General features: G+C 44.1%; 45 protein-coding genes (1 of these 45 running past the window's edge). 26 read left to right on the forward strand and 19 right to left on the reverse strand.

From position 1 onward, the window contains the following. Window positions 1–97: 97 nt before the first annotated feature. Window positions 98–469, reverse strand: coding sequence for a hypothetical protein (locus IP485_RS00005; RefSeq protein WP_198325452.1), 372 nt, complete (start codon window positions 467–469; stop codon window positions 98–100). A gap of 416 nt (window positions 470–885) precedes the next feature. Between IP485_RS00005 and IP485_RS00010 the strand changes: the two genes are divergently transcribed. Together IP485_RS00010 and cueR are read left to right on the forward strand one after the other, a co-directional pair. After that, a complete protein-coding gene (locus tag IP485_RS00010; protein WP_198325453.1) occupies window positions 886–3,348 on the forward strand; it encodes a heavy metal translocating P-type ATPase in 2,463 nt (820 codons plus the stop codon). Window positions 3,349–3,475: 127 nt separating this feature from the next. Then, complete coding sequence (gene cueR, locus IP485_RS00015) at window positions 3,476–3,868, forward strand: Cu(I)-responsive transcriptional regulator (RefSeq protein ID WP_198325454.1); 393 nt, start codon at window positions 3,476–3,478, stop codon at window positions 3,866–3,868. A 39-nt stretch (window positions 3,869–3,907) separates the two neighbouring features. Here cueR and IP485_RS00020 read toward each other — a convergent pair whose 3' ends face one another. The 3 genes from IP485_RS00020 to IP485_RS00030 all read right to left on the reverse strand — a co-directional run bounded on the left by IP485_RS00020 (window position 3,908) and on the right by IP485_RS00030 (window position 6,302). Continuing rightward, window positions 3,908–4,501, reverse strand: coding sequence for a 2-hydroxychromene-2-carboxylate isomerase (locus IP485_RS00020; protein ID WP_198325455.1), 594 nt, complete (start codon window positions 4,499–4,501; stop codon window positions 3,908–3,910). A 77-nt stretch (window positions 4,502–4,578) separates the two neighbouring features. Further along, window positions 4,579–5,307: an SDR family oxidoreductase gene (locus tag IP485_RS00025; RefSeq protein WP_227686345.1), complete on the reverse strand. Its 729-nt coding sequence runs from the start codon at window positions 5,305–5,307 to the stop codon at window positions 4,579–4,581. 83 nt (window positions 5,308–5,390) lie between these two features. Next, window positions 5,391–6,302 (reverse strand): LysR family transcriptional regulator, encoded by a 912-nt coding sequence (locus tag IP485_RS00030; protein WP_198325457.1) that lies wholly within the window; start codon window positions 6,300–6,302, stop codon window positions 5,391–5,393. Window positions 6,303–6,498: 196 nt separating this feature from the next. On the opposite strand from IP485_RS00030, the gene IP485_RS00035 reads away from it, so the two are divergent. Both IP485_RS00035 and IP485_RS00040 read left to right on the forward strand, forming a co-directional pair. After that, entirely contained in the window at window positions 6,499–7,176 is a 678-nt protein-coding gene (locus IP485_RS00035) for a glutathione S-transferase family protein (RefSeq protein ID WP_198325458.1), read from the forward strand. A 129-nt stretch (window positions 7,177–7,305) separates the two neighbouring features. Continuing rightward, window positions 7,306–8,433, forward strand: coding sequence for a zinc-binding dehydrogenase (locus IP485_RS00040; RefSeq protein WP_198325459.1), 1,128 nt, complete (start codon window positions 7,306–7,308; stop codon window positions 8,431–8,433). Between the two features lie 76 nt (window positions 8,434–8,509). Here the strand turns inward: IP485_RS00040 and IP485_RS00045 are convergent, their stop codons facing one another. Further along, the gene (locus IP485_RS00045) at window positions 8,510–9,013 is read right to left on the reverse strand and encodes a hypothetical protein (RefSeq protein WP_198325460.1); all 504 of its coding nucleotides are present in this window, start codon (window positions 9,011–9,013) and stop codon (window positions 8,510–8,512) included. Window positions 9,014–9,330: 317 nt separating this feature from the next. Between IP485_RS00045 and IP485_RS00050 the strand changes: the two genes are divergently transcribed. Continuing rightward, window positions 9,331–10,263 (forward strand): homocysteine S-methyltransferase family protein, encoded by a 933-nt coding sequence (locus tag IP485_RS00050; protein WP_198325461.1) that lies wholly within the window; start codon window positions 9,331–9,333, stop codon window positions 10,261–10,263. A gap of 104 nt (window positions 10,264–10,367) precedes the next feature. Here IP485_RS00050 and IP485_RS00055 read toward each other — a convergent pair whose 3' ends face one another. The 3 genes from IP485_RS00055 to IP485_RS00065 form a co-directional block, all read right to left on the reverse strand. Beyond that, window positions 10,368–10,967 (reverse strand): DUF2798 domain-containing protein, encoded by a 600-nt coding sequence (locus tag IP485_RS00055; RefSeq protein ID WP_265090923.1) that lies wholly within the window; start codon window positions 10,965–10,967, stop codon window positions 10,368–10,370. After that, a complete protein-coding gene (locus IP485_RS00060; RefSeq protein ID WP_198325463.1) occupies window positions 10,888–11,682 on the reverse strand; it encodes a siderophore-interacting protein in 795 nt (264 codons plus the stop codon). Before IP485_RS00060 ends, IP485_RS00055 begins: the two co-directional genes overlap by 80 nt. Window positions 11,683–11,815: 133 nt before the next feature. Further along, on the reverse strand, window positions 11,816–12,265 hold the full coding sequence (locus IP485_RS00065; protein ID WP_197176856.1) for a MarR family winged helix-turn-helix transcriptional regulator: 450 nt from the start codon (window positions 12,263–12,265) through the stop codon (window positions 11,816–11,818). A 730-nt stretch (window positions 12,266–12,995) separates the two neighbouring features. Here IP485_RS00065 and IP485_RS00070 point away from each other — a divergent pair. From IP485_RS00070 to IP485_RS00080, 3 genes are all read left to right on the forward strand, one after another. After that, the gene (locus IP485_RS00070) at window positions 12,996–14,276 is read left to right on the forward strand and encodes a tyrosine-type recombinase/integrase (protein ID WP_198325464.1); all 1,281 of its coding nucleotides are present in this window, start codon (window positions 12,996–12,998) and stop codon (window positions 14,274–14,276) included. Window positions 14,277–14,547: 271 nt separating this feature from the next. Further along, a complete protein-coding gene (gene ppc, locus IP485_RS00075; protein WP_198325465.1) occupies window positions 14,548–17,328 on the forward strand; it encodes a phosphoenolpyruvate carboxylase in 2,781 nt (926 codons plus the stop codon). A gap of 256 nt (window positions 17,329–17,584) precedes the next feature. After that, window positions 17,585–18,751, forward strand: coding sequence for a TauD/TfdA family dioxygenase (locus IP485_RS00080; protein WP_198325466.1), 1,167 nt, complete (start codon window positions 17,585–17,587; stop codon window positions 18,749–18,751). Window positions 18,752–18,881: 130 nt separating this feature from the next. Here IP485_RS00080 and IP485_RS00085 read toward each other — a convergent pair whose 3' ends face one another. Further along, window positions 18,882–20,021: an MFS transporter gene (locus IP485_RS00085; protein WP_198325467.1), complete on the reverse strand. Its 1,140-nt coding sequence runs from the start codon at window positions 20,019–20,021 to the stop codon at window positions 18,882–18,884. Between the two features lie 68 nt (window positions 20,022–20,089). Then, window positions 20,090–21,286: an MFS transporter gene (locus IP485_RS00090; RefSeq protein ID WP_198325468.1), complete on the reverse strand. Its 1,197-nt coding sequence runs from the start codon at window positions 21,284–21,286 to the stop codon at window positions 20,090–20,092. Between the two features lie 171 nt (window positions 21,287–21,457). On the opposite strand from IP485_RS00090, the gene IP485_RS00095 reads away from it, so the two are divergent. Beyond that, window positions 21,458–22,369 (forward strand): LysR family transcriptional regulator, encoded by a 912-nt coding sequence (locus tag IP485_RS00095; RefSeq protein ID WP_198325469.1) that lies wholly within the window; start codon window positions 21,458–21,460, stop codon window positions 22,367–22,369. A gap of 87 nt (window positions 22,370–22,456) precedes the next feature. On the opposite strand, the gene IP485_RS00100 is transcribed toward IP485_RS00095, so the two are convergent. After that, window positions 22,457–22,885 (reverse strand): hypothetical protein, encoded by a 429-nt coding sequence (locus IP485_RS00100; RefSeq protein ID WP_198325470.1) that lies wholly within the window; start codon window positions 22,883–22,885, stop codon window positions 22,457–22,459. A gap of 174 nt (window positions 22,886–23,059) precedes the next feature. Further along, the gene (locus tag IP485_RS00105) at window positions 23,060–24,082 is read right to left on the reverse strand and encodes a hypothetical protein (protein ID WP_198325471.1); all 1,023 of its coding nucleotides are present in this window, start codon (window positions 24,080–24,082) and stop codon (window positions 23,060–23,062) included. 264 nt (window positions 24,083–24,346) lie between these two features. Here IP485_RS00105 and IP485_RS00110 point away from each other — a divergent pair, with 264 nt between their 5' ends. From IP485_RS00110 to IP485_RS00165, 12 genes are all read left to right on the forward strand, one after another. After that, on the forward strand, window positions 24,347–25,372 hold the full coding sequence (locus tag IP485_RS00110) for a LysR family transcriptional regulator (protein ID WP_198325472.1): 1,026 nt from the start codon (window positions 24,347–24,349) through the stop codon (window positions 25,370–25,372). Window positions 25,373–25,657: 285 nt separating this feature from the next. Next, window positions 25,658–26,944, forward strand: a complete 1,287-nt coding sequence (locus IP485_RS00115; protein ID WP_198325473.1) for an NRAMP family divalent metal transporter — start codon at window positions 25,658–25,660, stop codon at window positions 26,942–26,944. A 371-nt stretch (window positions 26,945–27,315) separates the two neighbouring features. Beyond that, on the forward strand, window positions 27,316–28,209 hold the full coding sequence (prpB, locus tag IP485_RS00120; RefSeq protein ID WP_198325474.1) for a methylisocitrate lyase: 894 nt from the start codon (window positions 27,316–27,318) through the stop codon (window positions 28,207–28,209). Between the two features lie 93 nt (window positions 28,210–28,302). Then, a complete protein-coding gene (locus IP485_RS00125; RefSeq protein ID WP_198325475.1) occupies window positions 28,303–28,956 on the forward strand; it encodes a DUF2059 domain-containing protein in 654 nt (217 codons plus the stop codon). A 96-nt stretch (window positions 28,957–29,052) separates the two neighbouring features. Continuing rightward, window positions 29,053–30,180: a 2-methylcitrate synthase gene (prpC, locus tag IP485_RS00130; RefSeq protein WP_198325476.1), complete on the forward strand. Its 1,128-nt coding sequence runs from the start codon at window positions 29,053–29,055 to the stop codon at window positions 30,178–30,180. A gap of 294 nt (window positions 30,181–30,474) precedes the next feature. After that, window positions 30,475–33,108, forward strand: a complete 2,634-nt coding sequence (acnD, locus tag IP485_RS00135) for a Fe/S-dependent 2-methylisocitrate dehydratase AcnD (RefSeq protein WP_198325978.1) — start codon at window positions 30,475–30,477, stop codon at window positions 33,106–33,108. 211 nt (window positions 33,109–33,319) lie between these two features. Then, window positions 33,320–33,607: a type II toxin-antitoxin system Phd/YefM family antitoxin gene (locus IP485_RS00140; RefSeq protein ID WP_198325477.1), complete on the forward strand. Its 288-nt coding sequence runs from the start codon at window positions 33,320–33,322 to the stop codon at window positions 33,605–33,607. A 35-nt stretch (window positions 33,608–33,642) separates the two neighbouring features. Then, complete coding sequence (locus IP485_RS00145; protein WP_037025847.1) at window positions 33,643–33,903, forward strand: Txe/YoeB family addiction module toxin; 261 nt, start codon at window positions 33,643–33,645, stop codon at window positions 33,901–33,903. Window positions 33,904–33,983: 80 nt separating this feature from the next. Then, window positions 33,984–35,237 carry a 2-methylaconitate cis-trans isomerase PrpF gene (prpF, locus tag IP485_RS00150; protein WP_198325478.1) on the forward strand — a complete coding sequence of 418 codons (1,254 nt, stop codon included), beginning with the start codon at window positions 33,984–33,986 and terminating at the stop codon, window positions 35,235–35,237. Window positions 35,238–35,275: 38 nt separating this feature from the next. Then, complete coding sequence (locus IP485_RS00155) at window positions 35,276–37,129, forward strand: ABC transporter ATP-binding protein (protein ID WP_227686347.1); 1,854 nt, start codon at window positions 35,276–35,278, stop codon at window positions 37,127–37,129. Between the two features lie 71 nt (window positions 37,130–37,200). Beyond that, window positions 37,201–37,827, forward strand: coding sequence for a GNAT family N-acetyltransferase (locus IP485_RS00160; protein ID WP_194364446.1), 627 nt, complete (start codon window positions 37,201–37,203; stop codon window positions 37,825–37,827). A 143-nt stretch (window positions 37,828–37,970) separates the two neighbouring features. Next, window positions 37,971–39,515 carry a bifunctional 2-methylcitrate dehydratase/aconitate hydratase gene (locus IP485_RS00165; protein ID WP_198325479.1) on the forward strand — a complete coding sequence of 515 codons (1,545 nt, stop codon included), beginning with the start codon at window positions 37,971–37,973 and terminating at the stop codon, window positions 39,513–39,515. Window positions 39,516–39,553: 38 nt separating this feature from the next. On the opposite strand, the gene IP485_RS00170 is transcribed toward IP485_RS00165, so the two are convergent. Then, entirely contained in the window at window positions 39,554–40,333 is a 780-nt protein-coding gene (locus tag IP485_RS00170; RefSeq protein ID WP_265090924.1) for an SDR family oxidoreductase, read from the reverse strand. Between the two features lie 219 nt (window positions 40,334–40,552). On the opposite strand from IP485_RS00170, the gene IP485_RS00175 reads away from it, so the two are divergent. From IP485_RS00175 to IP485_RS00185, 3 genes are all read left to right on the forward strand, one after another. Further along, window positions 40,553–41,953: a DUF2868 domain-containing protein gene (locus IP485_RS00175; RefSeq protein ID WP_198325480.1), complete on the forward strand. Its 1,401-nt coding sequence runs from the start codon at window positions 40,553–40,555 to the stop codon at window positions 41,951–41,953. A 145-nt stretch (window positions 41,954–42,098) separates the two neighbouring features. Then, entirely contained in the window at window positions 42,099–43,070 is a 972-nt protein-coding gene (locus IP485_RS00180; RefSeq protein ID WP_198325481.1) for a sterol desaturase family protein, read from the forward strand. A 239-nt stretch (window positions 43,071–43,309) separates the two neighbouring features. Beyond that, window positions 43,310–44,974, forward strand: coding sequence for a DUF3482 domain-containing protein (locus tag IP485_RS00185; protein ID WP_198325482.1), 1,665 nt, complete (start codon window positions 43,310–43,312; stop codon window positions 44,972–44,974). 48 nt (window positions 44,975–45,022) lie between these two features. Here the strand turns inward: IP485_RS00185 and IP485_RS00190 are convergent, their stop codons facing one another. The 3 genes from IP485_RS00190 to IP485_RS00200 all read right to left on the reverse strand — a co-directional run bounded on the left by IP485_RS00190 (window position 45,023) and on the right by IP485_RS00200 (window position 48,236). Beyond that, entirely contained in the window at window positions 45,023–46,069 is a 1,047-nt protein-coding gene (locus IP485_RS00190) for an ArsA family ATPase (RefSeq protein WP_198325483.1), read from the reverse strand. Between the two features lie 65 nt (window positions 46,070–46,134). After that, entirely contained in the window at window positions 46,135–46,428 is a 294-nt protein-coding gene (locus tag IP485_RS00195; protein WP_194364452.1) for a cory-CC-star protein, read from the reverse strand. Between the two features lie 116 nt (window positions 46,429–46,544). Next, the gene (locus tag IP485_RS00200; RefSeq protein ID WP_194364453.1) at window positions 46,545–48,236 is read right to left on the reverse strand and encodes a carbon starvation protein A; all 1,692 of its coding nucleotides are present in this window, start codon (window positions 48,234–48,236) and stop codon (window positions 46,545–46,547) included. Window positions 48,237–48,555: 319 nt separating this feature from the next. Here IP485_RS00200 and IP485_RS00205 point away from each other — a divergent pair, with 319 nt between their 5' ends. Continuing rightward, window positions 48,556–49,224 (forward strand): hypothetical protein, encoded by a 669-nt coding sequence (locus IP485_RS00205; protein ID WP_198325484.1) that lies wholly within the window; start codon window positions 48,556–48,558, stop codon window positions 49,222–49,224. A gap of 102 nt (window positions 49,225–49,326) precedes the next feature. Then, window positions 49,327–49,890 (forward strand): hypoxanthine-guanine phosphoribosyltransferase, encoded by a 564-nt coding sequence (locus IP485_RS00210; protein ID WP_194364455.1) that lies wholly within the window; start codon window positions 49,327–49,329, stop codon window positions 49,888–49,890. Between the two features lie 113 nt (window positions 49,891–50,003). On the opposite strand, the gene recD is transcribed toward IP485_RS00210, so the two are convergent. The 3 genes from recD to IP485_RS00225 all read right to left on the reverse strand — a co-directional run. After that, the gene (gene recD, locus IP485_RS00215) at window positions 50,004–52,259 is read right to left on the reverse strand and encodes an exodeoxyribonuclease V subunit alpha (protein WP_198325485.1); all 2,256 of its coding nucleotides are present in this window, start codon (window positions 52,257–52,259) and stop codon (window positions 50,004–50,006) included. Between the two features lie 102 nt (window positions 52,260–52,361). Then, window positions 52,362–56,987, reverse strand: a complete 4,626-nt coding sequence (locus IP485_RS00220) for a UvrD-helicase domain-containing protein (protein WP_198325486.1) — start codon at window positions 56,985–56,987, stop codon at window positions 52,362–52,364. Window positions 56,988–57,055: 68 nt separating this feature from the next. Then, window positions 57,056–57,671 carry the 3' end of an exodeoxyribonuclease V subunit gamma gene (locus IP485_RS00225; protein ID WP_198325487.1) on the reverse strand. It continues 3,905 nt past the right edge of the window, so the window shows 616 of its 4,521 coding nt (coding positions 3,906–4,521); the start codon falls outside the window, past its right edge; the stop codon is at window positions 57,056–57,058.

The raw sequence follows: 57,671 nt of genomic DNA on the forward strand, positions 1-57,671 counted from the left end.
TTAAAGTATTCGATCTGTTATTCTTTTATATTAACTATGGTTATGTCTGATGCCAGCATACTTTTTAGAACACCACCAATAATTTATTTGTAAAAATTTATACTTGATACCCATTTATTATAGCTCGATCATTTAATAGGCTATAGACTTTTTCAAATAGCTCATCAGCTTTCTCATGACCATCATGATAGTCATGCCAAAAATTTCCATGGAACTCGATTGGTTGTAATCGATAATAGCCCTTAAAACCACTATTCAATTCATACCACTCCCAGTTTTGAGGTATTTGAGAGTCAATCACATCAAAGAGCGCTAAGCTGAAAACACAAGGTGTTCCATCATCATTTCTTCGGATAGTAATTAAAGGTTGTTTTTCATCTGGTCTTATACTAATAGAAATAACGATATAGTTCTTTCCCAGCGTTAAAGAGCTATTATTATCATCCAACTTTGTGTATTTAACGATCATGGTGTGATAGTTCCTTTAATTTTATAGTGATTAAAGTATTCTCGAATACTAGCAGCTCGATGCCTGTATAGCACACCGATCACGAATAGGATATGCATGGTAAGTACACCATGAAGTACACTGCTGTTACTCCAACCATTGCTACCACTAGCCTACAGCCTAGGATTCAAGTCCTCACTAGGGTGCCGACCTTGTTTCCATGAGATAAGTTATCGGCAATACCCTTCTTTTTTATCTACCACTCCTCTCATTTTAACCTTCCTCACCCTTACTTCATAATCACAACACGGTTCAGGAGTAATGTTTTGAAAATATTATAAAAATACGCTTGACCTTACCATGATGTCAACCTATATGCTGTCGCTATAGATTTGAAAATAAGATTAAAAATATAGTTAAAAACGACAGAGGTTGTTATGAAAACAAAAAATACTAAAGCCCCTACTTATCATGAAGTGCTGAGCATTGAAGGCATGAGTTGTGCCTCTTGCGTCGGGCGTATCGAAAAACAATTAAAAAATATTGAACACGTTGAAAACGCTGAGGTAAATCTTGCCACTGAACAGGCGACTGTTTACTCATCTCAGCCTTTAGATGTTACCCAGTTAAACAAAGCGGTAGAGCATGCAGGCTATAAGGTGACTGAAACCAAGCCTATCGAGCTATCAATAGAAGGCATGAGCTGTGCCTCTTGCGTTGGACGAGTAGAAAAATCCTTGGCAAAAGTCGCTGGCGTGCAACAAGCCACAGTAAACCTTGCGACTGAACGCGCTTGGATTAAAGGCGACGCGCAAATAAAAACGAGTGAATTGATTGAGGCCGTTAAAAAAGCGGGCTACGAGGCCAAACTGGTAGAACAAGACCAAAGTGATCGACAAGATAAAAAAGCCTCAGAGCAAAATCAGCTTAAACGAGACTTAGGGCTTTCTGCGCTGTTGTCATTGCCCGTATTCATTTTAGCAATGGGCTCGCATATGATTCCCGCCTTTCATATGTGGGTGGTGAATAACCTCGGCACTCAGCAAAGTTGGCTGATACAGTTTGTTTTAACCACATTGGTACTACTCTTTCCAGGCCGACGCTTTTATCAAAAAGGCGTGCCAGCCTTATTGCGTTTTGCGCCAGATATGAATTCGCTAGTAGCTATTGGTACCGTCGCAGCATATGGCTTTTCTCTAATAGCGACATTTATCCCGCAAGCGTTACCTGAAGGCACGGTGCACGTCTATTACGAAGCCGCTGCTGTGATTGTGAGCTTGATATTATTAGGTCGTTATTTTGAAGCAAAGGCCAAAGGACGTACTTCTCAAGCCATTCAGCATTTAGTAGGTATGCAGGCGAAGACCGCCCGTGTACAGCAAGATGGCAAAGTCATTGAAGTCCCTGTAGAAGACGTCACCGCACAAATGATGGTTGAAATCCGTCCAGGCGAGCGTGTGCCTATCGATGGCGAAGTCGTCGACGGTCACAGTTATATTGATGAGTCTATGATTACGGGTGAACCTGTCCCTGTGAAAAAACAAGCAGGTGATCAAGTAGTCGGCGGTACTATCAATCAAAATGGCACCGTGAATATTCGGGCAACGGCTATCGGTGAAGATTCTGTATTAGCACAAATCATTCGTATGGTAGAACAAGCCCAAGGCTCTAAATTACCGATTCAAGCATTGGTGGATAAAGTCACCATGTGGTTTGTACCAGCGGTGATGTTTTTATCAGCATTGACCTTTATAGTTTGGTTGATTTTTGGCCCTGACCCTGCCTTAACCTTTGGCTTAATCAATGCGGTTGCCGTGCTCATTGTGGCTTGCCCTTGTGCAATGGGATTGGCCACTCCCACCTCTATTATGGTCGGTACGGGTCGTGGTGCAGAGTTAGGTGTGCTATTCCGTAAAGGTGAAGCGCTACAAATGCTTCAGGACGTGAGCGTGGTTGCCGTTGATAAAACAGGCACATTGACCGAAGGCAAACCTACGTTAACGGATTTCCAAGTTCAACAAGGATTTGAGAAAGAACAAGTCTTACGTGTGGTGGCATCGGTTGAAGCAAAGTCTGAGCATCCAATTGCCTTAGCCATTGTTCAGGCCGCAGAGCAACAGAATATTCAACTGCTTCCTATCACTGACTTTGAGACGATAACAGGTTTGGGCATTCAAGCAAACGTGGCAGGACAAGTGATCCATATTGGGGCGGATCGTTATATGCAACAATTGGGGCTTGATGTTGCGCCTTTTGAACAAGATGCGCTACGTTTGGGGCAAGAAGGTAAAACCCCTCTCTATGTCTCTATTGACCAGCAGTTGGCCGCTATCATCGCCGTTGCAGATCCTATTAAAGAGACGACTCATGCCGCCATCGCCGCACTACATCAGTTAGGCTTAAAAGTGGCCATGATTACAGGTGATAATCGCCATACCGCCCAAGCGATTGCCGCAAAATTAAATATCGATCAGGTAGTGGCAGAAGTATTACCCGAAGGCAAAGTGGACGCGATACGCCAGTTGCAAGAACAATATGGCCGAGTGGCATTTGTTGGTGACGGTATCAATGATGCCCCTGCATTGGCTCAATCCGATGTTGGATTGGCCATTGGTACAGGCACAGACGTGGCGATTGAGGCGGCTGAAGTGGTGCTAATGTCAGGTAGTCTGCAAGGTGTGCCTACTGCAATTGCCTTGAGTAAAGCCACCATCAGCAATATCAGACAAAACCTGGCTTGGGCGTTTATTTATAATGTTGCTTTGATTCCAATTGCCGCAGGTGTCTTGTATCCAGTATTTGGCATTTTACTATCACCTATTTTTGCGGCAGGCGCCATGGCACTCTCTTCTGTTTTCGTATTGGGTAATGCGTTACGCCTCAAGTACTTTAAAGCATAGTCAGCGGACTACTAAACCGCTACAGAGTGAATATAGAATCGTAAAGATTATCCCTATAGGGTTTAAATACACAAGTTATTTAAACCCTTTTGTTATTTAAGTCCCTTTTTAGGCTAGGATGATAAATATGAATATTGGTCAAGCATCAAAAAAATCTGGCATCTCTACCAAAATGATTCGCTACTATGAGCAGATTGGCTTGCTAGAAACAGTAAATCGCTCAAATTCAGGTTATCGCTTGTATTCTAAAGACGATATCGACGACCTATGCTTTTTGAGACATTCTCGTGACTTGGGATTCTCATCCAAGCAAATGAAAGAGTTACTGTATCTGCGTAAAAATGCCAACCGTCAGAGTGCAGATGTTAAGCAACTGACACAAGAGCATATCGAAACGTTAAACCAAAAAATCACTCAATTGCAGGAGATGGTCGACTCGCTACAGAACTCTTTTGATCATTGCGCAGGCGATGATAATGCAGACTGCGCTATTTTAGAGGATTTAGGACAAGGTCAGTAAAAACCACCTTCGCCATATGCGGCCTGCCAGCATCGAACCTTATTTCCAGTCGCCTAAAGCCGCATCAACAAAATCTAAGCGGTCTTGCCCAAAGAACATCTCATCATTTACAAAGAAACTCGGTGCGCCAAATACCCCTCGTGTGACCGCCTCTTCGGTGATCGCTTTCAAGCGCTCTTTCACCTCAGGCTGGCCAATACGATTCATAAAATCAGCAGCATCAATCCCTGCTTTAGACAGAACGTCGGCGATGACTTCTGGTGACTCCATATTCAGTTTTTCCGCCCATATACCATTGAACACGGCTGTTAGATACGCTTGAAACTCAGGTTGTTCGAGATAAGCGGTAACGCCGCGCATCAGTTGCATCGTATTCAATGGAAAAAACGGATTAAAGCGAAACGGCACGTTATACATTTTGGCAAAACGTTTCAGGTCGCGCAGCATATAGGCACCTTTGGCAGGCACTGCTGCGGGCGAGGTATTACCAACCGCTTGAAAAACAGCACCAAGCAACATAGGTCGCCAGATAATTTTGGCATCATGACGCTGTGCTATCGCGTTTAATTGTGTCCATGCCAAATAACTGGCTGGACTGCCTACATCAAAGAAAAATTCGACTGTTTTTGTCATAGTAATGCCATCCTTGCAAAATATATTGGGTGATTGTGAGGGTAAAGGGTTTAACGTTAATGACTATTAGTTGGCTGCTAGAAAGTCTCTAACCATGGGCGCAAATCAAGCTCATGTGTCCAGCTGTCTCTTGGCTGGCAATGCAGTTGCCAGTACTGCTCCGCGATATGCTCCGGATTTAATATACCGTCTTGATCTTTTAGGGCATAGCGCTCAGGGAAATTATCACGAATAAAGGCAGTATCAATGCCGCCATCAATAATAGGATGCGCCACATGTATGCCTTGTGGGCCAAGCTCTCGCGCCATGCTTTGTGCCAGCGCCCGCAGTGCAAACTTAGCACTAGCAAATGCAGAAAACCCTTTGCCACCACGCAGTGATGCCGTTGCACCCGTAAAGATAATGGTGCCTTTTGCGCGGGGTATCATGACCTTTGCCGCTTCCTTGCCTGTCAAAAATCCAGCCAATGCTGCCATCTCCCACACTTTTCGATAGACTCGTTCTGTGGTGTCTACGATAGAGAAATGAACATTTGCGCCGATGTTGAAAACCACCACCTCAATCGGCCCGATGTCTTGTTCGATATGAGCAAACAGCTCAATCATCTCCTGCTCGACACGCGCATCACAGCCAAAGGGCTTTGCTATCCCGCCAGCGGCCTCAATATCACTGACCAAAGTGCTCAATTTGTCGACATGCCTTCTGGTCACGCACAAGGTAAATCCTTCTTTTGCGAATCGTTTGGCAACAGCGCTGCCAGTGGCATCACCTGCGCCAATGACAACTGCAACGGGTGCTCTATTCATATCTATTTCCCTATGATTTTTTGTTTTAGCCTGTCCATGCATTTATCATGCTTTTATATAGTGACGTTCATACTGACTGATGCTCAATGTTCATCAATGACTTTTATTTTATCTACCAAAAAATCCACTGCCGCTTTGACCTTAGGCACTAGGTATCGCTGTTTTTGATATAACAAATACACCGCCATCTCCGCATGCTGAGTAATGGCCAGCTTGTGCTCAAAGCTCAGCTCTTGTAGTGCACCTGACTCAAGATATGAGGCCAATGCCCACCGAGTGGACATTAGGATACCCTCACCATTGCAGGCTTTTCTTGCCAGCCACGGTCCGCTGTTTGAGATTGCGACGATAGGCCCTGAGACATCATGCCACTGATCATTCATAAAACACAACCAAGGCGTTGCCCCTGAGGGTGTTTTAAAATAAAGACCGTTATGCTCTTTGAGCTCCATCACATGGATTGGTGTGCCATTTTTTTCCAGATAAGCGGGTGCAGCGACGGGAATAAAGCCATTGTCCATGAGCCTGATGGCAATCACCCTTTCATTGGGCGCGTAACCACCACGAATGGCAATATCGACATCATCACGGCCGAGCGTCGACAGCTCATCGCTTAAGCTGACGTCCAATATAATCTGAGGGTATAGCGCACTGAACTCATCTAGTAACGGTAGCAGTATTTTTTCACCAAAACCCACCATCGAGCTAATGCGTAGCCGTCCCATAGGTGTCGTCTGGTAGCTTCTCACCGTCTCTTTGCTTTGCTCTAACTGGTTCAATATGTGCTGCATATCGTTGTAATATACTTGCCCTACTTCAGTCAGTTTAACCAGACGCGTCGAGCGCTTCAGTAAAGTGGCGCCGAGGCTCTTTTCTAAATCAGACACTCGCCTCGACAATGAGGATGGCGGTACATCGAATGCCTTTGCCGCTTGGGTGAAACTGCCGGTTTCGACGACTTTGCTGAAATAGCGTATTGCCCGTAATTGATCCAATTAACCTCTCCATCTCATCGCTAGTTGACTATTGGTTGATCATTGATTAATCACTACTTTTGAGTATTTTGGTCTTATTGTTGCTTAAAAAGCAATAGTGATTCACGTTTTTCCTTATATATAACCACATTAAAACCAGTAATAATGTGTTTAAATTAAAAACTACAATTTTTACTCTAATAATGGAAATGGACTTATGATTACTTTGCATGGTTTTGCCGCAAGCAACTATTACAATATCGTGAAACACGCCCTTTTATACAAAGAACTGCTATTCCAAGAAGACCTGCTATACGCAGGTAGCGATGATCTCCTCACCGTTAGCCCAGTAGGCAAAGTACCTGCTATCACAATGCCTGATGGCTTTAATCTGTCAGAGTCGAGCGTGATCTGTGATTTTTTAGAAGAGACTTACCCTGAAAAACCACTTTATCCTAAAGATGCCGCAGAACGTGCCACCGTACGCCAAATCATGAAAATCGCAGAGCTTTATTTTGAGCTACCAAGTCGTCGCCTGATTCCTTATGTGTTTTCTGGTACCAATGCCCCTGATGCCATCAAGGATGAGGTACGTCAAGTGATGAGCCGCGGTATTATTGCCTTGAATCGATTGTGCAAATTCTCGCCTTGGATTGCAGGCGAGCAGTTCACGATGGCTGATATTTATGTGCATTATGTCAATACCATTGTCAGCGCCTTTGGCTCTACCCAGCTTGAGTGGGATGTATTGGCAGAAGTAGAAGGCATGAAAGAGTGGAACAAAGCCATGAGTAAAACTGACATTGCGCAAAGCGTTCAAGCAGATAGCCAAGCAAACATGCCTGAGTTCATGCAGCATGTGACAGCCCAAATTAAAGCCGCAAACGCTGGCTAGTTCGATGCTAACTGGTTCAAGATTAAAAGTATTCAACTACAGAACGACCTTTATTCAATAATTAAAAAGAGAGCCAATACAATACCGTCATTGGTTCAATAACTATAACGATTTGCAGGAGCAAACTTTATGACAGATAAAAACTTACAACTTATTTCAACGGTTAGTGATGACAACAAACTGACCCTAAGCTTGCAAGACATTGATATGCCAACGCCGGGTGCAGATGAAATCGTCGTTCGTATTGAAGCGGCACCATTGAACCCTTCTGATTTTGGGGTTATGTTCAGCGCGGCCGACATGTCGACTGCAGTACAGTCAGGCACCGAGCAAAGCCCAGTCGTGACTGCTGACGTGCCAGCTAAATATATGCCCTCACTCAAAACACGCGTTGGTAAAGACACACCTGTAGGTAATGAAGGCGCTGGCACTGTTGTTGCAGCAGGGTCATCAGAAGCCGCACAAGCATTGATGGGCAAGATGGTTGCCGTCATTGGTGGCGGTACTTATCGTCAATACCACTGTGTCAATGTCAAAAGCTGCTTGGTATTAAAAGAAGGCACGACGGCTAAAGAAGGGGCTTCTTCTTTTGTGAATCCACTTACCGCATTAGCGATGGTCGAAACCATGCGTGCGGAAGGCCACAAAGCCATCATTCATGCAGCGGCAGCATCTAGCCTTGGCCAAATGCTTAACCGCATCTGTATGGCCGATGGTGTTGATTTGATCAATATCGTGCGTAAGGAAGAACAAGAAAAACTACTACGTGATATGGGTGCAAAATACGTGGTCAACTCAAGCAGTGATACATTCCTAAAGGACTTGACGGCAGCCATCATTGAAACAGGCGCCACTATCTCATTCGATCCTATCGGCGGCGGTCAATTAACCAGCGATATTTTGAACTGCATGGAAGCGGCAATCACCCGTGATGTAGAAGAATACAGCGTATATGGCTCAAACACCTTCAAACAAGCCTATGTTTATGGTGCATTAAACCGTGGTCCTATCACGCTAAATCGTAACTTTGGTTTTTCTTGGGGTGTGAATGGTTTCTTGTTATTCAATGCGCTAGGCAAACTGGGTACCAAAACAGTCATGTCAATGCGTCAAAGAGTTGCAGAAGAGATCACTACTACCTTCGCAAGCAGCTATACGCATGAAGTAACACTAGAAGAAGCCTTACAGTTAAAGTCAATCGCCAAATATGGCAAGCAAGCCACTGGTGAGAAGTACTTGATTACGCCTCAAGGCTAATCATTACTTGTATGAGTGATTCTGAAATATAAAAAAGCAGATACTATCATTGGTATCTGCTTTTTTTGTGTAATTGTTATACGATTTTTGCCAACCATATCTTATGGGTTCTATTACTAGGAATCAAACCTTCACTAACAAGCCCTCTTAAACAGCCGAACCTTGAATGACCTTCGACTAAATGCAATTTGCAATTTAATTCAAGAAATATAGGTGATCTGTTCCAAGTATGATTATACTTCCAGTTCTCTACAGTTTGATCTGTATGTCCAATTAACTTCCAGTTTAGATCTGTCGAAACTCGACGAGACTTTATATAACAAGCGTCCACCCACCTTTGAAAACTAGAAAAAATTGTAGCGCATGAAATTTCATTAAAGGTGAGATTAACCAACTCCCATTTTAAGTTGTGAATATCCAGTTCAGCATATTGCTCATGAAACTGTTCGTTACGTCCGTGATCCTGATAAAATTGTTCTAAGACATCTATCGGTGTACTAGGTAGATTTAGAATGAGTTCATCAATATCTATCTTTCCTGCTTCGGTAGCAGGAAAACTCATTAATTCTTTAAATTTCAAAATTACCTCACAGTGAAGTTAACATTTTACGCTTTATTATTTTAGCGACTTATCAGCCCTTACGCTGAATACAAAAAGGCAAATGCCATCATTAATATCTGCTTTTTCTTGTTGGAATTAAAAACCATTGCCAATACCCTTTAATACCTACGTTCAAGTAAAAAATCAAATGCTAAAAACCATACATTAACATTACTACTAAACTTTTGGTTGCATCTACTCCTTATTGCGCCTAGTATCTCGCCTCTTTAAATAACTCTATTTCCTAAAATATAGCCTTAGTAGGCTCAGCTACTTACAATAAAGAGGGACTTATTATGCCAATTAAAACAACCACAATTATTGATGGTGGCATGGGACGAGAATTGGCGAAACGCGGTGCACCGTTTCGCCAACCTGAATGGTCGGCGCTCGCGATGATAGAAGCACCCGAAATCGTCCGTGACGTACACCGCGCTTATATCCAAAGCGGTGCAGCTGTCATTACCACCAACAGTTACGCCCTAGTCCCCTTTCATATTGGCGCAGAGCGTTTTGCTGATCAAGCTCAAGCGTTGGCTGCATCGGCAGGAGAGATGGCACGTGCAGCAATCACGCTGGAGGGTACGGCGACTAAAGTGGCAGGCTCTATCCCGCCACTATTTGGCTCATATCGCGCAGATTTGTTTGATGCTGAACACGTAGAAGATATTGGCACTCCGCTTATAAAAGGGTTGAGTCCACACGTGGATTTTTGGCTGGCAGAGACTCAAAGCCTAATCGCAGAGTCTGTGGCAGTTCGTGAGCTACTGAGCACACTAGATAGGGACAATAAGCCACTGTGGGTTGCTTTTACTTTAGAAGATAATATGGATATCGACTTACCTCGTCTGCGTTCAGGGGAAACGGTGCAAGAAGCGGTGGCAACAATGGCCGACCTTAATATCGAGGCGATACTGTTTAACTGTTGCCAGCCTGAAGTGATCAATCAGGCGCTAGAGGTTGCCCAAAACGTGTTGCAAGAAAAAGACGCGGCGCACATCAAGCTAGGGGCATATGCCAATGCCTTTCCGCCACAACCAAAAGATGCCGCTGCAAATGATACGCTCAATGAAGTGCGTGACGATCTCACTCCGCCTGCATATCTGCTTTGGGCGCAAAAATGGCAAGCGCAAGGTGCATCATTGATTGGCGGTTGCTGCGGTATTGGCCCTGAGCATATTCAGGCGTTGAGCCAGCACTTCGCAGGAGATGCGACAACACAGAAATAACAGGCTACAAACGGACAAAAAACAAATAAAAAGTCCAAAAAACGATGTTTTTTGGACTTTTTATTGTCTAATTTTTTAGTATGGCTTTTTGGCAATGCTCGTTTTTAACTCTTTAAAAATGCCTCGATCTTGGGTTTGATGGTCATAGAAATAATGATCATCAATGTCACGCCAACCGGCAGAGCCGCCAAAAACCCTACTAGCCAGCCATGCAAAAAGGCGGCTGTGTCTGAAAAACCAATAGTATTGGTCGCGGTGCTAAACGCCAACATCGACTCCATAGCGCACGCCATCAGTACGCCAACGAGGAGATTACGCTTATGTGCTTTCATATCAGGTAGCAGCCGGTTAACACCTTTGGTTATCAACCCAATGAGTAGAATACCAATGGGCATCACCGCAAAAGCAGATAGCAAGGCTTTAGACCAATCGATAAAAAAGTTACTGGTATACCCCACATTCATATAAGTCATGATGCCGGTCAATAACCCGCCCATGACCGTCATTATGGCGAGTACTACTAACACTTTATGCAGTAGCGGTGTTTTTTTGCCATTCGTATTAAGCAACAAACTGTTTTGCAAAGCCATTATTACCTTCCGATCGTAACCAATATCGTCTGAATCACTCTGCGTCTTTTTCTTCGCGGCGAGCGTTTGCGGACTGATCTTCAGCCACACCTGCTTTCCAATAAGAAAAAGCATACAGCTCGTCTTTCGACCACTGCTGCTCACCTTTTAAATACTGACGAATGGCTTTGACCGATTCAAACTCACTCGCCACATAAGCAAAACGGCTTTGCGCTTCATCTGGTAGCGTGAGCGCCTTTACGGCATCAATCAATTGACCGCCTTGCATAGGATCTGCGTTGTGTAGCCATGTCATTTTTATATTGGCAGCCGTTGGCAGATCTTGTTCGTCCTCTAGCCCATGCACTTCGATGACGCAGTGGCCGCTAGTCGTAGCAGGCAGGCTCTCTAGTATCGCGCCAAGCACTGGTATGGCCGTGGCATCACCCGCCAATAAAATGTGATCTGTGGTAGGACAAAGCGCTTTGTTTTTTGGCTTCATCATCACACCCAGCTCATCACCCACTTGAGCATGGGTGGCCCAGCCTGAGGCAGGCGCTGCATCACCATGAGCAACAAAATCAATCCAGATTTGTTGTTTCTCAACATCTACGCCACGATGGGTATAAGTACGTATCACAAAGCTGGACTTATCATTGAGGTCAAGGGCTTGGGTTTTATCGATAGGAATGGCGACTTTGTTGTTTGCCCCTATAGTCATGGTGGCAATATTGGCAATCGTATCAGGCTGTGCGGTCAGATAAATGCGAATATAGTGCGGCGTCAGCATTTGCTTATCAGCCACGGTCATGACTTCTCGTACAGGTGTTTGACTAATCGTATTATTCATAATATTTTTCCATTTTTGCAGCTATTAACTGTTATTTAGACTTGCGTATCGTTAATCGAAATTTTCAATTATTACTACTGACATTTATTACTACTGACATTATGGTAAGTGAGAGTCAATTCATAATGACTACTTACTCACCAACACTATTGCTTGCGCTGTTTTTGACATTGTCGATCATCGTGCGACTGACTTGAAAAAACAGTGACAGCTCAACGATGGTGAGATTTTTTGTCAGTTGCCCACGCGCCCAATCTTCTGCTGCATTAAGCTTTTCCATCACTGCCTCGCCTTTAGCGGTTGGTTGTAACAGTTGGCTACGACCATCTAGCGGATTGGCTTTTTTGACAATTAAGTCGGCGGCTAGCAAATCATTCAATGCACGTGTGATTTGCGCCTTATCTCGTTCAATACGCTCCGCAATAGATTTGGCGGTGCTCTCAGAATTGTAATAAACGCTTTTTAGGGTTCTGATATGTGTCACTGACAATTCCAGCTCTTGACGCTTAATACCTTCAAGCAATAGATTGGTATAAGTGTGCATCAGTTGATGCAATGTTTCGCTCAATGAGTTCTTAGACATCTGACCCTCTATATATAGTTGATATAAGCAACTATATATAATATGGTTGATATTGTCAACCATATTCTGATATTTCAAGTCTCAGCTTTATAGATACAGTTATGTAGATTCGGTCATGTAGCTTCTGTTTCTGTTTCCAAGTACTAAGTACCAAGTCGCCATCGCCAATGATGCTACTCACTTTCGTTAGCGCTACCGACTAACGATAAAAACTGGTTTTGAAATTTGCACAGAGTAGTACCATGACCCTGTTTTTATTATTCTGTGCACGTACACGAGCACTATTTATATAAAAAAATTCTTCAAAGTCTTAATGTATAAGGCGTTAGAGTTATTTTTTAGCATTTTTTATGTCTATAAAATTCAGCAATAATCACATATTAGACAATAAGTACACGGCTCATTACTAGTCTGTGCCCTATCCGCTTATTATTTTGCCAATTATGATATAATCATCCCCAAGGGTAACTTGGGGATGATTATTATATAAGTAGCTGATAATAAAATTATTTTATTAAATAATTAAAAAACAGGTGTCCTTATTGGTGTCCAATATGCAATAGTAAATGAGTATGTGTATAAAATAGACGTTAGTCATCAATGAATTAGTGTTAAGCCTATACTGCGCAAGACATTTAGTTATTTACTACTATATTCAATTTATATGAATATACATACAGTTAACGACAAACGATCTTAAGCCGATGGTACAACCGTCACGGAATAATACATGCCAATCCACAGTCTGAGCGACATCAATAGCCTTATTATTAAAGAAAAACAATATTCAGTCACTGTGCCGGGTATTTCTGGTCTGAGCGTGCGGGTCTCTCCTAATGGTAAAAAGACATATTATCTTCGTTATAGCCATCCACATCTGACGGGAAAGCGTCCCAAAATGATGCTGGGTAATGTCGAGGACGTCAGTCTATATGAGGTTAAATACCAAGCGGAATCTATACTTGAGCTGGTGGCAAAAGGTGTCGACCCTAAAGCGCGCCACCAACAAGAAAAAACCAATAAATATGCCCATCTAAAAAATGCGCCATTCGCTGAAGTGGTTCAAGCATGGCGCGCTAACAAAATAGCAGGGCGTGATAAGGGTAAAGCCAACAGAGCGGCATTTAGTGAATCAACCCTCAAGTTTTGGGATTTGTGCTTGGGCTATATGTGCCAAGAGATTGGTGATCTACGAATGAATGACATCACCAGTGAAATCATACTGACCGTGTGTGAGTCGATTCAGAATAATAAAAACCAAGCGACCTTCGTTGGTGCTAGTACACGACTATATACGGAAAAAGTGTTTTCATTTGCGGTCGCACGCGGACTATGTGATAGAAATGTGGCCGTTGATACTCGCGGCGAGCTGGCCCCTGCCAACTCAGGTAAGCACTTGCCCGCCATCACTAAGCCCGACAAATTTGCTCACCTACTACAAGATATGGCATCATTTAATGGTGCCAGTAGCATGACACTTGCAGCGATGAATTTATTACCTTATGTTTTTGTACGTAGTATTGATTTGCGTTCGATGCGCTGGCAGGATATAGAGTGGGACAATGAGCTGTGGGCATTCTCCCCTACCAAGGGCGAAGGTCGTGAAGACATGGTGTCACATCTGGTCGTGCCACTAGCGTCGCAAGTCATTGCGCGTTTGCGAGACATACAGGCAATCACAGGCCACAATGAATACGTGTTTTCATCTATGCGCGCTTCAAGCAATGCATATATTAGTAAGGCAGCGCTCGTACAAGTGTTTCATCGACTAGGATACAAAGATGTGCAGTGTGCCCATGGATTTCGCGCCTCTGCTAAGACCTTGCTAATGGAGCAGCCTGAACTGCGCTATTCAGATATCGTGACAGAGCTACAGCTGGGTCATCGAATAAAAGACACCCATGGCGGTGCATATAATCGCCTTGATGAGATAGAGACCAGAGTACAGATGATGCAAGACTGGGCAGACTATATAGATAGGCTGCGAAGCGACACTTCATCAGGTAATTGATACTAGTAGAATGTTATGAGTATTTTTATCACTTTCATTTTGGACTGACTGTTACTATCCAATACACAATGATACGCAGTTATTTGTATAAAAATAACAAGACGGCTTTTCTAAAAGACGTTATCCTAGGGTGTGCTTGAACTGGCGTGTCTAGACTAAAACTGTTTATCCCAACGACTAGACAAGCCAGCCAGCACATGAGAATAGGCAAGATAAGTGATAAAGTAGATAGCACGATATAATTTCCACTCATTTGATAGGAAGGTTAAGGATGACTCTAGATAACAATGTACTACGTGAACGCATCAGCTTATTGGGTTCGTTTTTAGGCGAGGCAATCTCTCGCCAATCTGGTGAAAAAACTCTACATACTATCGAGACGCTACGTAAAGGGTTTATCCAGCAACGCCGTGAGCCGAATGAGGCACATAAACAGCAGCTTATCGATTTTATTGCTTCTTTGGATAATCAAACCTTAAAAAACGTCATACGCGGCTTTTCTATCTATTTTTTCCTAGCCAATCTAAGCGAAGAGAATTATTTGCGTGAGCAGCGTCATGCGCAGCGTATGCAGTCTGAGCAAAGCTGGGAAGGATCATTTCGTCGTACCTTGCTTGAGTGTCGTGATCGAAATATTGAGCCGGCTCAGATGAAAGAGCTGATTGACCAGTTGAAATTTATCCCCGTATTCACCGCGCATCCTACCGAAGCGCGTCGCCGCACGACGATGAATATCTTACAAAGTCTATTCACGCATAGTGATGCTTTAAACAATGTGTCTGAAAACAGCTTTGCGTACGAGCAAGCAAAGGCTCAAACCGCGCAAACGATTGATCTATTATGGTCGTCCGATGAAGTGCGTACGCGTAAGCCATTGGTATATGATGAGATCAATAATGGACTACACTACTTTAATGCCAGCTTGTTTAATGCCATTCCTAAAGTGTATCGCAATATCAAAAAAGCCATCGTCGATATCTACCCAGAGCTGACCGATTATCCACTACCTGCCTTTATGAGCTTCGGTTCTTGGATCGGTGGCGATAGAGATGGCAATCCTTTTGTGACTTTTGAAACCACAGAGCGTGCCGTGTTGATGCATGCTGATACCGTGCTGCGTCACTACCAAGTATTGATCAAAAAACTGCGCCGACAGCTTATTCATAGCGACACTATCGTGACGGTATCTTCTGACGTATATAACAAAATAAAAAGCTACGATGAGCTCGATCAGCGGGTATTTGACTACAATCTCGATGATTACAGTAATGAGCCTTATCGTCGACTGCTCTCTATCATTCTGACTAAAGTCAAAGCCACCAATCGCCGCATTCAAAGCAAAGGCACGGATATCGAGGCCGAAAAAGATGCGTATACCAACCCAGAAGAATTACTAGAAGACCTACGCATTATCCGTCATAGCGTGAATACTCATGACACAGCACATGCAGATGGGTTATTACTCGATGTGATTCGTCTGGTCAAAACCTGTGGTTTCCATCTAGCTGCGCTCGATATCCGTCAGGAATCGTCTTATCATGGCGAAGTCATTGCTGATATTTTTGCCAGTGCCTCTAACCTGCCAGACTATCAAACGCTCAATGAAGTAGAGCGTCGAGAGTGGCTAACACGCTTGCTAGAAAAACCGGGCACACCACTCATCTATACTGACAACCTAGCAGACAAAACACGCGAGCAGTTGGCACTGATGAATTCAGTTGCCACCCTACGCAAACTGGTTGGCCAAGACACCTTTGGCAGTTACGTCATTTCAATGACTAATAATGCCAGTCAGCTACTAGAAGTGTTGCTGTTAATGCGGTTTGCAGGCTTATGTACGATTGATGCTGATGGTCAACTGTCTGCTGACCTACCTGTCGCACCGTTGTTCGAGACCATTGAAGATCTTAAAAACATCGATAAAATCTTGCCTGCCGTGTTAGACAATCCGCTGTATCGTGGACTGTTACAGAATACCGATAACACGCAAGAGATCATGCTGGGTTATTCAGACTCATCGAAAGATGGCGGCATCATCACCTCGGCGTGGCAGCTTTATAGTGCACAGCAAACCATCAACCATATCGCTGAGCAATATGGCATCAAAACACGACTGTTCCATGGTCGCGGCGGATCTGTGAGCCGTGGTGGTGGATCAACGCATAATGCCATCGCCGCACAGCCCGCTGGCACGCTACATGGTCAGATTAAAGTGACTGAGCAAGGCGAAGTCCTATATGCCAAGTACGCCAATACGGACACCGCTGTATTTGAGCTGACCATGGGTATCACGGGCACACTCAAAGCCTGTTCGTCCAGATTTGTGGTGCAACCTACTGAGTTACCAAATTATGAAGCGCTGTTTGCACGCTTAGCAGACGCAGGTGAGCAGCGTTATCGCGAGCTGACCGATCATACGGAAGGGTTTTATAAATTCTACTCCGAGGTCACCCCTGTCCAAGAAATCTCTCTATTAAACATTGGCTCACGTCCTGCTCATCGTAAAAAAGGCCTACCAAGTAAGACCACCTTGCGAGCGATTCCTTGGGTGTTTGGCTGGTCATTGGCACGCTTTACCCTACCTGCTTGGTATGGCGTCGGTAGTGCGCTGCATAGTGTCAAAGCTGATGAGGCGTTAATGAAAGAGATGAATAAGCACTGGCCGTTTTTTAGCGTGTTTATCAGTAATATTGAAATGGCCTTTACCAAAGCCAATATGAATATTGCCAAAGCCTATAGCCAACTATGTGATGATAAGCCGTTACGCGAAAAAATCATGACAGCGGTCACCGATGAACACACGCTGACCAATTCAGGCCTGAACTCTCTGCTTGAGCAAGACTCTTTATTATCCAATCAGCAAAACCTTGCCTCATCCCTGCAATGGCGAGACGCTTATCTAGACCCGATCAACTATATACAGATTGAGCTGTTAAAGCGTGCTAGACAAAAGGATACCCCTAACCATACGGAACATGGTGACATTAATGTAGAAGACCCATTAATCCGTAGTATTAATGCACTAGCAGCTGGTTTACGTAATACTGGTTAGGGTAGCTTTTCGCTAAGTAGCTTTGAGATAGATAGAACACTTATAATAATTGTCGCTAAATATTGAGGTTTCGTTCGCGAAGCCTCAAATCTTTTAAAGCCCTTCAAAAAATAGCACACTAAATCCAAATCACGATTTAGTACTGGTTGATTGATATTACCTATTAGGTGATTCGTAATTCATTGTTTGAATAACCGATCCTAACAAGATACCGTAAAATATATTTTTACTTCATGTATATGTAGGGTCTGCTCCAATGGAAACGCCTCAAGCAACACCATCTCTAGACGTATTAGTAGCAAATGACTATCAAATAGAATCAATTGCGCTCATTAATCGCGCCATTCAAATACGCTGGAATGATGGTATCGACAGTACGTACCACTATATCTGGCTGCGTGATAACTGCCCATCTGCTTTTCATCCGCAAACTGGCGAGCGTAGCTTTGATTTGCTGAGTATCTCAAAAGATATCCATCCACTATCCGTCTCTTTTGATGAGACAACGCTGACGATTGAATGGTCAGAACAAGCGCATACCAGCCACTTTGAACAAAGCTGGTTACGTGAGTTTGGTTATTCTAGTGCATTGGCCAAGGACCATAGCAGTCCTTATGAAAGTTGGGATGGCACGTTTATTGACCACATTCCGATGTATGACCAACAGAGTATCATGACCAGTGACAGCGCTTTATATGAGTGGATGAGTGCGCTGGATAAATATGGGCTTACTATCATTGATAATATGCCGAACGATTCTAACGCTGGTGTACAAACAGCCATGCGAGTCGATTACCTGCGTCAGACTAATTTCGGTATGACCTTTGATGTGATATCAGAAAAATCACCGATCAATTTGGCTTATACGTCACTCTCATTACCTTTGCATACCGACTTGCCAAATCAGGAATTGCCTCCAGGCTATCAATTTTTGCATTTTTTGAGTAATGAAAGCATAGGTGGCGAATCTACTTTCGTAGATGGGTTAAAGGTGTTAGAAGGGTTACGAAAAGAGCAGCCTGAGTATTTTCGCTTGCTTGCAGAATATGCCATCCCCTTTCGTTTTCATGACAGCGCCCATGATATCCGTGAGCACCACCCCGTCATCAATCTAGACAACTTCGGCAATATTGTCGAAATCAAATACAATGCGCATCTTGCAGATGTTTTTGATTTGCCAAGTGATGTTATGTACGACTACTACCTTGCCTATCGAGAGCTGATGGCTCGATTAAAAGACAGTCGCTATAAGATTGAGTTAAAATTAGCAGCGGGTCAAATGGTGGTTTTTGATAACCGCCGCGTCCTGCACGGACGTAATGCATTTGATGAAAACGTTGGAGAGCGTCGTCTCAAAGGCTGTTATGTTGACCGTTCAGAGTTTAAAAGCCGTTTACGAACCCTCAAAAAGCAACTGGCTTAACACGACCTACAAGCTAGCTGATGCTGTGATTGTAATATAAAGAGCAACAGCATCAGTGTTTGGCTCAGTGTCTATTGATGACTCTAAGCTGCTTCCTTCATGTTGCCTTCTAAAAAGTATAAGCGCTCTATCAAACAGCTTTGCGACCTTTCACAAATAAAACTATACTAATGATGACACTGAACACGCTGCACATAATAAACACGTTATGCGCGCCGCCCGGCATGTACTCCATAAATGATGTGAAGAACTGACCCGAAAACACCGCCATCGTAAAGTAAGATAAGTTACGGCCACGTACGTTAGCAGCGCTTAGCTCGACGGTCATATGGTTCAACAGCGGAATACTAAAACCAAAGCCAATGCCGATCAATAGTGCGCCTAATACTAATAGCAAGGTGCTGGCTTGCGTAAAGCAAATATATGACAATGCAAATGCTAAAAATGCCAGTGCCAATACTTTTGGTTCATTCAACCATTTGATTATTTTTGGCATAAAGCCTGCAGTAACGACCGCCACCAAAGAGATAAAGGCCAGCAGTTGACCAATTTGTGATTCGTTATAGCTCAACTCATGCATGGTGATGGGCAATAACACGGTTGAGGTAAAAAATATGGTCATCGCTAAAGTTGAGATAAGATACACATTTTTTAGCGATAAGCCACTAATGATGGTTTTGCTATCGTCCTCATTAATCTGCTCATGGTTTACAGCAGTTGCATGATGCCGTGGTACAAACAGTAGTAGCATGGCTAAGAACACCCACGCAATCAAATAAATCGACAGCGGCAACGCCCAAAACTGTGAAGCCAGCAAACCACCTAAAAATAAGAAGATGACCCCGCCCAGCTCAATGGACATCCCTTGCTTGGCAATCATTTTTAGGCGCGCCTCCCCCTGATACCACGTGGAGATTAGTACCGTACAGCTCGCCATGACGACTGCCGTTATACCGCCCAATAGAAACCGATTGCTAAACACCTGTGTTGGCCCATGTAAAAGATAAGCACTGGCGCCCGCAAGTCCGTATAAAAACAAACCAATCATCAAGAGTTTATACGCGCCATATTTATCGATTAACTTGCCAGCCAGTGGCGCAAATACCACCGCACCCAATGACGGCAAGGTAATTAATAGCACGCTGTTGTCGGTAATACCCAAGCCTGCCGAAATGCTAACCAAGCCGGGTGCCAGTAACGTGCCGACCATAATGGTCAAACTGGCAATACACAGTAAGGTTAAACTACCTGCTGTTTTTAATTGGTTCATATATGTCCCTAGTCGTTTCGATATCTATTACGGATATAGCTGTATTGATATGACTGTACTGATATTACTTATTTTTTGGCGAATGCATTGAATATTGCGCTGATGATGATAAAAACGATACTGACCACCACAACCCCTGACCATTGGTATAAGGCAAAAGCTTTGACACCTGCCATAGACCCCAATGCCCCACCTGTATAGTAACCCAACATATAGATACCGTTGATACGACTTTGAGCCGCTGGATCGATACTAAAGACGCGAACCTGATTGGCCACTTGCGCGCTGAATACAGCAAAGTCGATTAAAATAATACCGACAATCAGCGACAGCAAATTACCTGCAAACAATCCTGTAATAGCGAATCCTGTGGCTGCCAGTGCCAATGCAATCATGACTAAGGTTTTAGAGCCCAACTTATTGACCCATTTGCCAGAGGATTTAGCCCCTATCACGCCTGCCAGCGCAATCACACCAAACAATCCTGCTTGCTGTGCATTGTAATTAAACGGTGCATCACTGACATAAATCGCGAGCGTTGCCCACAGCACATTGAATGAGGCAAACCAAAATGCGCCAGCCAAGGTAAATTTTTGCAGGGATTTATGTTTTACAAATAGTGATAAGCTACTTTTGATAAGCGGAAAGTAACGCAGCGTGGTATGCGGCGTATTGGTTGGCAAAAACACCCGTAACAATACTCCAAATATGGCAGCAAATACGGCAGACATCACAAACACGCTGCGCCAACCGAGCTGCTCCCCTACAAACCCACTTAAGGTTCTGGACAATAGAATACCTATGGTCAATCCCATCATGAGCGTACCAAGGGTTGCACCTTTGTTTTCAGGAGACACCATGGAAGCGGCAAATGGAATAAGCTGCTGAGTAATATTGGCACTGACACCGATCAAAAACACTGATAGCAATAGTATAGGCAAGCTTGGTGACAGGGCAGCAAAGCCGCATGCTGCCACCAATAAGCAGGATAAAATACCAATCAAGCGTCTACGCGCAATAGAGTCGCCCAATGGTGAGATAAACAACAAGGCAAAGGCATAGCCAAACTGCGTCAATGCCGGAATACTACCCAGTTGCGCGTTGGTCAAATCAAACTCATGACCGATGAGCGGTAAAATCGGCTGGTTGTAATAAAGGTTGGCGGCGGTTGCGGCAATCGCTGCGGTCATTAACAGTAAAATAAATCTGCTTAACGACTGGCTTGTCGATTGGTTTGACGACTGGCTTGGTACGGGCTTATCCATTTTTATCTCTAATCATTTAATCAATCATGTGGTGATTATAAAGCGCCTTAATCAATAACAAAAATGATAATATATGATTGAATCCATACGAATACTGTATAGATAAAAAATTTAAGACTAAGCAAGATTTTGATGAAAGACATTAATAAAAGGAATTAAGGAATTAATGATATGGATATAAAAACACTCAAAAGCTTTATGGCAGTAGCCAAGTACCAGAGCTTTTCGGAAGCGGCGCGTGAGCTGTATACCGTACAACCTGCTATCAGTCGTCATATTTCATCGTTAGAGACAGAATTGGGTGTTGTTCTGTTTAATCGTACTTCTCGTGAGGTAACTATCACGCCCGCTGGCGAGCAACTGCTGAAAGACGCTGCCACTATTTTGACTTTGGCAGAGCAAGCGAAGACACAAGTCAAACGAGCCCATGATGGACAAGTCGGCACACTCAATATTGCGCATCTAAGCTCGGCCTGCCTAACCTTTATGGCTAAACTGGTACGCAGTTATAAAGAAAAATTTCCGCACGTGCATGTGTCCTTGTTTGAGATGACGGTGACCGAACAGATAGAAGCGTTTAATAATGACCGTATCGACATTGGGTTTTCACGGCCATTGCCAAGCGCCATTGCCGATGACTTTATCAGCCACAGTATTTATATCGACAAGTTGGTGGCGATTGTGAACCAAAGCCATGCCTTAGCCGATCAGACAACCATTGATTTGGCGCAACTAAAAAACGATAAATTTATTATTTTTAACCGTGATGAAGCGGTTAGTCTCTTTGATGAGACCATCACACTGTGTAAGCAGGCTGGGTTTTCGCCCAATATCATTAGCCAACCCAAACACATGCAAACTTTGGTGACTGAAGTGGCTGCAAGCTTAGGGGTAGCGATTGCGCCATATTGTGTACGCAAGCTTTATAGTGAAGGGTGTCACTTTATGACGCTAAACAATGTCAGCACACACATACCCGTGCATATCCAATACAAGCAGAGCAATAACAGTGCGACGATTGCCGCTTTCGTCGCGGTTGCGTTGAGCGCGACAGATGACATACAGCAAAGCATGGCGTATTAAACCCACAAAAAAGCCCCATTTATCTGTATATCAGAGAAATGAGGCTTAATACTACTTATATATCAGCTCGTGACGGTCCGTGCACTTCTAATACTTGGATTCACGATACAACATCTTATGTACTGCTACTCTAAAGTCTTCAACATTAACCACAGATACCATACTATGCGTGCTGTACTTTAGTATGATATTTTCTTCCTCACGGAATAGCGCTTCTTGCTCAACATTGTTATAGCTAATGGCACTGCTATCTTTTATATCAAAGACTGTAGTTATGTTCTGATCATTCAGTTTCTGCGGTGGTAGCTGAATAGAACGGCTATTTTTAGTGATATTGCTCACTGTCAGACCGTTACTAGTGGTCGATACTTGGGACAGCGTGAAAGAGAGACGGTTAGACATATAAAAGGTAGACATTAGAACAACAAAGATCACACTGATGATAGTGAAAACAAGACTACGCGGTCTGATGCTTTTCGGCTCCATATACTCACTAACGTTTTCTGAGTCATTCATAGTTACGCGCCAACCCAATTCATATCATCAGCGGTAAATAACCGCATGTTTACATAATGATACCAATTATCTGTTGTTTTGCAACATAATCTGGAATGAGCGTCTAGAATAGGTTGATAGACGGTTATTTCATTGATTAAACTCAATCAAACTTTAACCATTTTAATCACTGCTCTAATCGTTGGTCTCGCGGTACAACGTGGTTTGTGATTCTTGCCTAAAATCTTCATAAGTAATAACAGCTTCTGAATTAGGTGGCGCACTGTCGGTCAGCTCTGTGCTTTCTGCTGCTGCACTACTGGCTGGCGCGTCTTGCTGATCACCATTTAAGTCAGTTGCTTGCTGTGCGGATGTAGATTTGCTGATGGCATTAGTAGCTGGGGCATCGTTAAGAGTAGGTGTTTGCTCGGGATTGGTAACTTGTTTATCTTCCGCTGTCATTTTTGACGCTATACTGCTATTTGCACTATTAGTTATATCGTCTGCTGCTGTATTATATGGTGTGGGAGTCGCTAAAACCCCAGTGAAAACCAGCACCAGTATGGTCGCTGCTATCAACAATAAACCACCCACGGCCATAACCATAAGCGGTTTTTTGCGACGTGCCGGCTTACTTGGCGACTTTATAGATGTTTGGGTACTATCAGTATTTAAATCCGCAGATACGTCTGCAGGATTTAACAAGTCATCGTAAGATTTACTCGATATCGGCATGCTCGATGATAGAGCTTCTTGCTCATCAGTATCGATAAACAACGATTTTTCTGCCTCATCATCTAGGATATGATGGTTGGATGCGGTGTCGCGCAAACTGCTATCAGCCTGATTGCTATTGACAGGCTCATCTGCCGTCGGCACCTTGGTTGGTACAGGCGTATTTTTATTGGAAAAATCAAACGTAGCGTTGGTTGTCGTGATATCTACCAGTTCTAATGTTTGTGCCTGCTGACTACTCTCTTCTTCAAACAGTTGTAGTTCCTCGGCACTCAAAGGCTCAAATGCAGCAAGTTTTTTTGCGCTCTCAAGCGCTAGCGAGTCATCGTTGTCATTACTGGAATCATCACTGTCAGCGATCTGCACTCGACTGATGAAACGCTCATAAATATCATCATTATGACGCGTACGCGCCTTTTGACTGACAATTTTTGCCAGCGCCTCTTCAAAATCAGTACTGATGTCTTTATCGTCGTCGCTCATAAAGGGATACCAAACCAGTGTATGCTACTGGTATTAAATGACTGCTAAAATGAAAATGAAGAGGTAATATTTCTTGCTAAAGTGTAACAGTATTGTGAGCTCCCAATATAGTTGCTCAACCTCTTATCTTCAAGCACAATTTGTCCGATATCGCTAATTTATGTAGGCCTCTTAGCATAACTCACTAAATAGACGTTAAAATCGACTCTATAACAATCGTACTTAGTAGATAACTAACATCGTTAGCATAGCAGGTTTAATGATATGGATTTAAAACAGCTTAATGCGTTCATCGCGGTTGCAGACTTACGCAGCTTTAGCGCAGCTGCCGCAAAGACAGGACTGTCACAACCCAGTTTGAGTCGCTTGCTAAAACAGCTAGAGACGGACATGGGCGTGGTGCTTATTGATCGCTACCACAGACCTTTGAATCTGACTGAAGCCGGTTCATTTTTCTATGACAAAATAAGCACGATACTAACAGAAATTGATACCGTGACTAGCATGACCCAGCGCTTATCTGCGCCCAGTAGCGCACTCAACATTGGGTTTGTGCCTTCAGTATTATATGGACTGCTTCCCGAAATCATCGCCACGCTTAAACAATTCAGTCCCGATATTGACGTTAATTTAAAAGACATCAGCTCATATCAGCAAATGGATGCACTCAAGTCTGGTGAGATTGACATTGGCTTTGGCCGATTTGCTCATCAAGACCCTTGGATTCAGCAAATCCTGCTACGTCATGAACGCTACGTGGTGGCATTGCCAAAATCGCACCCGCTCGCCAATGTCCGCAAGCAGCGTCTGATAGACTTGGCAAACAATCGCTTAATTTTATACCATCAAACGCATTTGCCAGTATCGTCAACTGTGACGACAGATATAGTGACCCAAGCCAGCGACCAGTTGTCTGCCAGTACAGTAAACCGTGCGACTCACGAAACATCATTGTCTAGCGAGGCCATCACCGAGCCTTTACTACACCTGTTTGCACAATACGGCATCTCACCTTTTATGACCACGACGGTGAGTGATTTGCAAGTGGCATTGGGTTTGGTTGCGGCAGGCGAAGGCATTACGCTTGTGCCTGCCAGCCTTCAAACGGTGCGTACCGAACAGATCAGTTATCAACGCTTGATTCACGAAAATGTGACCTCTCCTATCTACTTGCATACGCTTAAAGACTTCGTACATCCAAACATACCGGACTTGCTCACAGCTATCTATCATGTCTACGAACAACGAGGTATCACTTATCGGCAGCAAAATTTTGTGTCACAGGCCTAAATGGGCAGATATCTTGTGAATATTATGTTATAAAGAACCGCCAAAAATAATTGGTTTTAAATATTGATATTATTTTATAAATATGCTAACTAACAAGAATGGCAATGCAAACAAATAGTAATAATAACTAGAATAATCATTCTCCTAGACAGTATTGCTGTGGTAAAGTCGATACAATATGAATCATTTTATATTTGAGTGTATTATAAGACGGTTTTCTACTGATCATTGGCAAGCTGACACAGGTAAGTGATAATTTGCCGTTCTAAACATTTCGAGGTATTCATGACCACACAACCACTCAACAATTCACGTACCGCTGAGGATAGCGCAGGCGTACCGCAAGAAGGCTTTAGTTGGCGCATCTTTGGCCCAGGTATTTTGATGGCGACTGCTGCCATTGGTGGCTCGCATCTGATTTCATCAACACAAGCCGGTGCTATCTATGGCTGGCAGTTGGCTATTATGATTATCTTAGCCAACGTGTTTAAGTATCCATTTTTTCGATTCGCAACCGATTATGTTTATGATACTGGCGAGAGTTTGATTGCAGGCTACGCTAAACGCTCAAAGGTATATCTTTGGGTATATTTCATTCTATCTATCTTGTCAGCCGTTATTAGTACGGGTGCGGTCTCACTCATTGCCGCTGTGATCTTAGGCTTTATGCTACCCGCCTCACTTGGTCTGTCGACGATGGCGCTATCTCTCATTATCGTCGCGGTCTCTTGGTTCTTTTTGATTGCAGGGCATTATAAATTGCTCGATGGCGTGACCAAGTGGATTATGATTGCGCTTACCACAGCAACGGTAGCAGCGGTCGTTATTGCCGCTGGTAAGCCAACCGTCATGGCAGTGGATTTTGTCGCCGCCTCTCCTTGGAACTTAGCCACATTGGGATTCATCGTAGCACTGATGGGCTGGATGCCAGCACCGCTTGAGTTTGCGGCGATTACTTCTATGTGGACATCTGCTAAGGTCAAAGCCGATCACACCACCCATCGCCAAGGCTTATTAGATTTTAACGTGGGCTATGCCGTCTCAGCGATTTTGGCATTGTTCTTCTTATCGCTAGGTGTGTTTGTCCAGTACGGATCAGGACAAGAGATCGAGCTGGTCGGCGGCGCTTATATCAATCAGTTGATTAATATGTATACCGCCACCATTGGTGAATGGTCGAGACTGCTGGTCGCTTTCGTCGCCTTTATGTGTATGTTTGGCACCACGATCACCTGTGCAGATGGTTATGGCCGTGCCAATGCCGAGTGCTGGCGCTTGCTCAAAGGTCAAAGTGAAATCAACAAAAAGCAAGTCGCTTTTTGGACCACCTATGCTATCGGTGGCGGGCTAGTGATTATCACGTTCTTTACCGGACAGCTAGGCTCAATGCTTAAGTTTGCCATGATATCAGCGTTTGTCTCTGCGCCTATCTTTGGTTGGTTAAACTACTCATTGGTCACAAAGCATAAAAAACTGTCGTTCGGTATGAATGCACTGTCTATCGCAGGCTTGATATTCTTGGCAGGTTTTGCCTTATTGTTCCTGGCCAATCTTGCAGGATTATTTGCTTAACCTTTTGCTTAATATAAGACTCATCGCTTAATCATTCTATTTGAATAGAATAAAGCCCTAATAGCTCAGCTGTTAGGGCTTTTTAATGGGTGTAACTATATCAATGAGGTAATGCAGCTTTAGTAATTGTAACCAAATGTAAAAATCATAATGTTTCAAAAGCTTAGGTTTTAAGCAATATGAATACTTGTAGGGAGAAAATACCATTAAATGTATAATGCTATTTGAATTATGAATACTATTAAAAATATTAAACTAATTTATTAAATAAAATAATTTATAATTAATAACCCAAACTTTTCAAGCATGAATAATTGAGTATAATCAGCTACAACAATTAGAATATTCTCCCTCCATGTAAGGATTATCACATGACTTCATCTTCAGCTGGCGCACGCTTTCGCAGTGCCCTCATTCAAAAAAATGATAACAACCAACCATTACAGATTGCAGGCGCTATCAATGCCTACACAGCGATGATGGCGACCCAAGTTGGTCATCAAGCGTTGTACCTCTCTGGTGCTGGCGTGGCCAATGCCTCATTTGGTTTACCTGATCTCGGTATGACCAGCCTTGATAACGTCTTAGAAGATGCTCGCCGTATCACTGATGCAGTCGATACGCCATTATTGGTGGATATCGATACTGGCTTTGGTGGCGCGTTTAACATCGCCCAAACCATTAGAAAAATGGAAAAAGCAGGTGTGGCAGCGGTACATATCGAAGACCAAGTGGCGCAAAAACGTTGTGGTCATCGCCCAAATAAAGAAATCGTTAGCATCTCAGAGATGGTTGATCGTCTAAAAGCCGCATTGGATGCCAAGACTGACCCTGACTTTGTGGTGATGGCACGTACAGATGCATTGTCTGTAGAAGGCTTGGACGCTGCTGTCGAGCGCGCCGTTGCCTTCCAAGAAGCGGGCGCAGATATGATTTTTGCAGAAGCGTTAACCGATATCGAGATGTATCGTAAGTTCACCGATGTACTCGACATTCCAGTACTGGCAAACATGACAGAGTTTGGTCAGACCGATCTATACACCACTGACCAGTTGTATAGTGTGGGTGTCGAGATGGTGCTATATCCACTATCAGCCTTCCGCGCGATGAACAAAGCGGCATTGAATGTATATCAGCATTTATTAGATGATGGCACGCAAGACAAAGTGGTCGATACCATGCAGACCCGTATGGATCTCTACGATTTCTTAAACTATCACGAGTTTGAGCAAACGCTAGACAAGCTATTTGCTAATAATAAATAGTCAATCATTAGTCATTGGCAACGCCGAAAAGATAAATCACCTTTGAATGCTTTATCTTTTCGAAATCCGTCTTCACTTACCTTTAGGTTATTTATGCCATTTTTTACGTCTAATACTGTTGTTAAAACGTCACTACTTAGCAGTGCGCTTGCTGCGCTGTTATTCATGACGGGCTGTGATAAAACACCAGAAACCGCCGACGATACGACCAGTGCTGCAAGCACTGTTGAAGCTGATGCTACCAAAGAGGCTCCTGCACCTGCCACTCAAGTTGATTTGGTCATGACGACGATTACGCTAGATACTGTCAACAGCCTACTTTTTGCACCGGTTATCAATAGCGGTGCACTCAGTGCAGAGCAAGTCAGCTGCCTCGAATCACGCGACAAAGACTTGGGTAAAGCCGAAGTCGATAGCTTCTATAAAAGTCAGTTTACCGATGCAGAGTTAAAAGAGCTAGATGGCTTTTATACGTCAGAGGTAGGGAAAAAACTGATTACGTTTGGCAATGAGCAACTGCGCGTCATGAATGGTGAAGAAATTGCAACACCAATGGCTGACCCTACCCCAGAAGAAATGACTGAGATTCAGACATTCATGGAGTCACCACTGGGTGTCAAATATATGAAGATCAATAATGCAGAAGGCGAAGGCAGCGCGATGGAAGTCTTGAATGGCCCTATCGAAGCTGAGTTCGAGCGCTGTAAGGTCGATTTAGATGGGCCGCAGCCTGAACAGCCTGCGTAACGCTCAACTGGCGCTATAGTCAGTCATTAACTGATAAATTTATTATTAGAAACACCGTTTTCACCCAAAAAAGCTACCCACAAAAGGAATGTAAACATGGCAGCACAGAAAGAACTTTCAGGCGCAGGTCTACGTGGTCAAGTCGCTGGCAAGACCGCACTCTCTACCGTTGGCAAATCAGGCTCTGGTCTGACCTATCGCGGTTATGATGTATCAGAGCTGGCAGATAAATGTATTTTTGAAGAAGTAGCGTATTTGCTGCTATACGGCAACTTGCCTACTCAAAGCGAGCTTGATGCTTATCAAGCTAAGCTCAAAAGCCTTCGCGGCCTACCACAAGCGTTAAAAGATGTGCTTGAACGCATTCCAGCCGACGCGCATCCAATGGACGTGCTACGTACAGGTTGCTCTATGCTCGGTAACCTTGAGACCGAAACTGATTTTGCTCAGCAAAACGATCAAACCGACCGTATGTTGGCCACATTCCCATCGATCATCAACTACTGGTACCGCTTTACTCATGACAATGTGCGTATCGAGACCGATACAGATGACGCTACCATTGGCGGTCACTTCTTGCATCTGCTTAAAGGCAAAAAGCCAAACGAGCTACACGAAAAAGTCATGAACGTCTCGCTTATCTTGTACGCAGAGCATGAGTTTAACGCATCGACCTTTACCGCGCGTGTCTGTGCGTCTACTTTGTCTGATATTCATTCTTGTATCACTGGCGCAATCGGTTCACTACGCGGCCCATTACATGGCGGAGCGAATGAAGCGGCGATGGATATGATTGAAGGCTTTAGCTCACCTGATGAAGCCGAAGAAGAAATGATGGGTATGCTGGCTCGTAAAGACAAAATCATGGGCTTTGGTCATGCAATCTATAGCGAGTCAGACCCGCGTAACGTCGTGATTAAAGGCTGGGCTGAGAAGCTAGCTGCTGACGTTGGTGATGAAGTGCTATATCCAGTATCAGTACGCTGTGAAGAGGTCATGTGGCGCGAGAAGAAACTGTTCTGTAATGCTGATTTCTTCCATGCATCAGCCTATCACTTTATGGGTATTCCAACCAAGCTATTCACACCAATCTTTGTCTGTTCACGTTTGACAGGTTGGGCCGCTCATGTGTTTGAGCAACGTGCTAACAACCGTATTATTCGCCCAAGTGCAGAGTACACTGGTGAAGAATTACGTCCAGTACCAGATATGAGTGCGCGTTAAGTTGATTTCTTTTAAGTAGCTATTGTTACGTACTTACTATCAGCTAGCGGCAGTGCTAGCTGATACAGGTATGATGATTGAGCCTTGCTATTTTTTTAGGTTTAATCGTCATACGCTATCTTTTTTATAGACCACGCCCTTTTAATTTTCGATATCGCTTCTTTAGCAAAGCCTATGATAACGAACGATGATTTTGCTAAAGGAATGACTTTTTACCCAATATCAACGCTTAACTACTTATTATAATTAGCCAACAGCCAAAGGTGACTTATGGACAACGCCCTAGTACAACCAATGAACGAACAATTCAAAAAGCCACTTCCCGGTACTGATCTTTATTACTTTGACACCCGCGAGGCTGTCGAGAGTATCGAAGCAGGCGCTTATGACAAGCTACCATTTTGCTCAAAAGTATTGTGTGAAAACCTAGTACGCCGTTGCCCACCAGAAGAGTTAACCGATGCGCTAAAGCAGCATATTGAAGGCAAGCAAGATCTAGACTTTCCTTGGTACCCTGCCCGCGTCGTTTGTCATGATATCTTGGGTCAGACGGCCTTTGTTGATTTGGCAGGTTTGCGTGATGCCATCGCTGAGCAAGGCGGCGACCCGTCTAAAGTAAACCCTATCGTACCAACTCAGCTTATCGTTGACCATTCATTGGCCGTTGAGCACGCAGGCTTTGAAGAAAACGCTTTTGAGAAAAACCGCGCGATTGAAGAACGCCGTAACGATGACCGTTTTCACTTTATCAACTGGTGTCAGTACGCTTTTGATAATGTAAACGTCGTACCGCCTGGTAACGGCATCATGCATCAGATCAACCTAGAAAAAATGTCGCCTGTCGTACAGGTCGTGCACAATAAAGCGTGTGAAGAAGTCGCATTTGCTGACACTTTAGTTGGTACCGACAGCCACACACCTATGGTCGATGCACTAGGCGTTATCTCAATTGGCGTCGGCGGGCTTGAGGCCGAAAGTGTGATGCTGGGTAACCCATCATATATGCGCCTGCCTGATTACGTTGGCGTAAAATTAACGGGCAAACTGCAAAAAGGCATTACCGGTACGGATCTCGTACTTGCGATGACCGAGTTTTTACGCGATGCAGGTGTGGTCTCTACCTATATCGAATTCTTTGGTGAAGGCGCACGTCAGTTAAGTGTCGGTGATCGTGCTTCTATCTCCAATATGACGCCTGAATATGGTGCCACTGCCGCGATGTTCTATATCGATGAGCAAACCACTGACTATCTACGTCTGACGGGGCGCTCTGAGGAACAGATTAAATTGGTTGAGCAATACGCCAAGCAAACGGGCCTATGGGCTGACGGCATGGAAAAAGCCGAATACGCACGCGTCCTTGAGTTTGATTTGTCATCAGTCGTACGGAATATGGCAGGCCCATCGCGTCCACATGCCCGTGTATCGACCACTGATTTAGTTGCCAAAGGTATCGCCCACGCTCCTGATGAAAAGCTACCAGAACCAAAAGATGGCATGATGCCAGATGGTGCCGTTATTATCGCGGCGATCACCAGTTGTACCAATACCTCAAACCCACGCAACATGGTTGCTGCAGGCCTCGTCGCCCGTAACGCCAATGCAAAAGGCTTATTACGTAAACCTTGGGTAAAATCATCATTAGCACCCGGCTCAAAAACGGTCAAAATGTATTTAGAAGAAGCTGGGTTGATGCCTGAGCTACAAGAGATCGGCTTTGACGTTGTTGGTTTTGCTTGTACCACTTGTAATGGTATGAGTGGCGCGCTAGACCCTGATATCGAAAAAGAAATCATTGATAATGATTTGTTCACCACGGCAGTGCTATCTGGTAACCGTAACTTTGACGGTCGTATCCATCCGTATGCCAAGCAAGCATTCTTGGCATCGCCGCCACTGGTTATCGCTTACGCTATCGCTGGTAACATTCGCTTTGATATCGAAAAAGACTCATTGGGTAAAGATCAGAACGGCAATGATGTTTATCTAAAAGACATTTGGTTTGATGATAATGAGGTTGACGCCATTGTAGCCAAAGCAGTTAAGCCTGAGCAATTCAATGCCGTATATATCCCAATGTTTGACGAAGCCAAAAAAGACACAGGTAAAGCGTTAAGCCCACTATATGACTGGCGTGAAATGACGACCTATATTCGCCGCCCACCGTATTGGGAAGGTAAAATGGCAGCGATGAACAAACTAAAAGGTATGCGTCCATTAGCAGTATTGGGTGACAACATCACCACTGACCATATGTCACCGTCGAATGCTATTCTTGGTGCATCGGCAGCTGGCGAGTATTTGGACACTATGGGTCTGCCTGCTGAGGACTATAACTCATACGCTACCCATCGCGGTGACCATTTAACCGCGCAACGTGCCACCTTTGCCAATCCTAAACTATTGAACGAGATGGTACTCGACGACAGCGGTGAAATCATCCAAGGATCACTGGCGCGCGTCGAGCCAGAAGGTCAAGTCATGCGTATGTGGGAAGCGATTGAAACCTACATGAACCGTGAGCAGCCGCTTATCATCATCGCAGGCGATGGCTATGGTCAAGGCTCGAGCCGTGACTGGGCTGCCAAAGGCGTCCGTCTCGCTGGCGTGGAAGCCGTCGTTGCTGAAGACTTTGAACGTATTCATCGTCAAAACTTAGTCGGTATGGGTGCCCTACCTCTACAGTTCGAAGAAGGCACTACTCGCCATACGCTAAATATTAGTGGTTCAGAAACTTTTGATGTAACGGGCGAAGTCTCTGCTGGTGGGTTGATGACTCTAGTGATTCATCGTACTGATGGCACTACTACTGAAACACCTATTATCTGCCGCTTAGACACTGCTGATGAAGTAAAAATGTACAACGCAGGCGGTATGCTACAACGCTTTGCTAAAGAGTTTATCGAAGGTACGCTCGATATTGTCTAAGGTTATCCTGTAGTTTTTAGTGTAATAAGCAGCAAAGTATAAAAGTCGCCGATGTTGTATAACTTTATACGACATCGGCTTTTATTTGCTAATGTTAAAGCTTGGTTCAAAACATGGTTTGCACGCTATACATTGAGTTTACTTAACCAATAGCGTAATATGTACGATATATTGTACAAGTTTATAAAATACATCATGAAAGGAGTAAGCCATGAGAGTTGTTAGTTTTTCAGAAGCCAGAAAGCACCTAAAGTCCGTCCTAGATACGGTAAACGATGATGCCAACGCCACTATCGTGACCCGCCGTGACGCTGATGATGCAGTCGTTATGTCGCTAGATTATTACAATAGCCTGATGGAAACCGTCTATCTATTAAAATCTCCTGCCAATGCGGCGCATTTAGCGGACTCTATTGCCCAATATAAAGCTGGCAAGACTGTTACGCGTGAGCTAATTGATACGGCAGAAAATAATAATATCAACGCTGAGAATGCTTGAACTCAAAGGCTTTAATCAATCCAAAGGGTCTAACAATGAGTGAGCAACTAGCATGGACAGATGCTGCGTGGAAAGACTATCTTTACTGGCAAACCCAAGATAAGAAGACACTCAAACGTATTAACAAACTCATCACCGAATGTAAGCGTAATCCATTTGAAGGTATTGGCAAACCTGAACCCCTAAAAGAAAACCTATCTGGATTTTGGTCAAGACGCATCGATGACGCCAATCGATTGGTATATGCCGTCGATGATAATTATCTGACGATTATCTCTTGTCGGTATCATTATTAACGAGCGTTTTTAATCGTACATGTTTACTTGCTGATGGCACCATATCCAACCTTATAACAATATAAAAAGGACTTAATACAGTGGCCCAAACCAATACTAAATCAAAACCCTATTTTTCTCCGCAAATATCCGTTCCTGCTACCTATATGCGCGGTGGTACCTCAAAAGGTACGTTCTTTAAATTATCTGATTTACCTGAGCGTTGCCAAGTCGCTGGCAAGTCACGTGATAACTTCCTATTACGGGTCATCGGCAGCCCAGATCCTTACGGCAAGCAAATCGATGGCTTAGGCAATGGTAGCTCTAGTACGTCAAAAACGGTTATTTTATCAGCCTCTGACAGACCAGACCATGATGTGAATTATCTGTTTGGACAAGTCAATATCGCTAAGCCAATGATTGACTGGGCGGGTAACTGTGGCAACTTAACCGCCGCCGTTGGTGCCTGTGCCATTAATATGGGTTTGGTCAATGCCGACAAAATTGCTAATAGTATCGACGACAATACTGAAAGCGGTATTTGTGAAGTACGCATTTGGCAAGAAAATATCGGTAAAACGATTATTGCCCATGTTCCCGTCTATAAAGACGCAAATGATAAAGTACAAGTTCAAGAGACGGGCGATTTTGAATTAGACGGTGTAACCTTCCCAGCGGCTGAAGTCAAAATTGAGTTTATCGATCCTGTTGATGCCACAAGCGACATGTTCCCTACTGGTAACTTGGTCGATGACTTCGATGTAACTGGCTGCGGGTTAAATACCGATAGCGTCCAAGCCTCCTTCATTAGCGCAGGCATCCCCACCATCTTTATGAAAGCAGAAGATTTGGGCTTTACGGGTACTGAATTACAAGGCGACATCAATAGCGATGGTGAGCTACTTGCCAAGCTTGAGAAAATACGTGCCAAAGGCGGCGTTGCGATGGGATTATTTAAAGACGTGAGCGAGGCACAGACCAGCCAACACATTCCTAAAATCGCTTGGGTAGATGCAGCACAGAGCTATACAGCCTCTAGTGGCAAATCGGTCGATGCAGACGAGATTGATTTGGTCGTACGTGCCATGAGTATGGGTCAATTGCATCATGCCATGATGGGCACAGCAGCAGTCGCTATTGCCGCCGCAGCAACCACACAAGGCACACTCGTCAATCAAGCAGCAGGCGATGGCGAGCTGACAGAGGTGCGTTTTGGCCATCCATCAGGTACATTACTCGTAGGCGGAAAAACCGAACTGGTCGATGGGCGTTGGCAAGCCAAAAAAGTGTCGATGAGCCGCTCAGCAAGGCGTATCATGGTGGGTGAAGTTTTTGTGCCAGCGGATGCGTTTTAAGCGTAGTCATGGCGTATTTTAATTTACGATAGAGTTTTATGCCAACATCTCCCCAGCCACGCCGTGTGCAATTAGACAAAAAACCTCCCGTCGAGAAAAAAGAACGACGGGCGCTGCTGTGGGATATTCTAAAAAAACTGGCGGTATTTGCTAAACCTTATCGCGTACTTATCATTGCTACCTTAGTGCTGACCGCCCTAGGATCCTTTACCGCTCAGGTCAATGCGTTTGTGCTGCGTTATACCGTCGATACCTTGACCGAAATTGCCACGCTTGCCGATCCATGGCAAGCGGGTTTACGTATGCTAGGGATTATCAGTGCGGTCCTCCTGACCAAAGAGATACTGTCGATATTCATCTCTTTTGGTCAGCGTTTTTTTGGCGAAAAGATTCGTATCAACTTATCTCGCGACCTGTCCCAAAAAATCATTGAACGCATCCTTACCTATCGCATGGCGTTTTATACCAGCAGTGAGAACGACAGTGGCAAGCTGCAAACACGCATTGATTATGGGGTCAGCAGTCTTACCAGCCTAGTGCAGAACTTCTTTATCGACATGCTGCCGTTATTTGCCAACGCAATCGTGGCGCTTATTATCATGTTTTCGACCAATTTTTGGGTTGGCATGGTCGGTCTTATTATCATACCTATTTACTTTTTTATCAGCCAAAAGCAAGCACGCCGCCTGCAAGGTTTTCGTCGGCAGATGCGGGGGTTTCGAGAAGCCAAAAGCGGTTTGGTTATCTCTTTGATTAATTCGATCAGTGTGGTTAAATCCTTTGTCCGTGAATCCATTGAGGCTGAAAAGCACTTAGCCATTCAAAAGGAAATGACCGACAATCAACTGCGCATTCGCAGTATTGGTTTTGTTTATGATGCCATCAAAACCTTTGTTGAGCAGATTGGTGTGGTGGTTATCATTCTTCTCACCGCTTATTTTGTGCTACAAGGCGAGATGACCATTGGTATGATTTTGTTTCATGTCATGCTGTTTCAGAATGTCGCCGCTCCTATCCGTCAATTGCATCGCATCTATGATCAAATCAATAATGCGCTGACCTATGCCGAAGGTTTTTTTGATATTTTAGAAGATGACAAGCAAGTCGAAAACATCGATGGCATCAGTAGCGAAAACCTAAAAGGCCATATCGAGCTTAAAAATGTCTATTTTACCTACCCGAATGGCACGCAAGCGCTAAAAAACGTCAGCTTTACTATCAAACCCAACCGTATCACTGCACTGGTTGGTCTCTCTGGTGCTGGCAAAAGCACCATCATCAATCTATTGGTTAAATTCTATGCGCCAGATGCTGGCACGATCTGCCTAGATGGGCATGATTTGGCTGACTGTGATACCCACGAGTTGCGTCAGCGCATCGGGTTGGTACTACAGAGCAATCATATTTTCTCAGGTACCATCAGTGAAAATATCCGCTATGGTGATATGAATGCCAGCGAAGATGACATCATCGTGGCGGCAAAAAAAGCCTCTATCCACGAGCAAGTCCTGTCTCTACCAGATGGTTACGAGAGTACCGCCAAATCCCTATCAGGCGGTCAGCAGCAGCGTATCGCGCTGGCAAGGATGTTTTTAAAAGACCCGCCAATTGTATTTTTGGATGAGCCGACAGCCAGTCTAGACGCCATCGCCAGTCAGCAGGTCAAAAAGAGCCTAGATCTGATTAAAAAAGACCGTACCGTCATTATGGTCTCGCACAATATTGCCCAAATCATTGATGCGGATGATCTCGTGGTGATAGAAAATGGCGAAGTCGTCGAGACAGGTACCCACGAGGCACTTTATGCTCAGCGCGGCAAATATTTTGAAATATTTAGCGCCATGTCTGATAGCCTAAACTTAGACAAAATCAGCCAGACCCTAAACGGTTAGTAATGGTTAATGTGTGCCCAAATCGTTATAATGCCTCTATTTTACCGCCTATCGCCAGAAGCTAGACTATTATGAATTGTGAATTTTCTCTAAAAACCTTTGACGAGCTGACCTCAGTTGATCTTTACCATATCTTAAAAGCACGCTCGCAAGTGTTCGTCGTCGAACAAAACTGTGCTTATCAAGATATGGATGAAGTCGATTTCGATTGCTTACACTTGATCGCTCATCAAAACGCAGCGTTGGTGGGTTATTGTCGTATCGTCCCGCCTGAATTTAATAAGCTGAAATCCAACCTATCGGTTGCTGATCCTACGATTAAAACCAATCATACTACTATGCCTGCCATCGGTAGAGTGCTGGTCCTGTCAGAGCACAGAGGTGATGGCCTAGCACGGCAGATGATGACTCAGGCCATTGCACACTGCCGAAAAAACTATGGTAAGAAGCGACCGATTATTATCTCGGCACAGGCTTACTTGCTTAGCTTTTATGAGTCTTTGGGTTTTGTACCTGAAGGCGAACATTATCTCGAGGACAATATCGAGCATGTGAAGATGGTGCTATACGTTGCTAAGAAAAACAAAATCAAAAAAGAGAGCACGGATACTGCGTCAACCACAAACAAAGTTTTAAGCTCTCTGCTCTTTATCTTAGCAGCAATGTTTATTCTAGGCTTGCTATATTTAATGATCTAGACAGCTTGTAAGGTCTTAATTCTTAACATAATTCAAATTGGTTATTCCATATTGAGTATGCTACTTTTAAATGTCGATTCCTTTAAAAGGATGGCTGAGACAATCAGTCAAGGAAGTAGCACACTCAGGATGAGGTAACAACCATGTCAAATATAACCAATGTAGACACAGCCAATTTAAATATTAACGATGCGACGGTAGAGAGCAACGTCCGTCCAGAATATGACGATGAAATTCAAAAAATCGCCGATTACGTTCTCAACTATTCAATAGACGAGCAGTCCCCAAACCCTACTGATGCGTGGAATACTGCGCGCCACTGTCTAATGGACACGATTGGCTGTGGCTTACTTGCGCTGCGCTTCCCTGAGTGTACCAAGCACTTAGGGCCTGACTGCCCCGATCAAATAACGCCGCATGGCGCTCGCGTCCCTGGCACATCCTATAGGCTAGACCCCATCAAAGCCGCTTTTGACATCGGCTGTATGGTGCGCTGGCTTGACTATAACGATACGTGGCTTGCTGCCGAATGGGGCCATCCTTCTGATAATTTGGGTGGTATCTTGGCGGTCGCGGACTATATCAGTCAGAAAAATATCAGCCAAGGACAAGCACCACTGACTATTAGAGCAGTGCTTGAAGCCATGATCATGGCGCATGAGATTCAAGGAGTACTGGCACTCGAAAACTCATTCAACCGTGTGGGGCTTGATCATGTGTTTTTGGTCAAGTTAGCATCAACCGCCGTCGTTGCAAAACTTTATCAGCTACCACGTGAGCGCATCATGGCAGCGATTTCACAAGCCATCGTCGATGGTCAGGCACTGCGCACCTATCGGCATGCACCCAATGCTGGCAGCCGAAAATCATGGGCAGCAGGTGATGCAACCAGTCGTGCGGTACGTCTGGTCGATATAACGGCGCGTGGTGAAATGGGTATTCCTGGCGCATTAACCGCACCGCAGTGGGGATTCTATGATGTGCTATTCAGCCATACCAATAAGGATCTAGCGACCAAGCCTGAAGGCGATCGTCGCTTTAAATTCCAACGGGATTTTGGTAGTTACGTGATGGAAAATATCTTATTTAAAATAAGCTTTCCTGCTGAATTTCATGCGCAGACTGCTTGTGAAGCCGCGGTGATTCTGCACCCACACATCGAAGATAGAATCGACGATATCGAGAGAATTGTCCTAACCACACATGACTCAGCGATTCGCATCATCTCAAAAGAAGGCGCGCTTGCCAATCCCGCCGATCGTGACCACTGCTTGCAGTATATGGTGGCTGTCCCACTATTGACAGGTGATCTAATGGCAGAGAACTACGAGGATGACTATCACGAACAGCATTTGTCAATCGATGAGCTGCGCAGCAAGATGGTCGTAGAAGAAAACGCACAGTATTCAAAAGATTACCATGACCCAAGTAAGCGTTCTATTGCTAACGCCATTCAAGTATTTTTTAACGATGGCACCAGTACAGAAAAAGTAGCTGTTGAATATCCTATTGGCCATAAACGCCGCCGCGCCGAAGGCATCCCTGTACTGGAAGCAAAGTTCCGCGCCAGTTTGGCCACGCGCTTTATCGAAAGTCGTTGTCAGCAGATCGTTGATCTGTGTGATGATCAACAAAAACTAGAGCAGACGCCTGTTAATGAGTTTATGTCGCTGTTTGAAGCGTATTAGATTTATGGCTCACTAGTACGCTAGCGTCAGTTTAACGACTACCAAGGTATCGACTCTCCAGCCCAATCGACAAAACTGCCTGATTGGGCTACCGTCATCCCTGAGAGCACTTCCAATAAGCACTCCGCGCTATAGGCTGGCGAGAACAGATGTCCTTCAGCGACATTGCCTTGAAACGGTGCAGACAACTGAGTATTCACGGTGCCTGGTTGCATAACGACCACGCATACATCTTTAAGTGATCTGCTCCATTCGATACTTAAGTTTTTCATCCCCATATTAAGAGCCGCCTTACTCATTCTATAGCTATACCAGCCGCCTAGCTGATTGTCAGTGATGCTACCGACGCGGGCTGATACGGTCGCAAAAATAGCAGGATGATTGGCGCTGCGATTAGCCTTGGCGAGCAACGGTTTGATGTGTTTGGCTATTAGCAAACTTGCTAGGGCATTGATTTGCATATTTTTTAAAAAGAACTCTGTGTCCATCTGTCGCAAGGCCTTTTCTGGCTGCGCTGTCTCTGTATGTAATAGTCCTACACAGTTGATTACCCAATCTACATGACCGACCGTCTGCTTAATAGTGTTGGCAGCTTGTTCGATACTATCCTCATCACTGACATTCATTGGCAGCCAATGTAGGTTTTCTGCTTCAATGTTTGGCTCATTGCGATGATAAGTAGCAAATACTTGTGTGCGATGGCTTTGATTAGATGGCCTATCCGCTGTCTGTTGTACCAGCTGCTGCACCATGGCCTGACCAATGCCGCCTGTTCCACCGATAATAAGATAGGTTTTATTATTCATTTCGTTATTCATATGCGACCTTCCTTTTTTTGATAGGTTTCTTTGATATATTTTTTGACACGATTTAGCGTTATTTATTCATTTTGTCTGATTTTATGAGGGTTTACTATGAGAGAAATAATACAAGTCATCCTCATTCTATATACGCTACAATAATCTATAACGATTAAAGTGCCTGTTTTTGAATTGCTATTTCTTATATTGACGCCTTCATACGGATATTATTGCATTATGCTATTACCCCAAGATCAACTGACCGAGCTGGTACGAGCCTTAGAGACCGATCAGCACGTCTTTGCCACTGACCCGTTATTAATCACGGAAAAGCTACAGGGCGAGGACGGTATGCCTATCCAAAAGCTGCATCGACGGGCGTCACGTATAGACAGCAACGGGGCGCTTGCACGTGTACTGGGTAAGATTGACGGCCGTATAAAGGGCATCATGATCGTTATGAGCGTGGTGTGGTGTATCTCAGGGTTTTTGGGGTTATTCACGCTATTGCAGTCTAATGTTGTGAATTTCTTTTATGTGTTGGTCTGTCTACTTGGTTTTCATACCATTATGCTTGGTGGCTGGCTTGTCATGACCCTTGTCAATCGAGATCAGCAATCACCCAGTTGGTTTGCGAGCTTTGTCAGTACAAGTTATCTCATACGTGGTAAGGACGATGTGACCAAGGCTGCCGTCGATCTGTATGAACGCCAGTTGCAGCACAGCGGTATGCGCTGGTATTTGGGACGGTTTAGCCATCAGTTATGGCTTGCGACATTGACCGGTATGCTACTTGCGATTATATTTTTGCTGGTTGTACGTCAGTATAGCTTTAGCTGGGAGTCAACCTTACTCTCTGATCAAGCGCTTGTGAGCTTGACTCAGGTATTAGGCTGGCTACCTAGTATGGTGGGATTTGGTGTGCCAGATAGTACAGCGATCGCACAGAGTAGGCTTGTCACCGAAGCGATGCCGCTGTCTGTTGCAAGGCAATGGGCAGGGTTACTAGTTGGTAGCTTGCTAATGTACGGCATTGTACCTCGAGCGATAGCATGGGCGTTCTGTGCATTGATGTTCCGCCGCAAAAAAATGCGTTTGGATATCAAACAGCCGTATTATCAAAAAATCCTAAACTTTTGGCAGCGGCACGTGGTTGATGCTGATGACTTTACTGAGGCACCAACACCTATCGCACCAAAGGCGACGGTCAGTGCGGGCAAGAAATTAGTTGCTCTGCTTGAATACCCTGCAGATCAGGATAAATGGTGGCAGTCAGGGCTTGATGGCAGTCATCATGGTTTTGAACAATCAAGCGAGGTTGAGAATTTTGGTATCGTTGATGACCGTGATGATATGGCACGGCTCAAAAATTACTTAGATGCGCATCCTGTACAGGTCTTGCTTGGCATTCATAGCAAAGCGCTACCTGATCGCGGCACGCTACGTAAACTCGATCAAATCGCTGCTCACGCCAAAGATGGGCTTATCGTACAGCTGATTGGTAATAACAGCGTTTCTACGAGATTAACTGACGCACGTACCGATGATGAGCCATCAGACAAACAAGCGGTTCGTTATCAGCAGTGGCAAACGGCGCTCTCTGCACGAAAGATTGGCTTGGTTGAGATAGATACTTAACACATTCTAATTTTTAATCTGTTACTCATATCTTAACTTATCATTATGACTAGCATGATATACAATAAATAAATATTATAGGTCTTAATAGCTGTGACGTCATATTAAGATGACAAGGATGTTTTATAGTGGCTAGGAGCCCAAGATGGCAGCAGACAATTCCCTTATAACCTTAGGTCAGTATGGTCAACTATTGGATGGTTATAGAGAGGCATTAAACCAAAGTATCTTAACGGCTGCGCCAGAGTCATGGCAGCCAATGCTGGCGAGCATTCTACCTGCGTATTGGCAAGAGTGGATGCTACCGCTGGCTGGCGGTCCATTTTTCTTATTATTTTTAGCAGAATGGTTCTATCAGTCCAAGCGCGGCAATAGTAAAAGCTTTAGTTGGCGTCGTGCGATGACCAATTTTAGCTTAGGTGGCTCTTATCTAGGGTTTGAATTGATTGCCCAAGCGCTTATCGTCATACCTATCTGCTTATGGTTATATCAATATCGCCTATTTACTATTGAGGTGACATGGATTACCGCCATCCCTATATTCGTCGCGGTTGAGTTTAGCTATTACTGGTTCCATCGTGCGTCACACCGTATGAATTGGTTTTGGTCAGCGCATGTCGTGCACCATTCAGATGACCATATGAATCTATCCACTGCCATGCGTCAAAGCCTGTTATATTCTGTGACGGGTTGGTGGTTATTCTTTGTTCCACTGATGATGTTGGGCGTACATCCTGTGTGGGTATTCTTCTTTTATGCGTTAGATTTGATTTATCAGTTCTTTATCCATACCGAAACCGTGGGGAAATTTCCAAAATGGGTTGAGTATGTTTTCGATACCCCATCCAATCACCGTGCCCATCATGGCACCAATAACGAATACATTGATCAAAATTACGGCGGTGTTCTCATTATTTTTGATCGCTGGTTTGGCACTTATGTAGAAGAAGATACTATCAACAACCCAGTCAAATATGGAGCCGTTGGTGAAGCCAGCCATGACAATATCATTAGCCTAATATTTAGTGTCTTTTACCGTATGTGGCAGCGGTTCTTTCGTGCCAAAGGGCTTAAGAAAAAGCTGAAGGTACTGCTGTGTCCACCTAGTGCTGTCTAATATAGTCAATTCTCTATAAATTGGATACGGTGTCAGTCTCGCTTAGCCTACTACTTGTAGTGCTTTCACTCGTCTTCCTTGTATTTAAAGTATATTGAACCGACTAGAGTATGATTATAAATGCGTAGATTACGATTTATGATATGGACAATACGCATTCATAACCGATACCCAATCAGATTTGTTTTACAATAAATGGCTATTGTGTATTTTGACCATCAATAATATAAGACGCTACTATGAATAACAATAATAATCAGAATGGTAAGCCTGCAGGTCTCTTTGCGGACAAGGCCTATGAGCCAACCCCTGATGTCTCAAATCATGCTTCAGACAACACCTCAAAATCCACAGTAGCTCAGTCAATAGTTACTCAAGATAACCAACCTGTATCGACAAGAGAGTTATCAGCAACGACAGCACCAGTGGCAAAGGTAACAAAGAAAACCATCGCCAGTGGTGAACCGCTCAAATTGGCCGTCGTTGGTCATACCAATACGGGTAAAACCTCTATATTGCGCACGTTATTGCGAGACGTATATTTTGGTGAAGTCAAAAACGAAGCGGCAACCACACGTCACGTCGAGCAAGCACAGCTGACAGACAGTCGCACTGGTGAGGTACTGGTAGCACTATACGATACACCTGGTTTGGAAGATGCTTCAGGGCTTATGGATTGGCTAGAGGACAATACTGCCAGTCGCCGTGATGGTATTGAACGCTTGCAGCAGTTTTTGGCGGCGGATATTGCTCAAGGTTCAGACAGCTATGACTTGCCCTATGATTATAGTCAAGAAGCCAAAGTAATTCGCCAGCTGCTGGCAAGCGATATGGCCATATACGTGGTAGATGCTCGTGAGCCTGTATTGGGTAAATATAAAGATGAGCTAGCGATTTTGTCTTGGGCTGCGATTCCTGTGATGCCTGTTTTTAATTTTACAGACAGTCAGAATGCCAATATCGATGACTGGCAGACGATGCTAGCAAGACGCAACCTGCATATCTCAACGCGTTTCGATTCGGTCGCGTTTGAGTTTGAGGATGAGATGCGCCTATGGAAAAACCTAGCCACCATGCTCACCCACTCTGAGATGCTTGAGCAGCTGATGCAACGACGGACTGAGGATTGGGCGCAGCTCTATGATGAAGCCAATATAATCATTGCTGATTTTTTATTAAATGTTGCTTCCTTTGTACGCGAGATCAATGATGACGACGACCCGATGCCTGTATTAGAACAAATGCAAGAAGCGGTCAGACAAAGTGAGCGTGCGATGCAGCACAACTTACTTAACCTCTATAAGTTCTATGATAATGCGGTCTCGGCAACACCGCTTGAGCTACAAGCCTATCAACAAGACCCATTCGACCCTGAACTACTCAAAAGTTATGGCATCCGTACGACGTCTGGAGCCGCTGCTGGTGCGCTTCTAGGACTAGGTATCGATGCGGCAGCACTAGGCACTACATTAGGATTGGGCGCCGCAATAGGTGGTATCGCAGGCGGATTACTATCAAACACCAGCAGTATTGCAGATAGGATTACTGGGGTAAAACGCTTGTATATTGATCCTGCGACGTTAACATTGCTAGCCACGCGAGCATTAGACCTGCTAACTGCCCTTCGTCATCGTGGTCATGCTGCCACGGACGCCACTCAGTTATTGTATAAAGGCGAGAAAAATAGCCTTGAAGCGTCAGGAGGTGATAATAATCCCGATGAAGACAATAATCCAATTACTGTATGGCCGGCTCATAAATTACCAAGTGAGCTCAAAAAAGCCCGAGGCAAACCGCAATGGTCGTCGCTGAGCAGCGGTAAGTCTGAACAAGCACAATTACTACGCACAGACATGGCATGGTCACTGTCAGGTAAGTTACAGTCGTACAAGCGTGATTCATGATTATTTAATGCTATATTCCTAAATCACGGCCTGACTACTCATTAGTAATTAATAACCAGGCTGTGTATTTACTGTATCTAACAGTGCACTCAATGCCTCTGTACCACGTACATCTGTTTGCTGTAGATAAATTGGATATAGCGGGTACTTGGTAAAGCCTTGCTCGATATCTTGCATGAGTTGCTGCTGCCTATCTGCCCGACGCTGCCAAAAATCATCCGACTGCGTGGGAGTTATCAGCTGATTGATGACAATTGCTGCTGGCGTGAGCTTACTGTCTTCTAACTGCTCGATAGCTCGTTTGGTCTCAGCCAATGGTAAGACATCAGCGGTCATAACCAATACGATCGCTGTTTGTGTACGGTCATGCAGCAATAATCCTGCTTGACGAAACAACTGCTTGCGCTTTTCTAGTATTGATACGGCTTGCTCCCAGCGATCGGATTTCTTTGCGGCAAATGGATTTGCCACATCGTTTTTGAGGCTGTCTGTTTGATCGCCTTTTTGATTATGACTGTCCAAATGCGTCGCTACCGAGCGCAGTTTGGCTTGCCTTCGCTGCTGTGCAAGCAGCCCATCCGTCCATGCACCCATCATCTCAGGCAGTATTAGCAATCGCAAGGTATGCCCTGTCGGTGCAGTGTCAAAAATAACATGTTCATAACCAGCCTCTGCGGCCTCGACTAAGTGGTGGCACATAGACTCGAGCATCGCGGCCTCTTGGGCACCAGGTGCTGATTTAGATAATCGCAGATGCTCACGAATTTTGGGCATCATATCTGGATTGGCGTAGGATTTAATCGTGCGTTCAACTTGGGCAAAATGCTCATCAACGATGACATCGGGATTCAGTTCAATGGCATCGAGATAAGGTGATATCGTGGTTTTCTCGTTCTTTAGACGCGTATTGAGTACATCGCCCAAGCTATGTGCTGGATCAGTTGAAACAATCAAAGTTTTTTGCTGCTGGCTTGCATAGTAGCTCGCTAGTGCAGCAGCAGTGGTGGTTTTCCCCACGCCTCCCTTCCCTCCGATAAATATAATCGGCTGTGTCGCCAGCTGCTCTACCAAGCCATGTAAAGGGTGTAATGCCATGTTGTTATCTCGTATTTTGTCTCATTGTGCAATCAGTGTTTAGCTTATTTTTATCACTGCTATTATTAGCAGCAACCAACGTGATCAAAGGGGCATCTATCCATACCCATACGCGTGTGCCATTCGTGGAAGTTTTCTAAAAACAATGGCTGTAGCTCTAGTGTATAAAAGCTGGCTGGGTTATCAATGCCCAAGCTCTCAGCAAACATGAGCAACATAAAAAAATCTTCTTCATCACGGGCAGCACGTGCCATCGTCTGTCGATAAGGCGCATGGTAGAACTCATTCAATCCAGCCACAAACCGTTGCCACCATGGTTGGGTATTTTCTAGCTCGTTTGGGGTGCTTTCGTCGTCCATAATGACCTCTTATTTTATTTAATACTGATAATCCATCATGCCTATCCGATACAAAAAACGCCAGCAATTGCTGCTAGCGTTTTTGATTCTGTGCAATATATGAACTTCACTAGCGTTTAGGTATCGTCCTTGATGTTGCCGTTACCTCTGTGTAGCGACCATTCTTTGCGTAGCACCGAGAGACTCTCAAATGTCACTAAAATCGTGGCCACCAAGATGATGATGTCCATAATGATAAGTAGCCAATTACCATCTGTGAAGAAGGTTTTGAGCTGAATCAGTAGTGCAAATACGGTCATAACCAACAAGAATGACAATGGTGCCAAGGTATACCAAACAGGCTTACCTTTACGCAACAGAATAACGGTGACAATCATCAGAGTCAACGCTGCCATCAACTGGTTGGTTGTACCGAATAGTGGCCAGATAATCATACCACCAGCACCATCGATACCACCGGCACCAAATGCCAATAGCAAACAGCTCCCGACTGCTAGTAACGTTGCGACGACACTTTTACTCAGTACAGGCAATTTATAAATCTCACCAAATTCTTGGAAGATATAACGTTGCAAACGTACGCCAGTATCCATCGTCGTACCAGCGAATAGCGCAGCCATTACCGTAAGCATGGTTTGTGATAGCACCATATCGATACCAACACCAGCATTCAAGATGGTCGCGCCGCCATCGATGAAAGCACCGATAGAACCGTCACCAAATTTTTGATAAACCGCTTGCCAATCACCAAGCGTAGCAAAACCTGCCGTTGCCGCCAAAATTGCACCGAGTGCGAGCATACCTTCACCCAACGCACCAAAGTAACCAACGAAACGAACGTCTTCTTCTTTATCAATCTGCTTGGATGTCGTACCAGTTGCCACTAAACCGTGGAACCCTGAAATCGCGCCACAAGCAATGGTGACAAACAATAGCGGCATCAGTGAAGGCGTGCCGATTGGTAATGCCGTGTTGATTGCTGGGGCGACAATGGTTGGTGTCGCAATAAAAATAGCTGCGTACAGCAGAATCAAACCGACAAACAGCTGCAAACCGTTGATATAGTCGCGTGGTTGAAGCAGCATCCAGACAGGCAGTAATGAGGCGACCGCTGCATAAGCAAACAAGATAAGAATCCAGACAGCGTTATCAGGTAAACCCATGATGGTTTCAGGCAACACAATCGGGAACATAGGTCCAAGATAGATAAGTCCGTATAAGGCACCAACACCGATAATGGATACCCAAACCAAGTTCATTTTGTAGCGATAAATACACTGACCAATGATAAAGGCAACAACCAACGCACCCCAAACTGGTAATACCGCAGATGGGGTTTTAATCATCATATTAGCAATAGCAACACCAAATACAGCATTCACCATTAGCAACAATAAGAAAATAACGACCATCATCAAGCTACGGACACGGGTGCCCATGACATTACCAGCGATAGAACCAATCGACTGGCCTCTATTGCGCATACTTGCCCAAATGGCCGACATATCGTGTACACCAGCCATGAAAATAGTGCCAAATACCACCCAAATGATGGCAGGCACCCAGCCCCAAATCACAGCAATAGCAGGACCAATGATCGGTGCAGCGCCAGCGACTGAGGTAAAATGATGACCCCATAATACATATTTGTTGGTGGGCACATAATCCACCCCATCTTTCATTGTATGTGCAGGCGTTGGACGACTGTTGTCCAATGCCAAAATCTTAGTGGCAATAAATTTTGAGTAAAACAAGTAGCCGCAAAACATAGCAGCTACAGCGAATACCAATACAATAGCACTATTCATCTTATCTCTCCCTAGACAAGTAGTCGATAGCCTTATAAGTTCAAGCTTTTTGAATCAAAATATGAAAAATATGCTAAATTAGTGTGCGGTGAGTGACTCATCTCACCTGAGATTAGATATATCCTATATGGGATAATATCTTAGGAAGATTGTAAATTAATCATCAATCAATAAACCTTTGCACTGTAAAATTAGAGTACGTCACTAATCAGCATATGGTGTGGTGAGCCTTTGTTTAAAATTCTGGTTGAATAGTAACCGATTTGACGACAAATGTAACGTAAGTAAGACCTGAAAAACAACAAATAAAGGAAGTACAATGGCACATTATTTTGGATTCGTACCCTCAGACAAACTAAAAGCACAAATCAGTGAGGCCGAACAGGTCATTGCTTCAGATGAGCAAGTAGATTATTACCCATATCGTGATGCACTCACCCATCAGACCGCACGTGACCTAACGGATAATCTGTTGGTTGGTTTGGTAGACATTATTCCAAATCCTGAGCGTCAAGCCTCTATGCGAAAAATCGTTGTGACAATTGAACGTGCTACTGATACCCTACTCAATATTTTACTGGGTAAAGAGAATAATGAAGAAGTGATGCCAAGTTTTAATTTTTTGCGAGATCATGCAACCTTTATGGATAATGAAGGCGTAAAACGTGTGGGATTTAAGCTGTCTGAAACAGATGCAAAAATAATCGATGAAGGTTTTGCTGCTATCACTCCAGAACACGTCGATAGATCCAAATTTAAAACAGCACTCGAAACCATGAACGAGGCGACACTGACTCACTTTGTCAGTCGCTACGCTGAAACGTTGAAGCTTGGCATGATTAAGCGAAAATCCGTACCAGTCGCCAAATCAGCCATTGATAAAGGCATGAGTATGGCACTTAATAAGCTGTTGCCCGACCTACCAAACGACTCATTGAACCGCTTGGCCAACTATTACCGTCCGTTTATTATTCAAAAGCCAGAATAACCCTTTAAATCGGATTAATTTTGTCTCAAAAGTCATATGACGTTGGGAAAATTCACGAAAATTTGCTAAAATAAGCGGCACTTTTTACCAAAGGCGCATCCGATGACCCAAATCAGTAACCAAGAAATTGAAAAAACATTACGCAACTCAGAGTGCCTTATTAGCAGTATCGAAGTTGCTGCTGCTTATGAGCGTTTGGCCGCTCAGCTAAACCTACACTATGTTGGGCTTAACCCTATTGTTATGGTCGTCATGAATGGCGGACTGATTCCAGCGGGTCAGCTACTGACACACCTGACGTTCTATCATCGTATGCATTATATCCATGCGTCTCGATATCGTGATAACCAAGGCACCAATGATCTTGATTGGAAATTTAAGCCAGATGTTAATATCGAAGGTGAGCATGTATTGCTGATTGATGATATTTTTGATGAAGGTATTACTCTAAAAGCAGTCGTGGAAGAACTCAGCAAAGAAAAACCACTGTCTATCGAAACTTGTGTGTTGCTTAACAAAGAACATGACCGTAAGGTTCAAGGGTTTGATGTGGATTTTGTGGGCATCAATGTGGCAGATCGTTATGTTTATGGTTGTGGTATGGACTTTCATGGTTACCTGCGCCATTTGCCTGGTATCTATGCAATCAAAGAAGACAAAGTTTAACGTTTAGATTTAAGCGCTTAAATCTAAATCATAAAAAAGCATCCTATTTGGATGCTTTTTTATTGTGTTCAGAATGAGAAAACCAACAATGGTAATGAATGGCATGATAATGATTAAAACTGTAATGCCAAACCCGTATGCCGTTCAGTAGGTGTTTGTACGGCTTTTTCTAATGCATGTTTTGTACTATAGATGGTCACTTGCTTTTTAGCACGAGTTACCGCTGTATAGATAAGCTCTTTACTAAGTAGTCTTGCATGACTGTTATCAAAAGTAATAGCCACATGATCAAACTCAGACCCTTGCGATTTATGTATGGTCATCGCATATGCCGTCGCCATCACTTCCTCATTTAGCAGGTTAACAGCGATACCTTGCGTTTTATTTTCAAAAAACACTTCAAGTTGGTTTCTTTCACCACTCGTCTGCAAGCAAAAGCCAATGTCCCCATTAAAGAGTCCTAGCTCGTAATTGTTCTGTAGCACCATAACAGGACGTCCATGAAACCACGTGTTTTGACCCAAGGGCAGCTTTAATTCTGCAAGATGCCACTGGGTCAAGTAATTATTAATATAGTGATCGCCCCATTCACCATTGTGGCCCGCAGTTAAAATTCTGAACTGATTAAAGGTTTCCATCAGTGAGGTAATTGTGGCTTTTACTGATTCTGGCATGGATTTTTCTATTGGATTTTGCAGATAATTCTTAATTTTAACCAGATATAAATGGTAACTTTTTGACATCTTTTCGATGATTTTTTGATTGCTTAGGCTATTTCTTAAATTGTCATCTGATAGTACTGCTGCTTGTAATGTATTCGTATTCACATATTGAAAACTCAGTGCATTGTCATGTTTTAATAACTGCCAAATCGCTCTAATATCTACATCTGCTTTGTTTATTTGGTACGCAAGCTTGCCAATACCAGAGTCTGCACTAAAACGACGGCTTTCAGTCAGCTCTGCGTGAATGGGTTGCAATAACGGAATACGACACAGATCGGCCAATACGGCCCCTGCATCTACCGCTGCTAGCTGGTTTGCATCACCCAGTAGTATCAAGCGTGCACCGGGTTTTACAGCACTTACTAAATAATTAGCCAACTCTACCCCGAGCATTGATGCCTCATCAACGATGATAATATCTTCGCCGAGTGGGTTTTTTGCATCGTAACGAGGTTTACCCGTACGGCCAATACCTAACAAGCGATGAATCGTTTTGGCCTCTTGCAATTGTAATTCTACATTCGCAGCATCAAGTGCAGCCTGTAAAGACTCCTGCATTCGCTGGGCCGCCTTACCCGTCGGTGCTGCTAATGCGAGGCTCGCACTGTCTGTACTGAATTTAATCTGTTCCTGCTTACCTGCCCTACTCTCTGTGGCCTGTTGTAGTGCAATCACTAGCTGAGCTACGGTATAAGTTTTTCCGGTGCCTGGCCCGCCAGTGATGATGCTAAATGCATTATTGTTCGAGACATTAATGGCCGCTACCTGCTGTGGGTTTAGCGTATCGGGTATATTGATGGCTAATGGCGTTATTTTCTGATTTAGAATAGTATTGATGTGCTGTGCCAAGTTGAGCTCTGCTTGCCATGCGCGGTGTAGCCAAAAAGTGAGTGAAATTGTCGCACTGTTTCCATCTTTATTGATTTGGTAAATAATAGGCTGATTATTTTTGCTTAGGCTATTATTGTTATTGATCATTCCTGAGTGAACATTAGCAAACAGCTTATGCTCATGAATCGACTGCGTAAAAGAGCGTAAATCTGTATTCTTTAGGTACTCATAAAGGGCAACTATCGTATTAAAGCGCTTGGTCAGTATCTCTTTTTCGTGATTGGTCAGTGTCAGCTGCGTCCATAACTGCGCACGCCGAGCAAATAATGTGTTCAACAAATCAAACAGTGAGGGTTCTGCTAAAACATCTTCAACTGTTTGCAAATCTGTCTCACTGCTCATTGCTGTTGTTTCTGTCGCCTGCACCTCTACGGCTTTCAGATTCGATTGGGTATCAATCAACGCTAAGACTGGCATCGCTAGCATCTCTAACAACTGCTGCTGCCATGCATATAGTGTAACGGACTCACCATTCACATGACCTTGTAACGGTTGCTCGCTCTCAACTGCCTCAATGGTCAACACCGTATGCCCCTCTTCTAAATGAGTGGCTAACATCACGAATAAAGCCGAAAACAAATGACGCTCTTCTGTGTTGTCAATCCGTTTGCCATGGATATTAGATGGTGTGTCTCGCGTAATGTATGCAACCTGCGTTTGCTGACGACGCAGCAATATATAATCACTGATATTACTGGCCCAGCTTTCTTGTACGCCAACGGCTACCTTATGCTTACTGTTGTTATTGCTCATTGTGTATTTTCTCTATGTTTATTATTTGACGATCACACGCTGAATATTCTATTAATTCTTTAGGTTTGTTTGGCTTAGCACCTCTTAAATGAGGCGAGCCTACTAATTTGGCAAACCAAACAGTGAATCCAACGCTTTAATAAAGTCAACTGGAATGTCCCAAGTCACCAATCCATAACGGTTATGCTGGCCATTACTGCTTGAGCCGCTATCATTAGCTTCAGTAGAGTCAGCCAATACGTCAGTAGATTGACAGTTTGGGGTATACGTGCCCCGTAAAAACATATACTCCACTGCGCCAAGGTACTTGTGTTCATTGCCTATATAGTCGTCAATCCTTATGGCAAGGAATCGATGTAACGCTACCTGATAGATTGCAGCTTGTAACCAATACCCTGCTTTTGACATCGCTTGTTTGAGAGTATTTTCGCTATAATTGCTTAGGCTATTTCCTAAAAAATTGCTTTTATAATCGACCACATAATACTTGCCAGCATGTTCATACACCAAATCAATCTCGCCGCGCAGATAACGATACAAATGCGCTTTATTTTGTGGCACTAAGCTGATGTGCTTGTCTATGTCATCAGGCAGATACTGCTGAAACAGTTTATTAATGTCTTGTGCTCTAAACGTCTCTGACAGTCCCATATTAAATTCTAGCTCGGCAAATCGCTGTTCTGTATCAATAGCATTGAGCGGCTGATTCGATGCCAATAATGGCACCTGTAGCACTTCCTCAATCCAGTTAATTAAGGCATCATGTTTAGTCGCGTCTATTGAGTCTGGGTTAAACGGGCGGCTATCTGCTTTGTTTTTTGCCTGCAATATACGGCTTTGCTGTTCCACGCTACTATAGACCAATGGCAACTGATAGCTGCTGATGGCTCTATCAATCACCTGAGGCCACTGTGACTTGTTGCTAAAATCAATTTTTTCAAATATTTCATGCAAAAATGTACCTGTATTGGCACCTTTTACAAAGGCAAATCGAATGTCATCTTCTGTTTTTAGACTCAACTCAGTCACTGATTCAAGCCATTCATTACTATGGGTTGATGATAGGTTAAAAGCTGAAACATCTGTCATATCGATATCTAGGGCATCATCAATACGCTCATCTACTACTGCCATCGCCTGCGTAGACTCATCTAATTGGCGGGCTAAAGCGGTAAAACTGGTTTTAGCCCAACCATAGAAATAGTTGATTTTCATGACATCTGAAAAAGCCATGTACTCAATCATTTCTGTTGCAGGCGCATGAAGATTTGATAGGTTTGTGGCAAACGTGACGTGACTCATTGAACCGACTGCATTAGCATCACTAGAGTCACTGTCATTATTATCGACGCCAGCGTTGTCGTATAACGCATGCACATTATGTGCTCGTATCATACCGATAGTGCCCTTGAGCCTATCAGGCAAATCAAATGTAGGAGACTTACCTTTTAACGTATCAAACCAATAAAATACTGGCTTAAAGTCAAATCCCTTCGTGTCTTTAGGATCACGTAACACCACATAAAGCTGTTCACTGGCACGAGTAAATGCCACGTAACCCAGTCGTCGCATCTCATCGAAATCTTCTCGTGTTTCGATATCGGTGTAATAATCATCGACAGTAGCAGAACCTTGCACCGGTGAGAAACGGCGTTGATTGCCAATCGCTTGACTACTTAACAACTCGCTCTCTGACGTCTGATCAACTGTCGACTGATTTACCAATACTGAATTTATCAATGCCGAGGGAGATTGTTGGGCATTATATAGGTATAGGCCATACTTCTCATTGGTGCCTGATTTCCTACTAGCATCGCCCATACCTAATACATAGACAATAGGAAACTCAAGCCCTTTTGACTTGTGAATGGTCATCAGCTGCACACCAGACTCTGTAGGCAACGGATATTGCTTGGCCCAATCGCTGTTGGGCGAGGCATCTATATGTTGTCTAAACCAAGCCAAGAGCTCATGCTCGCCCATATCGATGCCGTATTGCGCCAGCACATCCATGATGTGACGTAAATCCATGATGTGACGGTCGCCTTCTGGATGAGCCGCCAATGCTTGCCATACACCTTGTGGCTGCACAGGGTTTTTATCTAGCAAATAATGCAACGCCGATAGAATACCAAAGTGTTGCCAACGCTGCGCACCCTCTTTTAGATAGGTAATAAAGTCTTGGTAGCTTTTTTTACTATTGACCGCTGCTGCATTAGTACCATTAGGATTATGATCGTCTGTCACCCCTGACTCATGATCCGTCATCATAACTTTGATATCTTTGATACTGAGGCCGTACAAGTGACTGGTTAATACCCGATTGATCATGTCATGACGGTATGGGTATAGCATGGCACTGAGTAGCGCTGCCACATCTTCTGCCATGATGGTCTCAAAAATACTGACGTCACTGGTGGTCAAGGTTGGCACATTGAGTTTGACTAGCTCATCTTCCACCCGCTTTAGATCTTTTTTGGTACGTGCCAGCACCCCAATATCACTGGGCTTAATTGGAATATTTTTTAGTGTCTGACCACTGTTAAGAACGGTCGCAATATGGCGCGCTGTGATCTCAAACTCATCATACTCAAGCTCTTTGTCTCTATCGTAAGGCAGGTGCAATACGCTTACTGGTTGGGCAGACAATACATCCGTCACTAAGGTGCTGCTATGAGCATCTGGTTCATTAGACCAAGACAACTGGTTCTCTGGCTTTGCCGCTTTAATATGCTGATAATAAATACCAGTACCTAGCTGCGACAGTTTATTCTCAGCAGTTGTTGCATCAGCCATGCCAAACCAACAATTGAGCGCATCAATCAAGCTGGCATTTGAGCGGCGATTGATATCCAGCGTCCAAAGAGTGCTTTTATCGAACTGGGCTTTCATATAGTTGTAGTTGGCTACGTCGCCACCACGGAACCCATAAATAGCCTGTTTGGGGTCACCCACCAATAGCAGAAATTCATGATTGGCCCTCCTAGTGGTTGACTGCTTATCACTGTCCGACAGTTTAGATTTATTCTTTGGCAAGTAAATGCTTTCAATCATAATGGCTTGCTCACCATTGATATCTTGCGACTCGTCAATCAGTGCTACCGGATAGTGGTGACGAATATAACGTGCCAGCTTCTCTCCTTGACGACCAGTCAATGCTTGGTTTAGACGCACCATTTGCAAGCTAAACGTCGTCTCACCACGTTCTTCTAGGATAACTGGCAACCTATCACGTACGGCGAGCACGATATGGCGGTTCAGATTGGCCAATACCGTAATGATGTATTCATCAAGCTTGTTGCTTTGTTCAACATAGCGCTTGAAGTCACGAACGACTGGCAACTCATTAAATATTAAGTTGACTCTCTCACCGTCCTTTGGCTTATAGAACTGCTTGCCGATATCATCTGTCTTCTGAAAAGCCTCAATCAATTTTCCTGTTTTATTGTTTTTATCAGATATGAACTTATAAGCCGCCGGTCCATAATCCTCTAATGCTTGAATAATTTTGGGCCATGAATCTCTATTGTTTTGAAGCTGACCTTTAGGAACCTCATAATATTCACCGTCAGACTCAAAGAAAGCATCAAGCTCAGCGCTGCGCTTAATAATTTCACTGATCAAGCGCTCGTAACCTTCGAAAGAGAAATCACTTACTACCACCGCATCAATCGGCGCAGAGATAAAGTTAAGCGAACGTGTCACATACTTTTTATGATCGTTAGCCGCAGTCAACTTGCCTTGCTGATCCATCAATGCATATAGTTTGGGCTGCTCACTATATAAGCGGCTTTGAAACTGTCGCAGCTCATCATGAACAATACTGTTGGTCACCTGCTCAATACTACTGTCCTCAATAATGCCCATGCCTTGTTGATGACCGGTCTCGCTACTGTATTCCGTCAACCATTTTTGCGCCAAGCTATCGAGCGTGCCCACAAACAGTTTATCCAGCGTGGTCAACACCAATGCGGTACGCCTAATGGCCTCTGTCATTGGGTAGCTGTATACATGATCCAGCAAATAACCGACCAGATGTAGGTTGATGGGATCTTGCATGATGCTATCTAAACGAGCGTACTTGGCCTGATCAATCAGCCATTCTTCACGCACAGTTTTGGCCTGACTACGTTTTCTCGCCGCTGTTTTTTGGTTTTGCTCATCACTGTTATGTTCATAAGCAAGATCTTGATTGGTATCGTCAGCGCCAGCTTCAGTGCCTGTACCAGCATCTGTACTCATGACTGAATCAGACTGCTTGTCTATGTTGGCCGGTTTACCAGTGTCAGGCATCACTTGCAATACGGCAGGATATAAAGTGTCCTTATTATTAAGATCTGTACTTAGGCTATTCACCCATTGCAGCAATTGATAAAAATCCACCAAACGATCATGAATACGTTGACGCATCTCGGCAGCAGCGGCTCGCGTAAAGGTCGTGGCAATGATTTGCTCTGGTGCACGCCTCGCTTCAATCAGTAGGCGCAGTACGATGCCCGTAAGTGTCCACGTTTTACCAGTACCTGCCGAGGCCTCAATTAAGTGTCTGCCCATTAGATCAACATCAACCGCAGGTATCACACCTGCTTTGCGTTCACTCATGTGCTCACTGTCAGTCGTATAAGTCGACATATCAGCAGAATTATGCAATTGATGTGAGTGCCCATCGAGCACATGCAGCTGATGAGCAGCTTCGTTAAGAGAAGTGGTGTTGGGCAAGTCTGTCATAGGGGCGTACACTTTTAATTATTATTTATGGGTCTAACAACTGGTAACTACCTGGCTATCGAAATGCTCTAGCCATCTAATTTTTCTAAGGCCGCAAACATCGGCGCGTATAACGGCTGCGCTAAGGTGGTCAATGAGGCTGATAAGGCCTTAAAAGCATCTTGATCACGCAACACATACTGCCAGATGGCATGCTGCGAGCACGTATCGTATAGCGTGTCTGAGAAATAACTCGGCCTTAACCAGTCTGAGAAGTCTGCGCGTTTTGGCCAATAACTCACACCCTCTTCGACATTTGCGCACTTATCAAGATAACTGAGTGCATACTCAGGCAGTAAGGTAATAGGCACTTGACCCGATAAATTGGCAAAAACTGCCCACTTTATCAGCTCAATCACTGCGTCGTTATATAGGATAGGGCTGAGTCTAAATGCGATTACTTTGTCGTATGCATCAACTTGCGAGCTGGGCTTATTAAAACGCCAAATGCTCACGCCGTCATTGGATGCTACTTGCTCGGCAGTAGTGCGTCTGGCCACTTGCCAATATAAATGCGACAACCAAAACTTGAGTAAATGCTTGGGACCAGCAGAGCTAGGTAATATGTTTAGCCAATGCGTGGGTGACTGCTTGGCATAAGACATGTCTGTCTGAATATGTGCTTTATGGTGATGGCCATCTATT

Origin of the sequence: Psychrobacter sp. NG27 (genome assembly GCF_016106655.1) — a bacterium.
GTDB lineage: Bacteria > Pseudomonadota > Gammaproteobacteria > Pseudomonadales > Moraxellaceae > Psychrobacter.

Coding starts and splice junctions, on each gene's coding strand:
- IP485_RS00155 (WP_227686347.1), top strand. CDS start 35,276: ATGCCAACATCTCCCCAGCCACGCCGTGTGCAATTAGACAAAAAACCT.
- IP485_RS00160 (WP_194364446.1), top strand. CDS start 37,201: ATGAATTGTGAATTTTCTCTAAAAACCTTTGACGAGCTGACCTCAGTT.
- IP485_RS00175 (WP_198325480.1), top strand. CDS start 40,553: ATGCTATTACCCCAAGATCAACTGACCGAGCTGGTACGAGCCTTAGAG.
- IP485_RS00115 (WP_198325473.1), top strand. CDS start 25,658: ATGACCACACAACCACTCAACAATTCACGTACCGCTGAGGATAGCGCA.
- IP485_RS00085 (WP_198325467.1), bottom strand. CDS start 20,021: ATGAACCAATTAAAAACAGCAGGTAGTTTAACCTTACTGTGTATTGCC.
- IP485_RS00005 (WP_198325452.1), bottom strand. CDS start 469: ATGATCGTTAAATACACAAAGTTGGATGATAATAATAGCTCTTTAACG.
- IP485_RS00140 (WP_198325477.1), top strand. CDS start 33,320: ATGAGAGTTGTTAGTTTTTCAGAAGCCAGAAAGCACCTAAAGTCCGTC.
- IP485_RS00170 (WP_265090924.1), bottom strand. CDS start 40,333: ATGAATAACGAAATGAATAATAAAACCTATCTTATTATCGGTGGAACA.
- IP485_RS00180 (WP_198325481.1), top strand. CDS start 42,099: ATGGCAGCAGACAATTCCCTTATAACCTTAGGTCAGTATGGTCAACTA.
- IP485_RS00195 (WP_194364452.1), bottom strand. CDS start 46,428: ATGGACGACGAAAGCACCCCAAACGAGCTAGAAAATACCCAACCATGG.
- IP485_RS00200 (WP_194364453.1), bottom strand. CDS start 48,236: ATGAATAGTGCTATTGTATTGGTATTCGCTGTAGCTGCTATGTTTTGC.
- IP485_RS00220 (WP_198325486.1), bottom strand. CDS start 56,987: ATGACAGACTTGCCCAACACCACTTCTCTTAACGAAGCTGCTCATCAG.
- IP485_RS00060 (WP_198325463.1), bottom strand. CDS start 11,682: ATGAATAATACGATTAGTCAAACACCTGTACGAGAAGTCATGACCGTG.
- IP485_RS00055 (WP_265090923.1), bottom strand. CDS start 10,967: ATGCTTTTTCTTATTGGAAAGCAGGTGTGGCTGAAGATCAGTCCGCAA.
- IP485_RS00050 (WP_198325461.1), top strand. CDS start 9,331: ATGCCAATTAAAACAACCACAATTATTGATGGTGGCATGGGACGAGAA.
- IP485_RS00020 (WP_198325455.1), bottom strand. CDS start 4,501: ATGACAAAAACAGTCGAATTTTTCTTTGATGTAGGCAGTCCAGCCAGT.
- cueR (WP_198325454.1), top strand. CDS start 3,476: ATGAATATTGGTCAAGCATCAAAAAAATCTGGCATCTCTACCAAAATG.
- IP485_RS00105 (WP_198325471.1), bottom strand. CDS start 24,082: ATGAGCGACGACGATAAAGACATCAGTACTGATTTTGAAGAGGCGCTG.
- IP485_RS00065 (WP_197176856.1), bottom strand. CDS start 12,265: ATGTCTAAGAACTCATTGAGCGAAACATTGCATCAACTGATGCACACT.
- IP485_RS00095 (WP_198325469.1), top strand. CDS start 21,458: ATGGATATAAAAACACTCAAAAGCTTTATGGCAGTAGCCAAGTACCAG.
- IP485_RS00035 (WP_198325458.1), top strand. CDS start 6,499: ATGATTACTTTGCATGGTTTTGCCGCAAGCAACTATTACAATATCGTG.
- ppc (WP_198325465.1), top strand. CDS start 14,548: ATGACTCTAGATAACAATGTACTACGTGAACGCATCAGCTTATTGGGT.
- IP485_RS00205 (WP_198325484.1), top strand. CDS start 48,556: ATGGCACATTATTTTGGATTCGTACCCTCAGACAAACTAAAAGCACAA.
- prpB (WP_198325474.1), top strand. CDS start 27,316: ATGACTTCATCTTCAGCTGGCGCACGCTTTCGCAGTGCCCTCATTCAA.
- IP485_RS00190 (WP_198325483.1), bottom strand. CDS start 46,069: ATGGCATTACACCCTTTACATGGCTTGGTAGAGCAGCTGGCGACACAG.
- IP485_RS00125 (WP_198325475.1), top strand. CDS start 28,303: ATGCCATTTTTTACGTCTAATACTGTTGTTAAAACGTCACTACTTAGC.
- IP485_RS00100 (WP_198325470.1), bottom strand. CDS start 22,885: ATGAATGACTCAGAAAACGTTAGTGAGTATATGGAGCCGAAAAGCATC.
- IP485_RS00070 (WP_198325464.1), top strand. CDS start 12,996: ATGCCAATCCACAGTCTGAGCGACATCAATAGCCTTATTATTAAAGAA.
- IP485_RS00090 (WP_198325468.1), bottom strand. CDS start 21,286: ATGGATAAGCCCGTACCAAGCCAGTCGTCAAACCAATCGACAAGCCAG.
- IP485_RS00080 (WP_198325466.1), top strand. CDS start 17,585: ATGGAAACGCCTCAAGCAACACCATCTCTAGACGTATTAGTAGCAAAT.
- acnD (WP_198325978.1), top strand. CDS start 30,475: ATGAACGAACAATTCAAAAAGCCACTTCCCGGTACTGATCTTTATTAC.
- IP485_RS00010 (WP_198325453.1), top strand. CDS start 886: ATGAAAACAAAAAATACTAAAGCCCCTACTTATCATGAAGTGCTGAGC.
- prpC (WP_198325476.1), top strand. CDS start 29,053: ATGGCAGCACAGAAAGAACTTTCAGGCGCAGGTCTACGTGGTCAAGTC.
- IP485_RS00025 (WP_227686345.1), bottom strand. CDS start 5,307: ATGAATAGAGCACCCGTTGCAGTTGTCATTGGCGCAGGTGATGCCACT.
- IP485_RS00165 (WP_198325479.1), top strand. CDS start 37,971: ATGTCAAATATAACCAATGTAGACACAGCCAATTTAAATATTAACGAT.
- IP485_RS00040 (WP_198325459.1), top strand. CDS start 7,306: ATGACAGATAAAAACTTACAACTTATTTCAACGGTTAGTGATGACAAC.
- IP485_RS00110 (WP_198325472.1), top strand. CDS start 24,347: ATGGATTTAAAACAGCTTAATGCGTTCATCGCGGTTGCAGACTTACGC.
- IP485_RS00145 (WP_037025847.1), top strand. CDS start 33,643: ATGAGTGAGCAACTAGCATGGACAGATGCTGCGTGGAAAGACTATCTT.
- recD (WP_198325485.1), bottom strand. CDS start 52,259: ATGAGCAATAACAACAGTAAGCATAAGGTAGCCGTTGGCGTACAAGAA.
- IP485_RS00185 (WP_198325482.1), top strand. CDS start 43,310: ATGAATAACAATAATAATCAGAATGGTAAGCCTGCAGGTCTCTTTGCG.
- IP485_RS00210 (WP_194364455.1), top strand. CDS start 49,327: ATGACCCAAATCAGTAACCAAGAAATTGAAAAAACATTACGCAACTCA.